Raw genomic sequence first — 57,671 nt, forward strand, 5'->3', positions numbered from 1 at the left:
GCTGGCAGGGCGGTCAGTACGTCACGCAAAATCGCCGCGCCCTCGGCGATTTCGGCCTCGGTGACCACACAGGGCGGCGCGACGTGAATGCGGTTGTCTGCCAGGAACGGCAGGTAGCCCCTGGCGATCAGATCGGATTTGACGCGCGCCATGGTGGCCGCCGACACGGGTTCGCGGGTGGCGCGATCGGCGACGAGTTCGAGGGCCCAGAACACGCCTTCGCCGCGCACCTCGCCGATCACCGGGCAGTCGTCGGCCAGTTCCGCGAGCGCCGGACCGAGCACCGTGCGGCCGATGCGTTCGGCATGGGCGACGATGCCCTCGTCGGCCATCACGTCGAGGGCGGCCACGATCGACGCCGCGGCAAGCGGGTGCCCGCTGTAGGTGAGGCCGCCGGGGAAGACGACGTCGTCGAAGGTGCGGGCGATCGCGTCGGAGATGACGACGCCGCCCACGGGGACGTAGCCGGAGTTGACGCCCTTGGCGAAGGTGATCAGATCGGGCGTCACGTCGTAGCCGTCGAACGCGAACCACCGTCCGGTGCGGCCGAATCCGCACATCACCTCGTCGAGGATCAGCACGATGCCGTACCGGTCGGCGATGGCGCGCACGCCGGCGAGGTAGCCCGGCGGCGGCACCAGGATGCCCGCGGTGCCCGGCACGGTCTCCAGCAGGATCGCCGCGATGGTCGAGGGTCCTTCGCACTCCACGACCCGCTCCAGGTGCCGCAGCGCCGCGTTCGCTCTCCTCCTCGGGGGTGCTCGCCCAGAACTCGCTGCGATACAGGTAGGGGCCGAAGAAATGGACATGGCCGCGGGCGTATTCGTTCGGCATCCGCCGCCAATCGCCGGTCGCGACGACGGCCGCGCCGGTGTTGCCGTGGTAGGAGCGGTAGGTGGAGAGCACCTTGTCGCGGCCGGTGTGCAGGCGCGCCAGCCGGATGGCGTTCTCGTTGGCGTCCGCGCCGCCGTTGGTGAAGAACACCTTGTCCATACCGTCCGGCGCCAGCGACGTGATCCGCTGGGCCGCCTCGCCGCGTCGCAGATTCGCGGTGGCCGGTCCGATGGTCGCCAGGCGCGCGGCCTGGTCGGCGATCGCGGCCGTGACCACCGGATGCTGGTGGCCGATGTTCACATTGACCATCTGGCTGGCGAAATCCAGGTACTCCCGGCCCGCGTGGTCCCACACCCGGCAGCCGCGCCCGCCCGCGAGCACCACCGGGTGCAGCGCGGCCTGCGCCGACCAGGAGTGGAACACATGGCTGCGGTCGAGTTCGTAGGCGCGCGCGTCCAAGTCGACGCGCACGGCGGTCATGCCGTCACCTTCGTCGCGGTAATGGCTTGCCGCAGTTGCGGAATGACGGTCTCACCGTAGACGCGCATGGTTTCCTCTTTGTTGTCGTGTTGCAGGTAGCCCGCGAACTGATCGACGCCGAGGTCGGCGAGCCGCCGGAGTTTGGCGATGTGCTCATCGGCGGTGCCGAGCACGCAGAACCGTTCGACGATGTCGTCGGAGACGAAGTCGGCGTGTACGTTTCCCGCCCGGCCGTGCTGGTTGTAGTCGTAACCGGTTCGGTCCGCGATGTATTCGGTGAACGCGAGCGGCACCGCGCCGCTGGTGCCGTAGCGCGCGACGATGTCGGCGACGTGGTTGCCGACCATCCCGCCGAACCAGCGGCACTGGTCGCGCATGTGCTTGCGGTCGGTGCCGATGTACATCGGTGCGGCAACGCAGATTTTGATGGAAGCCGGGTCGCGGCCCGCCGCCTGCGCCGCTTTCCGGACGGCGCCGATCATCCATTCGGCGATGTCGAGGTCGGCGAGTTGCAGGATGTAACCGTCCGCCACCTCGCCGGTCAACGCCAGCGCCTTCGGCCCGTAGGCGGCCACCCAGACGTCCAGTGTCGAGCCGACGCTCCACGGGAACCGCACGGTGCTGCCGCCGTATTCGACGGCGCGCGAATTGGCGAGTTCCCTGATGACGTGGATCGATTCGCGCAGTGTGCGCAGCGTGGTTGGTTTGCCGCCACCGACGCGCACCGCCGAATCGCCGCGCCCGATACCACAGATGGTCCGGTTGCCGTAGGCCTCGTTGAGCGTGGCGTACAGCGACGCCGTGACCGTCCAGTCCCTGGTCGCCGGATTGGTCACCATGGGGCCGACCATGATTCGCTTGGTCTCGTGCAGGATCTGGCTGTAGAGCACGTACGGCTCCTGCCACAGCAGGTGCGAGTCGAAGGTCCACAGGTGGCTGAACCCGTGTGCCTCGGCCAGTTTCGCCAATTGGACGGTGCGCGCCGCCGGGGGATCGCACTGTAGTACCGCTCCGAATTGCATGGCGTCTCCTCAGATCAAGTACTGGCAGGGATCGCGCCGCACGAACTGCCCGTCACCCTTGCGGCCGCGATACTCGCCCTCCGCGACCACGACCTTGCCGCGCGAGAGCACGGTGTCGACGCGGCCGTCGATCTCGTAGCCCTCCCACGCCGAGTGGTCCATGTTCATGTGGTGGGTCTTGCCGAGGCCGATGGAGGTGTGGCCGTCCGGGTCGTAGACCACGATGTCGGCGTCCGCGCCAGGGGCGAGCACGCCCTTGCGCCCGTAGAGACCGAACATGCGGGCGGGGGTGGTCGAGGTGATCTCCACCCAGCGCTCCAGGGTGATCCGGCCCTCGACGACGCCCTGGTACATCAGATCCATGCGGTGCTCGACCGTGCCGATGCCGTTGGGAATCTTGGAGAAATCGCCGATCCCCATGTCCTTCTGGCCCTTCATGCAGAAGGGGCAGTGGTCGGTGGACACCATCTGAAGATCGTTGGTGCGCAACGCCTGCCACACCTGGTCCTGATGCTCTTCGCGGCGGGAGCGCAGCGGTGTCGAGCACACCCACTTCGCGCCCTCGAAGCCGGGCGCGCCGAGGTTGTCCTCCAGGGACAGGTACAGGTACTGCGGGCAGGTTTCGCCGAACACGTTGCGGCCACGGTCCCGAGCCGCGGCCAGCTGGGCGACGGCCTGTTTCGCCGACACGTGCACCACGTACAGCGGCGCGCCGGTGAGATCGGCGAGCATGATCGCGCGGTGCGTCGCCTCCTCCTCCAGCTGCCAGGCGCGCGCGATGCCGTGGTAGTAGGGGTCGGTCTTGCCCTCGGCCAGCAGTTGCTCGACGAGAACGTCGATGGCGGGCCCGTTCTCGGCGTGCATCATGGTGAGCAGACCGGTGTTCGCGCCGATCTGCATGGCGCGCAGGATTTGCGCGTCGTCGCTGTAGAAGACGCCGGGGTAGGCCATGAAGAGCTTGAAACTGGTGATGCCCTCGTCCGGCAGCCTGCGCAGCGCGGCCAGCGACTCGTCATTGACGTCACCGATGATCTGGTGGAACGAATAGTCGACCGCGCACTGGCCCGACGCCATCTTGTGCCAGGTGTCCAACGAATCCTGCACCCGCTCACCGAACTTCTGCACCGCGAAGTCGATGATGGTGGTGGTGCCGCCCCACGCGGCGGCCCTGGTGCCGCTCTCGAAATCGTCGGAAGCCGTTGTGCCGCCGAATGGCATCGACATGTGGGTGTGCGCGTCGATACCGCCAGGAATGACGTATTTGCCGGTCGCGTCGACGACGGTGTCCACCGTTTCGGCCAGGTTCGCGCCGAGCGCCGTCGTGCCCGGCTCCAGCAGTGCGACGATGCGTTCGCCGTCGACCAGGATGTCGGCCGCGCCGCGCCCGGTCGCCGAGACGACCGTTCCTCCGGTGATCAGTGTGGTAGCCATGATCGCTCCTGGTTCAGGGCGCCACGATGGCGTCGTAGGAATCCGGTCGCCGATCCCGATAGAACTGCCAGTCGCCGCGTACTTCGCGCACCAGGTCCAGATCGAGGTCTCGGATCAGCAGTTCGTCGGTGTCGGTGGAGGCCCGTTCGCCGACGTAGACGCCGCGCGGGTCGACGAAATACGAAGTGCCGTAGAAGGTCACGGCGTCGTCGCCGAACTCCTCGGTCTCCGTGCCGATCCGGTTGTTCGCGCCGATGAAGTACTGGTTCGCGGCCGCCGCAGCGGGCTGCTCGAGCTCCCAAAGCCGTTCGGACAAGCCCGGTTTGGTGGCCGATGGATTGAAAACGAGCTCCGCCCCAGCCAATCCGTAGGCGCGCCAGCCCTCCGGGAAGTGCCGGTCGTAGCAGATGTAGACGCCGACCTTGCCCACGGCGGTGTCGAAGACGGGATAGCCCAGGTTGCCAGGCCGGAAGTAGAACTTCTCCCAGAAACCGGACAGCTGAGGGATGTGGTGCTTGCGGTATTTGCCCAGGTAGCTGCCGTCGGCGTCGATTACCGCGGCGGTGTTGTAGAGCACGCCGGGCTGGTCTTCCTCGTACACCGGAAGCACCATCACCATCCGGTGCTCCCTGGCCAGTTCCGCGAACCGTTCCGTGGTCGGCCCCGGCACGGATTCGGCGTACTCGTAGTACTTCTTGTCCTGCACGTTGCCGAAATACGGTCCGTAGAACAGTTCTTGGAAGCAGATGACCTGCACGCCCGCGGCGGCGGCCTGCTCGACGAAACCCTCGTGCTTGGCCAGCATCGACTTCTTGTCGCCGGTCCACGTCGCCTGGGTGATGGCGGCCTTGATTGTCGTCACCTGTCGATCTCCCTACCGAAGTTGGTTATGTTATCTTCGAAGGTAAACATTTCCTGAATATTTCAGTCGGTGCCGAAAGTGTAAATCTCGCGAGGTGATCGAGGCGTGGAAACGAACGACCGAATCCAGATCGATGACCCGACTCCCGCGGGGATCGCGGGCGCCATCGCCCGCCTGATCACCAGCGGCAAGCTCCGCGCGGGTGACCGGCTGCCGACGGTGCGGGAGCTGTCGAGCCGCCTCGGGGTCAGTCCCGCGACCGTGAGCCACGGCTGGCGGGCCCTGGCGCAGGCCGGGCTGGTGGTGTCTCGCGGTCGGAGCGGCACGTTCGTCGCCGACGGCGGGGCACGGCCCGCGTCGTCCCGGACCGACAGCATGACCCGTGGCGCGAGCTCCGCCCGGCTGGACCTCTCGCTCGGCACACCCGATCCGGCGCTGCTGCCCGAGATCGGATCGATCTTGTCCCGGCTGGCCCTCAACGCCGAGACCACCGACTACCACCAGGCGCCGGTGGTTCCCGAGCTCGGGCGGTTGTTACAGGCGGACTGGCCCACCGGGTCCGGCGCGCTGACCGTCGTCGACGGCGCCATGGACGCGGTCGCCCGCAGCCTGCAGGCCGTCGTCCGATTCGGTGATCGGGTGATCGTCGAGGACCCCACCTTCCCGCACATCCTCGACTATCTGGAATCCATTGGCGCGCAGATCGTTCCGGTGCGAATGGACGCGGAAGGGGTGCTGCCCGACGAATTCGCGCGGGCGGTGGCGACCGGCGCGACCGCGGCGGTCCTGCAACCGCGCGCGCAGAATCCCACCGGCGCGTCGATGAGCACCGAGCGCGCCGAGGAACTCGTCGCGATCCTGCGCCGCGGCGAGCACCGCTGCATGATCATCGAGGACGACCACTCCGGCGCAGTCGTCCCCGCCGAGGACATCAGCCTCGGCCGCTGGCTGCCCGACCGCGTGCTGCATGTGCGCAGCTACTCCAAATCGCACGGTCCCGACCTGCGGATCGCGGCGCTGTCCGGCCCGGAGGAGATCATCGACCGCATCGTCGCCACCCGCGTCCTCGGGCCGGGCTGGACGCCGCGCATCCTGCAGCGTCTGCTGCACGAGATGCTGCGCGACGACACGGTCACCCGCACGGTCGACCACGCGCGCGAGCAGTATCAGGTCCGCCGTCGCGCCCTCGCCGACGCGCTGCGGCGCCACGGCGCACAGCTCGCCGAAGGGCAGGGCCTCAACGCCTGGTTGCCGGTCGCCGACGAGCGCACGGCCCTGATTCACTTGGCGGCCAACGGAATACGTGTCGCACCCGGAGGTCCGTTCTTCGTGGCCGATCGCGGTCACCCGGAAGCGGTGCGCGTCACCATCGCGCCGCTCTCCTGCGGCATCGACGAGGTGGCCGCCGCACTCGCCTTGGCCGCCCGCCCCCGGCAGTCGGAGTACTTCTCGCTCGATCCGGGATCGCGGAACGGTGGATAGCGCCGAGGCTCAGGCCGGGTCCGGCACCCGATCTCGCTTCGCGCTCGACAGATCTCGCTTGCGCGCCGCGAGGACGACGAGCGCCCCGGCGACGGTTCCCGCGAAGTACGGGGAGGGTACGAGCAGGATGCCGCCGAGTAAGCACCAGGCCGCAAGACTCCAGCCGACCCAAGCCGGAACAGGCACCCCGCGCCCCGTGAGATGCCAAGTGAGACAGCCCAACAGAATCAGCGGCACGGCGAAGCTGCCGGGGCCGGCCCAAAAGGTCAGCGCGTTCTGCGCGGACTCGACCGTCTCCTCCTCGTCGCTGAGTCCGAGCGGGACGGCCGCCCACACTCCGCGATCCACCCAGCCGGTGATGTCGCTCCACGCGGAGAGTGCCAACAAGATGAGATGACCGGTGCCGAGGACGATCATGATCCCGCTCGCCCAGCGGAGCAACGACTTTCCGGCGTTCACAGGTTCGACCTCTCGTTTATACGGCCCCGTACGGTTCGTTTGTACGGTACCGTATAAACGAGAGGCGATCAATGGAGGTGACCTGATTCCCGCTGTGCCCCGCACGCCACGTGCCCGCTGGATAGCGGCGGGTCTCGACGCGCTCGCCGAAGGGGGACCCGACGCGGTCCGCGTCGAAACGCTCGCCGCCGCACTGGGAGTGACGAAGGGCGGGTTCTACGGGCACTTCGACGGCCGTGCCGCGTTTATCGCGGAGATGCTCGACGAGTGGGAACGCCGCCACATCACGGAGGTCATCGCCGAAGCCGACGCCGAGGGCGGTGATGCGGCCGACCGTATTCGGCGCGTGGGTCAACTGACGTTCTCCGAGGACTTGCACCGGATCGACCTGGCGATCCGGGCTTGGGCCAACCGCGACGAGTCCGTCGCCGCGCGGCTGCGGCGCATCGACAACCGGCGAATGGACTTCCTGCGCACGATGTTCGACGAGTTCCTCGACGATCCCGACGAGATCGAGGCGCGGTGCATGCTGACCTTCGCGCTGGCCATCGGCCGCCACTTCATCGTCGCGGACCATCCCGGGTACACGAAGCTCGAAGCGATTCAGCTTGCGGGGGAGTACCTTTTGCGTCCGTAGTGTCGCGCGGGTCTGTCGGGTTCCTTCCGCGGATTCACGTCGACGTAGCGTCGGCGGCCGCGGAGCCGTTGCGACAATTTCGGCACGCCGACTCAGAACGGATACTCGGCGTACGCTTCTCCCGCGAACCACGTGCGCGCGTGCTGACGCAACCGCCTGCTGTAGACGGCGTGATCGAAAAGCGCCGTGTAGGTCGGGAATTCCGTTCGGAGGAGCCCAGCCATGTCGGCCAGGTAGACATCGAAACCGGGATACATCAGGCCGACGAACGGAAGGTCGTCGACGTCCAGGGCGAGGACGGGATATTCGCCCTCCGAATCCGGTTCACCGACGGCGAGGAACCGACGCGAATCCGAGCCGCCCGGCAGCAGGAAGCACTCGTCGAAACGCTCGGCGAGCGGGGCGTAACACTCGGCCCATGGCTCGCCGAGCTCGGCGAGCACCAGTTCGTCGAGCCGCCGTGGTGCGAAGCCGCCGTCCTCGTCGAACCAGTCGTAGCGCTCCAGCAAGCCGACGTCGAAGGCCAGCCACGTCCGCAGGCTCGGCGGCAGCGGCCGCCCGGACGGAAAAACCATTTCCGCCAACACATCCGACGCCACCCGTCGCGGCGTGCCGACCACCCACGGCACCTGCTGGTGCGAGAGTGCGGAAGCTCCGGGGTCTCGCCGCACCGCCTCGATCACCCGCTCCGTCAAGGCCGCTCCGTGCGCGGAGCTTCCGTCGATCACCATGCCGCGGAAGGTAACAGGTCGCGCCGACATCGGTGGGTCAGTCGTCCTCGAAATGGCACACCGCCCAGACGCGATCACGCAACCACCGGTGCGCCGGGTCCGCGTCGAGCCGGACGTGCCACAGCAGCGAGATCGTCACTTCCGGTGCGCGAAACGGCAATTCGAACGAGCGCAGCCCCTGCCGCAGGTTCGCCGTGTGCCGCTCCGGGACCGTGGCGACGAGGTCGGTGGCCCGCGCGAGCGCGAGCGCCGCGCCGAAGCCGTCCACGACGGTGACGATGTCGCGGCGGTGGCCGGTCGGTTCCAGCGCCTCGTCGACGAGTCCCGCGGTCAGTCCGCGACGGGAGACGTGCACGTGGCGCGCCGCGGCGTACCGTGCGGCGGTCACCTTCCCGGTGCCGAGGGGATGCTCGGCGCGGACGACTCCGATGAAGCGGTCGGTGAACAGCGGTTTGCTGAGCACGTCCGGCGGCGGGGTGCTCTCGATGACGCCGGTTTCCAGGTCGACGGCGCCCTCGCGCAAGGGGGCGGTGTCCTTCTTCGTCTTTTGAAGGAACCGCAAGCGCACGCCCGGCGCCGCCTCGGCGACCTCGGCCACCAGCGCGGGGCCGAATCTCTCCACGAACCCATCGCTGGCGCGCAGCGCGAAAGTCCTTTGCAGCGTGGCCAAATCGAGGCGCTCGACCGGCCGCAACACCGCTTCGGCTTCCCGGACGAGCCCGCTCACACGTTCGCGCAATTCCACGGCGCGGGGAGTGGGCACCAGGCCGCGCCCCGCGCGCAACAGCAGCGGGTCCCCGGTCGCACGCCGGAGCCGGGCGAGCGCGCGACTCATCGCGGACGGGCTCAGCGCGAGCCGTTCACCCGCCCGCGTGACGCTGCCCTCCTCGAGCAGAACGTCCAGGGTGACGAGCAGGTTCAGGTCGGGACGCGCCATGCGAACAGGGTCGCATACCTGGCGTTCAGTGCACAGTTGCCTTTACTTCTTTGCGTCTTCCGCCAGGTCGGAACGGAACTTACGTTCGAGGAACACCGTCGAAGCCAGGAGGAACACCTTCATGTCCAGATCAGCAACGCCTCCCGTTGTCCGGCGCGAGCCGGTGGGCCGTCGAGGACAGACCTCGGTGCTCACCGCGCTCTCGCTGTCGATGCTGCTGCCTTCGCTGAGCATCAGCATCGCCAACGTGGGCCTGCCGTCGATGGCGGTGGCGCTCGACGCGACCTTCCCCGAGGTTCAGTGGATCGTGATCGCCTACCTGCTGGCCATCACGACGCTGATCGTCGGGGTCGGCCGGCTCGGCGACCTGGTCGGCCGCCGTCGGTTGCTGGTGCTGGGTATCGCGGTGTTCACCGTCGCGACGCTGCTGTGCGGGCTCGCCCCGAATCTGCCGCTGCTGATCGCCGCGCGGGCGCTGCAAGGGGTCGGCGCGGCGTGCATGATGGCGCTGGCGATGGCCTCGGTCGGCGCGGTGGTGCCCGCACACCGCACCGGTAGCGCGATGGGGTTGCTCGGCACGATGTCGGCCGTCGGTACGGCGCTCGGACCGTCCCTCGGCGGTGTTCTGATCGACGTATTCGGCTGGCGTGCAATCTTTTTCGCCGTCGTTCCGGTAGGGCTGCTCGTGCTGGCGCTCACCCTCCGGTTGCCTGCCGACGATGCGGCCGGAACCTCGGCACGGCGTTTCGACACGCTGGGCACCGTCCTGCTGGCCGTGACGCTGGGGGCTTATGCGCTCGCCGTGACCGCCGGGTCCTTCGGGCTGCTCTCCCTCGGTCTGCTCGGCGTCGCCGGTGCGGGTCTCGCGCTGTTCGTGGTGACCGAGAGCAAGGTCTCCTTCCCGCTGCTGACCCTCGGCATGTTGCGCGATCCGGTGCTCGCCGTCGGGCTGACGACGAGCACGCTTGTCTCGGCCGTCATGATGACGACCCTGGTCGTCGGCCCGTTCCACCTGGGCGGTGCGCTCGGTCTCGGCACCGCCGCGGTGGGGCTCGTGATGTCGGCGGGCCCGGCGGTGTCGGCGCTCACCGGCGTCCCCGCCGGCCGCGCCACCGACCGCTTCGGGTCGAGAACGATGGTGATCGTCGGCCTCGTCGGCGTCATCGCGGCCGCGCTGACCCTGTCGATGATGCCCGTCGCGGCGGGCGTCCTCGGTTATCTGCTGCCGTTGGTCGTCTGCACCGCGAGCTACGCGACATTCCAAGCGGCCAACAACACCGCGGTCATGAAAGACGTTGCCGCACAACAGCGCGGCTTGGTATCCGGGATGCTGAACCTCTCCCGCAACCTCGGCTTGATGACCGGTGCGTCGGTCATGGGCGCGGTCTTCGCGCGCGCCGCGGGGACGCGGGACCTCACCGCGAGCACACCAGCGGAGATCGCGCGGGGAACGCACTGGACCTTCGCGGTCGCGGCGCTGCTGGTGGGACTCGGCTTGGCGTTGGTCGTGCTGGTGCGGAGCCCACGGACTATGTCGCGCTGATTCTTTCGAGCCAACGGGTGCCCCGGATGGATTGGCGACAGCCATTCGGCGAGCCGAGGCTTCCGCGCTCGGCTGACCAACCGGGCCGTCGAAATCGTTCAGGTCGGGATGTCGAGAACCGAGAGGAACGCGGTCGCTGCCGGGGTGCGGGTGGACTTGCCCCAGACAACGTACTCGACGCGGGCGGGAGCGTCGATGATCTCGAGGGTGACGACGCCGGTGAGCCGTGGCGCGTAGGAGGAGGCGAGCAGGGCGATGCCGAGCCCCTGCTCGACGAGCCGCGACATCAGCGAGTCCGCGGTGCTCACTTCGAAGGCGACGTCGCGGGCGAGACCGGCAGCCGCGAAGGCTTGGTCGGATTGGGCGCGGCCTGCTGTCCCGGCCGGAAGGTCCACGAACACTTCGGAAGACAGCCTGCGCAGGTCGACCGCCCGTTCGCCGGCGAGCGGATGGTCCGGCGCGACCACGGCGACGAGCCGGTCGCGGGCGAGCTCCTGGGCGGCGACACCCCGCGGTCGCGTCGTGGTCGGCAGTCCGAGGAAGGCCACATCGATGGCTCCCCGCTCGACCTGCTCGGTCAGCTCCTCGCTCGCTCCCACCCGCAGGCTGATGCGCACGTGCGGGTATCGCCCGCGAAATTCGCGGAGCGCCAGGGGGATATCGACCGCGGCGACAGTCGGGATCAGTCCCACGGCGAGTCGTCCGCGCACCTCGCCGACGGCGGCGGCGACTTCGGCGGCCGCGCGTTCGGCGGCGTCCAGACACTGGCGCGCGGCAGGGAGGAACGCGGCGCCTGCCGGTGTCAGCCGCACGCGGCGGCTGGTGCGCTCGAACAGCCGCGCGCCGAGTTCCCGCTCCAGACGCGCGATTTGGTGGCTGAGCGCGGACTGGACGACAAGGCACCGTTCGGCGGCGCGGGTGAAGCTGCTCGTCTCGGCGACGGCGACCACGTAGCGCATCTGCTGAAGGTCCATGGATCAATCGTGGATCACGATCGATGAAGTGACAAACATGTGTTGGACTCATCAATCGCCGCCGGGCGAGACTGCGAACGTGAAAAGTCCAGCAGTACAGGAGGTTTCCCTCAGGGGTTCGCCGATTCTCCGGCGCACCGCCCTGACGGCCCTCGCCCCCGCGGCATGGGGCACCACGTACGTCGTCATCACTGAGCTTCTCCCACAAGGACATCCGTTGTTCGCGGGTCTCCTGCGCGCGTTGCCCGCCGGTCTGATCGCGCTGGCCATCACCCGGACGCTGCCGCGTGGCGCGTGGTGGTGGAAAGCCGCGGTACTCGGCGTGCTGAACATCGGCCTGCTCACCGCGCTGCTGTTCGTCGCGGCCGAACGGTTGCCGGGCGGCGTCGCCGCCACTTTGGCTGCGGCCCAGCCGCTCGTCGTCGCCTTACTCGCGGTGGCTGTGCTGCACGAGCGTCCGTCCGTGTGGCGCCTCGCGTGGGGACTGACGGGCGTGGTCGGCGTCAGCTTGGTGGTGCTCAGTCCGAGCGCGGCACTCGACTTCGCGGGGATCGTGGCGGGCTTGGGGAGCGCGGCCTCGATGGCGTTCGGCCTGACCCTCACCAAGCGCTGGGGACGCCCCGCCGAAGTCGGCGCCACCGCGTTCGCCGGATGGCAGCTCACCGCGGGTGGCCTCTTCCTGCTCCCTGTCACCCTTCTCGTCGAGGGCCCGCCTCCCGCGATCGGCCCGACCGCCGCGCTCGGCTATCTCTGGCTTGGTCTGGTCGGCGGTCTGATCGCCTATGTGCTGTGGTTCCGGGGCATCGGCACCTTGCCCGTCACCTCGGTCGCGGTTCTGGTCCTGCTGTCGCCGCTCGTCGCCGCGGTGCTCGGCGCGGTCCTGCTCGGCCAGACACTCGGCCCGTTCCAGCTCGCGGGGTTCGGGCTCGCACTCGCCGCGATCGTCGCGGGACAGCTGCCCGAACCCACAACCGAAAGGACACCCGAATGAAGATCACCGTCGTCGGAGCCGCCGGGATGGTCGGCTCGCGCGTCGTCGACGAAGCCGCGCGCCGGGGCCACGACCTGATCGCGGTATTCCGGTCCCGGCGCTCCAGCGCCCTGCGGCCGGGAGTGATCGCCGTCGAGGGCGACGCGAACGACCCCGACCGCATGAGCGAACTGTTCCTCGGCGCCGACGCGATCATCGCCGCGACCCGTCCCGCCGAGGGGCAGGAGCACACCGCGGCAAAGACCACGACCGCACTGCTCGACGCGGCCGAGACAGCCGGGACCCGGCTCCTTTTCGTGGGCGGAGCCGCCCCGTTGCGGCACCCACGGCACCCGGATCGGCTCGTCATCGACAGTCCGGAGTACGTACCGCAGGCGATTCGCGCCATCGCGGCCGCGAGCGTCGCGCAACTGGAAGCCTGCCGAGCGCACCGGGCCGACTGGGTCTACCTCAGCCCGCCCGCCCTCCTCGAACCCGGGTCTCGCACCGGGAAATACCGGCGCGGCGCCACCACGCTCGTCGTCGGCGCCGACGGCACCTCCCGGATCTCGGCCGAAGACCTCGCCGTGGCCGTCCTGGACGAGCTCGAGAACCCGGTCGGCAGCGAACATTTCACCGTCGGCTACTAGCGAGAATGGCGACGGAGGAAATGGGGCGATGAGGCGAGTCCTCGGTATCTCGATCGCGCTCGCGTGCTTCGGCGTGACAGTGCTGGTACCCGCGGACCGGGCGGGCCATGATCCGGCGTTTCCCGTCACGATCAATCTGCCCGCCGGATTCCAGCCGGAGGGCATCGCGATCGGGACGCCGCCGCCGGTGGCCTACTTCGGTTCCCGCGCAGACGGTTCCCTCTACGCCGCGAGCCTGGTGACCGGCCGGGGCGCCATCCTGAGCCCCGGCCCCGGGACGCCGTCGCTGGGGCTCGCGGTCGACGACCGCGGTCGGCTGTTCGTCGCAGGCGGCACCGGGGGCGACGTCCGCGTCGTCGACACCCGCACGGGCTCACTGCTGGCCGGCTACCGGCTCGCGACGCCGCCGGACACGTTCGTCAACGATGTGGTCCTCACGCCCACCGGCGCGTGGTTCACCGACTCGCGCGCGCCCGTGCTCTACCACCTGCCTGTCGGCGACGACGGCGCGTTGCCGCCGCCCGCCGCCGTGGTGCGCCGACCGCTGACCGGCGACATCGTTCACGTGCCGGGAGCGATCAACGCCAACGGCATCGTGCCCACCCCGGACGGCACGGGGTTGATCATCGTGCAGTCGGCGACCGGCAAGCTCTTCCGCGTCGACCCGGCGACCGGCGCGACCCGGCAGATCGATCTCGGCGGCGAAGCGGTGCCGAACGGTGACGGACTTCTGCTGCACGGCAGCACATTGGTGGTCGTGCAGAACCGGCTCCACACCATCGCTGTCGTCGCCCTGGACCCCGCGGGCGCGACGGGCACCGTCGAGCGGCGCGTCACCGACCGCCGTTTGGACGTACCCACCACCGTCGCGGCGTACGGCGGGCGCCTCTACCTGCCGAACGCCCGCTTCACGACACCGCCTTCCCCTGCCACGCCCTACAGCGCCGTCGCCGTCGAACTACCCCGATGAGCGCCCAGGTTGTTCGAATATGCTGATGGACGCACGAATTCGACACCGAATAGATCGGCCATACGCGTCCGTCGCCGACGACATCCCACTCGAAGCCGGGGAAGTTCCTCGAGTAGTGGCGTGGCTCAACGTCTTCCGCGAGCGCCGCGGGACAGCTGCCCGAACCCACAACCGAAAGGCGACCCCCCGGCCGATCTCGGCTGGACCGACACCCGACGGCCTGACGCGAGCCGCGTCAGTCGGCGCGCGGCCTGGTCGCGAATACCTCGAATATTTCGGTTCCGATCAACCGTGGGTCCTGCTGGACTTGCACCGACATGCCGTACTGGTCGAACAGTTCGCGGACTTCTCGCACGCGGTTCTCGATGTCGTGGATCTCGGCGACCACGGCATGAATACGTCGCCAGTCCGTGTCGGTGATGCCGCGCAAGACATCCAACTCCGCGCGCTCGACATCGACTTTGAGCAGGCCGATCTCCCGGTCGCGGCAGTGTTCGCCGAGTATGGCCGAGACGGTGGTGACCTCGACCTCCAACGGCACGCCCTCGTGCAGCCCCTTGGTGATGAGCGCGATGGCCTTGTCGTCCAGGCCACAGTTGCGCAAATAGATCCGGGTGGCTTGGTCGTCCGCCTCGCGGTCGGCGAAGAAGCCGGAGTTCGCCGAAGCGCGCGGGTACCAGGTGAACGCCCGCGTACCCGGGGTGGCGCCGACCGCCGACTCCAGGGGGATCCCGGCCGGGACATGCGCTGCGATGTTGCGTTCGAGGCAGCGATAGGTCATCGGCACGGGCTCGACGGCGACGACCTGGACGCCGGGGCAGACGTCGGCGAACATCATCGCGGTCAGGCCGATATTCGCGCCGATGTCCACGGCGATATCGCCGGGTCGAAGGCGTTCGGCTGCCCGCCGGTAGAACCCGCGTGCCGACGTCGTCTCGCCCCACAACATGTGGGCCTCGGCCGGACTGGTGCAGGTCACCGTTCTGCCGTCGTCGAGCCGCAGTTGCTGCAAAGGTGTGGTCAGCATCGTTCCATGAACCTCTCCAGGACGGGGCCGATGAGGGCCAGGGCATGCGGATGGCTCAGCTCGAGGTGGCGGGCGTCGACGACGACGTTGTGCACCTCTCCGCTGACGTAGGGCCGCCACGTGTGGACGAGCCCGTCGTGGTCAGGATGGTCTTTCCCGGCGGTGAAGAACACCAGGTCGCCGTCGAACACGTCCGGCCGGTGCGCGGCGGAGATCTGGCTCGCGGTCCGGAAGCTCTCCATCACCCGATCGGTCTGCTCGGCGCTGAACAGGCCGGTCGCGACTATCTGTTCGCGGATGATGCTCCACGCCTGTTCATGGCTGCTCGCCAGCACGTCGTCGTCGAGGCCGAACAGCTCTCGCCAGCCACCGAGCAGATCGCCCATCAGCTGTCCCGGTGCCTGTCCGTCGGTCGGCGGCGCCGAGTGCCGCGGCGCGTCGGCCGCGCAGTCGAGCAGGGCCAGTAGGCCGACCGAGTCGCCGTCGCGCTGCAAGCGGACCGCCATGGCGTGCGCGATCTGCCCACCCAACGACCAGCCGAGCAGGTGGTACGGACCCGTCGGTTGCACGCGGCGAATCTCGGCCACATACCGGTCGGCCAATTCCACGACCGACCGCGCGTCCGGCTCGCCGGATACGACGTGGGGATCCTGCAACCCGAACACCGGGCGATCCGGATGCAGATGTTCGACGAGGCCGCCGTAGAACCATGCAAGACCGCCCGCCGGGTGCACGGCGAAGACCGCCGGTCCCGCTCCGCCGCCACGCAGCGCGAGCAGCACCTGCTGCCCGGAGTCGCCGTCCGCGTCGTCGGCTCGGCGCGCCAAGGCTTTCGGCGTGGCATCCTCGAACATCCAGGGCAACTCGATGGTCACCCCGCGAGCACTCGACTCGGCCACCGCCATCGTGGCCAGCAGCGAATTGCCGCCCAAATCGAAGAACCCGTCGGTCACCCCGACCCGAGGCGTCCCGAGGACCTGCGCGTACACCTCGGTGAGCACCTTCTCGGTGTGCGTGCGCGGCGCGACGTACCGCTGGGCCGATCCCTCGAAGTCGGGCGCGGGCAACGCTTTCCGATCCAGCTTGCCGTTGACCGTCAGTGGCAGATCGGGCAGGACCATGATCACCGACGGCACCATGTAACTGGTCAGCACTTCGGCGGCGCCCGCGCGGACCTGCCCCGGATCGGGCCGCTGCCCGTCGCTTCCGACGACGTAGCCGACCAGCTGGTCCACTTCGCGCTCGTGGCGGTGCACCGCCACGGCGGCCCGCGACACCGCCGGATGGCGCAGGAGTGCCGACTCCACCTCGCCCAGTTCGATCCGGTACCCGCGCAACTGCACCTGCGCGTCGGTCCGGCCGAGGTAGGTCAATTCGAGTCCTTCGGTGGTCTCGTGCCAGCGCCCGACATCGCCGGTGCGGTACAACCGGCCGCCGTGTGTATCGAAGGGATTCGCCACGAAGCGGCTCGCCGTCGATGCGGGCGCTCGCAGGTAACCGCGCGCGAGTTGCCCTCCGGCAACATAGATTTCGCCACGGACGCCGACCGGCACCGGTTGCAGCCGGTCGTCGAGCACATACACCCGCAGGCCAGGCAGCGGCGTGCCGATCCCCGCGGCGTCCGGGCCGTCGACCTCGGCGAAGGTCACGTGCACGGTCGTCTCGGTGATCCCGTACATGTTGATCAGTCGCGGCGATCCGGGCCGGTGTGCGGCGAACCACTCGGTCAACCGCGCCGGATCCAATGCCTCGCCACCGAAGACGACATAGCGCAACGCGAGATCGCCGCAGCCGCTAACGGATTCGCGGTAGCGACGCTCGGCGTCGACGAATCCGTAGAACGCCGACGGTGTTTGGCTCAACACCGTGACGCGCTCCCGCGCCACCAGTTGCACGAACGCCTCCGGCGACCGTGACGTGGCGTAGTCGACGACGACAACGCGGCCGCCGCTCAGCAGCGCGCCCCACATCTCCCACGCCGCGAAATCGAAGGCGTAGGAGTGGAACAGCGTCCACACGTCGTCGGAGCGCAGGTCGAATCGCTCGGCGGCGTGGGTGAACAGGGTGACAGCTTCGCGATGGCTGACGGCCACCCCCTTCGGCGTACCGGTCGATCCGGAGGTGTAGATCACGTAGGCGACGTTGTCCGGCCGCGCTGCCGCGGGTAGCGGTCGGTCCGCGACCAGGTCTCGGGTCTCTTCGACCAGGATCGTCGGTGCCGCGTATTCCGGTATGTCCCTCGCAGACTCGGCCGAAGTCAATATCGCGGCCGGACGCGCGTCATCGAGGATGAACCGCAAACGCTGTGGTGGATTGGCCGTATCCAGCGGCAGGTATCCCGCTCCCGCGCGCACCACCGCGAGCAGCCCGACGACCAGATCGAGGGAGCGCGGCAATGCCACCGCCACCAGGGTTTCCGGGCCTACACCGTGCTCGGCGAGCCGAATCGCGAGCCGAGTCGCGCGCCGATCCAACTCCGCATAGCTCATCTGCGACACGCCGTCGGTGGCCGCGATCGCATCCGGCTGGGCCGAGACCTTGGCGGTGAACAGCTCGGCCAGAGTCACTTCCGCGACCGGGCCGCCGTCGACTCCGGAGGCCGCGAGCACTTCGCGGCGCTGGTCGGGGTCGACGATGTCGATATCGCCCACCGCCACAGCCGGATTCGTGGTCGCCTGCTCGAGGATTCGGCGGAACGCGCGCGCGAAACGAGACATCGTCTGCTCGACGAACAGATCGGCGGCGAAGGTCAAGCGGCAGGCCATGCCGCTCGGTGCGCCCCCGGCGTCGAACTGTTCGACGAGTTTCACGTTCAGATCCGCGCGGGCCTGGTCGAAGCCCGCTTCGATCGGCTCGACCGTGAGCCCCGCCAGTTCCAACGCGGCCGCGCTGAGATCCTGGACGTCGAGGGTCACCTGATACAGCGGCATGTGCGCGGTCGACCTTCGCGGATTCAACACGTCCACGACCTGCTCGAACGGCACGTCGGCGTGCGCGAACGCGGCCAGATCCGTCTCGCGAGTGGCGGTGAGCAACTCCTCGAACGGCTGCCGGGCCGACACCCGGGAACGCAATACCAGCGTGTTGACGAACATCCCGATCAGCTCGTCGAGTTCGCGATCGCCACGACCGGACACCGGGGTGCCGATCGCCACGTCGTCCACGCCGGCCAACCGTGCCAGCAGTACGTTCAACGCGGTGTGCAGGACCATGAACACCGTGGCGTTGTGCGCGCGTGCGAGCGCGCCGATGCGGACATGCAAGTCGGCGGGCAGCTCGAAGTCGACCGTGCTGGCGCGCATGGACGCCACCGGTGGCCGCGGCAGATCGGTCGGCAGCTCGAGCAGTTCGGGCAGCCCCGCGAGGTTGTCGGTCCAGAATCGCAGCTGCCTGGAGACCAGCGACTCCGGGTCGTGGTCGTCACCGAGCACCTCGCGCTGCCACAACGCGTAGTCGGGGTACTGGATCCGCAATGGTGGCCAGTTCGGTTGCCTACCTTGCCGACTCGCCTCGTAGGCCACTGCCACATCCCGTGCCAGCGGCATCATCGACTGACCGTCGGCGCAGATGTGGTGCACGCAGATCACCAACGTGTGATCGCGTTCGTCGACGGCGAACAGTTCGGCTCGTATCGGCGGCGCCTCGGTCACATCGAAGCCCGCGGAGACCACCGCAGCCGCCCGTTCGAGCACCTGCCGTTCGTCGACCCGGATCGGGTTCAGCGCGGGCACCACCTCGGCGGCGTCGACCACGACCTGCCCTGGCATCGCGTCGATCAGCGGGAATTTGGTGCGCAACGACTCGTGGCGGTCGATCACCAGCGCGCATGCCTGCCGCAACGCATCGATGTCCAGTTCACCGCGCAACCGGATCACCAGCGGAATGTTGTAGCCGCCGACCGAGGTGTCGAACTGGTTGAGGAACCACATCCGCTGCTGAGCCGGGGACAGTGGCACTCGCGCCGGGCGGGGGCGCGGTGCCAGCGGTACCGCGGTTCGGCGCTCGGCTTCGCCGAGGTGCGCGGCCAGCTCGGCGACGGTCGGTGCGTCGAAGAGGTCGCGGATACCGAGGCTCACCTCGAGTGCCGTGCGCAATCGCGCGACCGCCCGCGTCGCCGAGAGCGAATTGCCACCGAGGTCGAAGAAGCTGTCCGTCGCGCCCACCGCGTCGATACCGAGGACTTCGCCGAAGACCTCCGCGATGCGCTGTTCGGTCTCGGTGCGCGGGGCGATCCGTTCCCGTGCGTCCGGGAACCGCGGTGCGGGCAGTTTCGCCCGATCGAGCTTGCCGGTCGCGGTGAGCGGGAGCTCGGTCAGCGGCACGAGCAGGTCGGGCACCATGTGCGCGGGCAGGTGCTGTCGGGCCGCGGCCTTGACGGCGCTCGCATCGATACCGCTTTCGCCGACCAGATAGCCGACGAGCCGGTCGGTGCCGCTCGCATCGGTGCGCGGCACGACCGCCGCGCGGTCGACGCCGGGATATTCGGACAGTACGGCTTCGATCTCGCCGAGTTCGATGCGTTGACCGCGGATCTTGACCTGGAAATCGCGGCGCCCGAGGTACTCCACGGTGTCGTCGGTTCGCCAGCGGGCCAGATCGCCGGTGCGGTACATGCGCGCGCCCGGGGCGCCGAACGGATTCGCCACGAACGACCCGGCGGTGGCGCCGGGGCGGTTCAGGTACCCGCGGGCCAACTGGATGCCCGCGAGGTACAACTCGCCGACCACCCCGACCGGTACCGGCCGCAGCCACCGATCGAGGACGACGGCCTCGACACCGCGAATCGGTGCACCGATCGTCACCACATCACCGGGAAGCAAGGCGTCGTCGATCACGGCCAGCATCGTGGTTTCGGTCGGTCCGTATCCGTTCGACAACCGCCTGCCCGGCGCCCACACCGAGACCAACTCCGGTGTCACCGCCTCGCCGCCCGCCATCAGCACACGCAACGAATCCATCCCGGCAGGCGCCATGGTGGCCAGCACACTCGGGGTGAGGAACGTATGCGAAACCTGTTGCGTGCGAATGAGATCGGCCAACTCGTCCCCGGCGAACACGTCCGGTTCCGCGACTACCAGAGCTGCGCCGCTGGTGTGCGCGAGCAGAACTTCCAGCAACATCGCATCGAAACCGACACTCGCGGCATGCAGCACACGCGACCGGGCATCCACAGCGAAGCGATCACGCACGACCGCGGCGAAATTCGCCAGCCCCGCGTGGGGCACCTCGACGCCCTTCGGAAGCCCGGTGGACCCCGAGGTATAGATCACATACGCCGTGTCCTGTATCCTTGGCGTCCGCAAGCGCTCGGAATCGGTAATGGCCGCCGCGGATTTCGCCGCGATGGCGGCCTCGGTGTCCGGATCGTCGAGGACCAGCGGGCGCACCGTGTCGGGAAGCAGATCCCGCGACGCCGTGACGGTGAGCGCGACTCGCGCGCGGGCGTCCGCGATCAGATGTGCGACGCGCTCTGCCGGATTGCGCGGATCGATCGGCAGGAAGGCCGCACCCGTTTTGGTCACCGCCCACAGGCCTGTCACGAATTCGGTCGACCGCCCCAGCGCCAGCGCGACCCGTTCGCCAGGGCAGGCGCCCCACTCGATCAATTGCCGCGCCAGCTGGTTCGACCGGGCGTCCAACTCGGCGTAGGACATCGTGTGCTGACCCGAAAGTAGGGCTGCCGCATCGGGATTCACCTGCGCGCCGGCGGCGAACAACTCGGCCGCGAGCTGCGGCGCCGCCGGACTGCCGCCCGTGGCGGGCACCAACTCCCGTCGCTCGGCTGCCGACAGCAGATCCACCGAATCCAGCCGCGCGAAGGGATCGGCCGCGATCGCGCGCAGCACGATGTCGAACCGGGCGGCGAGACCGGATGCCGTCTCGTCGTCGATGCGATCCGGCTGGTAGCGCAGGCGCACCCGCAGGGTGTCGGTGTGGTGTGCCTGCACGGTGATCGGGTAGTGCGCGGCGTCACGGCCCTCCGCCGCGATCACCCGCATCCCGTCGATCTCGGCGTCGCCGAGTCCACTGCTGTCGACCGGGTAGGACTCGAAGACGACAAGGGTGTCGAACAGTGCGACGGCATCCACGGCCGCCAGGATCTGCGGCAGTTCGAGATAGTGGTGGTCGACCAGCCGGGTGTTGTCGGCCTGCAGCAGGGTCAGCGTTTCGGCGATGGTCCGGTCCCGGCGCACGTCGACGGCGACCGGAATCGTGTTGATGAGAAGGCCGATCATCGACTCGACCCCTGGCACGTCGGCGGGACGGCCGGACACTGTAGTGCCGAACACCACGGTGTCGGTGTCGAGCAAGTCGCTCACCACCACTGCCCACGCGAACTGCACGAGTGTCGCCATCGTGACCGAGTGCGCGCGGGCGAAGTCCGCCAACTCCGCGGCCGTATCGTGATCGAGATCGATCGTCAGATCGGTCGGGATGGTCGCGGATGTCTCGGTGTGCGCACCGGCGATCAGTGTCGGCTCGGTGACATGGCGGAGCGCGTCTCGCCAGGCCTCGATGCTCGCGGCGCGATCGCGGCGGCCGAGCCATTCCAGGTAGTCGCGGTAGGACGCGGCAGCGGGCAGCGACTGCGGCTGCGCGTCCGCGGCGTACAACCCGATGAGCTCACGCCACAGCAGCGGCAACGACCAGCCGTCGAGCAGCAGGTGATGCGCGGTCACCAGCAGCCGGAACTCGTGCGGGCGCACCGTGATCAGCAGGAACCGCAGCAGCGGGGGATCGGCCGGATCGAATCCGGTGGCCCGCTCGGCGTCGATCACCTCCTGCGGGTCCACCGCGTCCCCGGACAGCGTGACGCTGCGCCACGACACCACCGGATCCGTAGGAATCACTTGCACCGCAACGCCTTCCGCGGTGCGCGCGAAGGCCGCCCGAAGGTTGGGGTGGCGGGTGAGCAGAGCCCGCGCGGCGCGCTCGAGCCGGTTCTCGTCGACCGTGCCGGTCAGGGTGAGCGCCGATTGCGCGAGATAGACGTCGATCCCGCCCGCGGCGATCTCGGCGTGGAACAGCAGTCCCGCCTGCAGCGGCGCCAATGGCCATACCTCGCTCAGTGCTCCGTACCGGTCGGAGAACTCGTCCAGTTCGCGCTGGGTGAGGTCGACGAGCGGAACATCGGCCCGCGACAGCCCCCAATCCTCGCTCGCCATGGCCGCGATCGCGGTCATGGCACCGACCCATTCGTCGGTGAGTTCGGCCACGTCGTCGTGGTCGAGCAGCCGTGCGGCGTAGCCGACGTAGGCCGAAAGCCGCGGCCCGGCGGCGCCGTCGACGACGTCCACATCGATCGTGAGCACCGCCGTCGCCGGCATATCCGGATCGAAGGCGGCTCGGCGGTCGAAGGGTTCGTCGGTGGGTACCCACGGCAGATCCGACAGTGTCGCGAGATCGACGCCGACCCGGCCGAGATAGTTGAAACTGATCTGCGGCTCGGGCAGCGCGGCGAGCCGGTCGGCCGTGCCGGGATTCGCATAGCGCAGCAGGCCGTAGCCGATGCCCTTGTCCGGGATGGTGCGAAGCTGGTCCTTGACCGATTTCACCACCGCGCGCAGGTCCGCCGGATCGATGCCGCTCGAGTCGAGCGCGACCGGATATCGGCTGGTGAACCAGCCGACGGTGCGCGAGATGTCGGCGCCAGCGGCGAGCTGCTCCTCGCGGCCATGGCCTTCCAGCAGGACCTTCATGCCCGCGTGCGTGTCGCCGCGACGGCTACGCCAGCGAGTCAGCGCCACGGTGAGCGCGGCCAGCATCACCTCCTCGACGCTGCCGCGCACGGCGCGGGGCACCTCGTCGAGCAACGGCGCGCTCACCTCGACCGGGAGCGACACCGTCAGCCCACGCACGGTCGCCTGCGTATCGCGCGCGGGATCCAGCTCCGCACGCCCGAGGAGCGGATCCGGTGCCGAAGCGATCCGTTGCCAGAGCTCGAGTTCCCCGGCTCGCTCGGCCGCCGCGGCGGTCAAGGCGTGCGCCCACCGACGCAGGGAGGTGCCCGGTGCCGCCAGCTCGACCGTCCGCCCCCGACCGATCTGCTGCCAGGCGGTCACGAAGTCGGGCAGCAGGATTCGCCACGACACCGCGTCGACGGCCAGGTGATGGATCACGATCAGTGCCCGGCCCTCGGCATCCACACCGGATTCGGGCAGCAGGCATACGACGTGTATCAGCCTGCCCGCCGCCGGATCGAGCCGGTCGTAGGCCGAAGCTGCCGCCGCTTCCACCACGGCGGTGAAACCGGCGCTGCCCGGCGCCTCGTCGGCGCCGAAGGTGCGCACCGAGACCGAACCGGTGGCGTCGGCGGCGCTCGGCGGCGGCACCTCCCAGCGTTGCCCATCGAGCCGTGACCGCAGTGCGTCGTGGTGTTCGATGACCACCCGCACGGTCGAGACCACGTCATCGATACGCGCGTCACGCGGCAGACGTACCAGCATCGACTGCGCGAATCGAGCCGGTGCGCCTAGTTGCTCGACGAACCAGGACACGATCGGCGTCCGCGGAATATCGCCCACTCCACCGCCGGGCAGCTCGACGAGACTCGCCCGTTCGGCGGCCTGCGCGACCCGCGCCAGCCCGCGAACCGTCTTGTGCTCGAAGATATCCCGGGCCGTCACGGTGATCCCCGCCGACTTCAGGCGCGCGGCCAGCTGAATCGACATGATGGAGTCGCCGCCGAGCGCGAAGAAGGAGGTCGTCGCGCCCACCGTGGACACGCCGAGGACGTCGGCGAAGGCGTCGGCAATGGTGCGTTCCAGATGGTTCGACGCGGCGACGGCGGCGTCTTCGGTGGTCTGGAACACCGGCTCGGGCAATGCTTCCCGATCCACCTTGCCGGACGAGGTGAGCGGCAGGTGATCGAGTACGGCGATCGTCGCGGGCACCATGTGTGCGGGCAGGACGGCGGCCACGTGATCGAGCACCGCGCTCGGTTCGACGGCCGCCGCGGGTTCGGCCGTGACGTACGCGGCAAGCACCGGGTGCCCACCCGGGCCCCGGCGACTCACGGTGACCGCGGTCGCGACCGCCGGATGGGTCAGCAACGCGGCGTCGATCTCGCCCAGCTCGACGCGCTGGCCGCGAATCTTGATCTGGAAATCGAGGCGGCCGACGTACTGCAGCGTGCCGTGCGCGGTCCAGCGGACGATGTCGCCGGTCCGGTACATCCGCGAACCTGGCGCACCGTACGGGTTCGCCACGAACGAGGATGCCGTTGTCCCAGGCCGATTCAGATAGCCGCGGGCCAGCGCGGCTCCGGAGAAGTACAGTTCCCCTGGCACTCCGATCGGCACCGGTCGCAGTCGCGCGTCCAGTACCGCCGCCTCGGCACCGCGAATCGGTCCGCCGATGGTGAGCACCTCACCCGGCCGCACCGGGTCGCTCATCGTGATCACGATCGTCGTCTCGGTCGGGCCGTAGATGTGGTGCAGCCGCCGCCCTGTCGCCCAGGCGGCGAGCAGATCCGGCGCCACCTTTTCGCCGCCGACCGCAAGCATCCGTACCGAATCCACCTCGCCGGGCGACATCGTCGCCAGCACACTCGGTGTCAGGAACGCGTGCGTCACCCGATGGGTCCGGATCAGTTCGGCCATGGCAGGGCCGCCGAGCACCTCCGGCGGCGACACCACCAACGTCGCACCAGCCGCGTGCGCCATCAAGGCTTCGAGCAGTACCGCGTCGAATGCTGGTGCCGCGGCTTGCAGCACGCGGGAGGTGGCCGTCACCTGATATCGCTCGCGTTGCTCGGCCGCGAAGGCCGCCAGCCCCTCGTGGGTGACCATCACACCCTTCGGTGTGCCGGTCGACCCCGACGTGTAGATCACGTATGCGGTATCCCTGATCTGAAGCGGGCGAAGGCGATCCGCGTCCGACACGGCGTGGCTGGGGCGCGCGGCGATCTCGGCGGCGGTGCCCGGGTCGTCGAGCACCAACCAGCGGACGCCATCCGGCAGGAAGGGCCGCGCCGCCGCGACGGTGACGCCGACCTCGGCATCGGAATCGTCCAGCAGATAGGCGATCCGCTCCGGCGGATAACGCAGGTCCACCGGCATGAACGTGGCCCCGGACTTCGTGATCGCCCACATCGCGACGTGGTAGTCGGCCGACCGCGGCACGACAAGTGCGGCACACATGCCTGGCCCAACGCCCTGGGAGAGCAGCTGCGCCGCAAGCTGATTGGCGCGGTGGTCGAGCTCGCCGTAGCTGAGCGTGCGGGTGCCGTCTATCAGGGCGATCGCCTCGGGAGTCGTCGCCACGGCCGAGGCAAGCAGATCGGGCAGCAGACGCGGTGCGGGGGCGTCGCCGCCGCGCGCCGGGAGCAGCCGTTCGGCCTCCTCGACACCGATCAGTGCTATGCCGCCTATCGGTCGGGCCGGATCGGCGACGACCGCGTCCAGCACACGCACGAACCGCTCGGCCAGCGCCGCCGCCGAAGACTCCACGAAAAGATCTGTCGCATAGACGATTTCACCATCGAGCCCGGCCGGTCGAGTACCGTCGAAGCGCTCGGTCAGCAATACCGTGAGGTCGGTCTTGGCTTGGGCGACATGGGGATCGAGCAGTTCGACATCGACGTCGGACAGCTGGAACCGGGCAGCAGCGGTGTTTTGCAACCCGAACAGCACCTGATACAGCGGCGTGTACGCCGTCGACCGTGGCCGGTCGAGCACATCGACCAATCGCTCGTAGGGTAGATCCGCGTGCGCGAGCGCCTCGAGGTCGATGCCGCGCAGCTCGGCCACCAGCTGCCGGAACGACCGGTCGTCGCGGACGGGCGTGCGCAGTACCACCGTGTTGACGAACATGCCGACGAGGTCCTCCAGCGCCGGGATGCCCCGGCCCGCGACCGGTGTACCGATCGACACGTCGTCGGTGTGCGCGGTGCGCGCCAGCACGATCGCGAGGGCGGCGTGCAGCACCATGAAGACGGTGACGCCCTCGCGACGGGCCAGCCGCACGACCTCCTCGTGCAGCCGCTGCGGGATGTCGAAGCGGACACTGCCGCCGACCATCGACATGGTCGCGGGCCGGGGGTGGTCGGTCGGCAGGTCGAGCACCTCGGGGGCGTCGGCGAGAGTGTCGATCCAATAGGGGATCTGCCGGGCGATCATCGATGACGGATCGTCCTCGGCGCCGAGGACCTCCCGCTGCCACAGCGCGTAGTCGGCGTACTGAACCGGCAGGGGTTTCCATTGTGGCGCCGCGCCTTTCACTCGCGCACGGTAGGCGGCGAAGATATCGCGCGCCAACGGGGCCATCGACGCGCCGTCGGCAGCGATGTGATGGACGACCAGCACGAGGACATGCGTGTCGGGGCCTGTTCGATACAGCCGTGCTCGCAGGGGCACGCTGTGCGCGACGTCGAAGCCCATCTCGACGGTCTGCCGTATCCGCTCGGCCAGCACGGTCTCGTCGGCGACCGGCTCCGGATCCAGGGCCGCGCCGTCGACCACGTCCACCACATCCCGCACGACCTGACACGGCTCGCCGCCGACGGCGGGATACACCGTCCGCAACGGTTCGTGCCGAGCCACCACATCGCCGAATGCCGCGCGCAGCGTCTCGGTGTCGAGCGCGCCGGTCAACCGGGCCGTGAAGCTGATGTTGTAGGCCGCCGAGGCGGTGTCGAACTGGTTGACGAACCACAGCCTGCGTTGCGCCATGGCGAGCGGGACAGTCGCCGGGCGCAGCCTGGGTTCGAGCGGAATCAGCGCCGTCCGCGGCCGCTGCGCCAGCCGTGCCGCCAAGCCGGCGATCGTCGGTTCCGCGAAGATGTCGCGGATGCCGACTTCGACACCGAGCGCCGTCTCGGCCCGCGTGGCGATCCGAACGGCCGACAGGGAGTCCACACCGATGTCGAAAAGGTTCGCCAGCACGCTCACCTGCTCGCTACCGGTGACCGTGGCGACGATATCGGCAAGTGCCGCTTCGCTTTCGGTGCGTGCCGGGACGAATTCCGCGCCGTCGTCGAAGGTGGGTGCGGGCAAGGCGGCGCGGTCGAGTTTGCCGTTCGCGCTGAGCGGCATGGCGTCGAGCACCTCGACGTGAGCAGGCACCAGATACGACGGCAGCAGATGTGCGAGCTGCGCGCGGATCGTGCGCCCATCGGTCACCGCCGCGGGCGTCAGCGTCACATAGGCGACGATGCGTTCGGAGGTCGCCACGGCCACGGCACGAGCCACCTCGGGCAGCGCGCACGCCGCGGCTTCGATATCGCCCGGTTCCACTCGCTGACCGCGCACCTTCACTTGGAAATCGCCGCGGCCCAGGAATTCCAGCTCGCCGCCGCGCGTCCACCGCACCAGGTCGCCCGTGCGATACATCCGCTCCCCGGGCGCCCCGAGCGGGTGCGCGACGAAGGCCGCGCAGGTGAGGTCGGCGCGCGCGTGATATCCGCGCGCCACCTGCACGCCCGAGACATACAGATCGCCGACGACACCGACGGGCACCGGTCGCAGCCGCTTGTCGAGCACGTAGACCCGCATGCCCGCCACGGGCGCGCCGATCGGGACCGTCGCCGTCCGCGCACCCGGCAGACAGCGCGCGGCGGTGACCACCTCAGCCTCGGCAGGGCCGTACCAGTTCACCACCTCGGCCTCGGGGAATACGCGCAGCGCGGCGTCGACCGTGTGCTGTGCCAGCGCCTCACCGGCAACGAAAATCCGTCGGATGGAGGGGAATTCGGCATCGCCATGGGATTCGAGCAGGACCTCGAGCATCGACGGCACGAAGTGCACCGTGCTGACGTCACGGCTCGCGATCAGGCCTGCGAGGTAGGCCGGGTCCCGGTGCCCGCCGGGTTCGGCCATCTCGATCCGCGCACCGACCTGCAACGGCCAAAACAACTCCCACACGGCGATGTCGAAGGTGATCGGCGTCTTGTGCAGCACCGTATCGGAGGCCGTGTGCGGCCACTGCTGCTGCGCCCAGGCCAATTGACTCATGGTCGCGGCGTGTGTCAGGGACACACCCTTGGGAACGCCGGTGGAGCCGGAGGTGAACAGTACGTAGGCCACGTTGTCCGGCCGCAGCGGCGCGAGCCGTTCCGCGTCCGTGATCGGGGTGCACGAGACGTCGGGCATCTCGAGTCGATCGAGGCGAACGGAGTCGAATCCGGCGGGCAGGCCGTGGTCGTCCGCCGAGGTGGTGAGCACCAGTAGCGGACGTGCCGTGCTGAGCACAGTGGTGATGCGGCTAGTCGGTTGGTCCGGGTCTATCGGCAGGAAGGCGGCGCCCGCTTCGACCACGGCGTACAGCGCGGTGACCAGCTCGACCGAACGCCGAACACAGACCGCCACAATGGTTTCCGGTTTCGCGCCGCGGGAGATGAGCCACCTCGCCAACCGGTTGACGCGGTCGGCGAACTCCCGGTAGGACAGCGCCTCGCCGTCCGGAAGCCGAATCGCCGGGGCATCGGGGGTGCGTTCGACCTGGTCGGTGAAGGCGTCGACCAGGGTCCGGCCCGTCGAGGCGGGGTCGCCGGTGTCGTTCCAGTGGTCGAGCACCAGCTGCCGCTCGCAGGCATCGAGCAGATCGATATCGCCGACCGGCGAATCGGGGTCGGTCGCGAGACCATCGAGCAAGCGCACGAACCGATCGGCGAAACGGTGCGCGGAGTCGGCATCGAACAGGTCGGTGGCGTAGGTCAGGCGCAGCGTCATGCCGGTCGGCTCGTTGTCGGGCCCGTGCTCCTCCGTCATCATCAGCAGCAGGTCGTATATCGCGGCGCTGTCACCCGGGTCGATGGTCTCGATGGTGAGACCGGGAAGTTCCACGTGCGCCCGCGCCATGTTCTGGTAGGCGAGCATCACCTGGAACAACGGCGCGTGCGCCGTCGACCGTGCCGGATTCAGCCCCTCGACCAGTTGCTCGAACGGCGCGGTGGCGTGATCGAAATCCTCGATGTCGTTGTGCCGCACCGTATCCAGCAGTTCGACGCAGGTCTGCTCTAGCCCGACACGGGTGCGTAGCACCAAGGTGTTGACCAACATCCCGACGAGATGGTCGAGCGCGCGGTGGCCGCGACCAGCGTGCGGCACGCCGATCGTGATGTCGTCGCTGCCGGACAGCCGCGACAGCAGCACCGCGAGTGCGGTGTGCACCACCATGAACATCGTGGCTTCGGCTCGCTGGGCCAATGCCTCCACCCGGCCGTGCAACTCGGCCGAGATCTCGACCCGCAGCACCGCGCCGCGGTGGGTCTGCTCGACCGGGCGCGGCCGATCGGTCGGCAGCTCGAGCAGTTCCGGGATACCCGCCAATCGGGTTCGCCAGTAGGCGATATCGCGGAACACGGGCGAGTCCGTGGTGTCGGGCGCACCGAGCACCTCGCGCTGCCACAGGGCGTAATCGGCGAATTGGACGGTGAGTGGCGCCCAATCCGGGAGGTTTCCACTGGTTCGTGCCCGGTACGCGGTCACGATGTCGGTCGCCAGCGGCGCCACCGAATAGCCGTCACAACTGATGTGGTGCACGGCCACCGCGACCACCCAGGCCGTATCCGACAGCTGATACAGCGTGACCCGAACCGGCACGCCCTTCGAGACATCGAACCCGGTGCTCGAGAACGCGGCCAGCCGGTGTTCCAGCTCGCTTTCCGCGATCCGCCGCGGGGTCAGATCCCAGCTCGCGACGACGTCGGCCGCGTCCAGCACCACCTGCGTTGGCGTGCCGTCGACGGGCGGATACATGGTCCGCAAGCTCTCGTGGCGGGCGACGACATCGCCGACGGCGGCGGCGAGCGCATCGACATCGAGCGCGCCCTCAAGCCGAATCGCCAGCGGCACAATGTAACCGGGCATAGCCGGATCGAACTGATTGAGGAACCACATTCGGGCCTGCGCCGTCGACAACGGCAGGCGCGCTGGTCTCGGCTTCGCCGTCGGGGCGGGCAGCGCGGGCACCCCACGCAGCTGTGCGATCCGTTCGGCCAACTCGGCGACGGTGGGTGCCTCGAAGATCGTCCGGACCGGCACGGTCGCATCCACCACGGCCCCGAGCCTGCTCAGCGCGCGCGTGGCCACCAGCGAATTCCCGCCGAGGTCGAAGAAGTCGTCGTCCGCGCCGACCGTGGGCAGGCCGAGCAGTTCGGCGAAGACCTCGGCCACGGCCTGCTCCACCAGCGAACGCGGCGCCTGGTAGCCGACCTCGCGGTCGCTCGGCTCCGGCTCGGGCAAGGCCCGATAGTCGACCTTGCCGTTGGCCGTCAGTGGCACGGCGTCGATCCGGACGATCGCCGAAGGCACCATGTAAGCAGGCAGTCGCTCCAGCAAGAAGCGTCGAATCTGTTTGGCGTCCAGGGCTTCCTGGGTGACCACATAGGCGACCAGGCGTTGCTCGTCGCGGCCGGGATGGACCCTGGCGACGGCCGCGCCGACCTGTTCGTGCGCGAGCAGCGCGGCCTCGATATCGCCCAGTTCGATGCGCAGTCCGCGAATCTTGACTTGGTCGTCGGCGCGGCCGACGTAGCGCAGTGTGCCGTCCTTGCCCCAGTGAACCAGGTCGCCGGTGCGGTACAGGCGGGTTCCGTCGCTGTCGAACGGGTCGGCGATGAACGTCGCCGCCGTCAGCCCTGGGCGCCGGTGGTATCCGCGGGCCAGCTGGACACCGCCGAGATACAGCTCGCCGGTCACGCCCGGCGGCACCGGATGCAGTCGCGAATCCAGCACGTGAACGGTCACATTCGGCTCGGGAGTACCGATCGGAACGGCGGCGCCGTCCACCCCGTCGATCCCGTCGACGTGGTACGCGGTGACGCTGACCGCGGCCTCGGTCGGCCCGTACAGATTCTCGATGCCCGCGTTGCTGACCTCTCGCAATCGCCTGACGGTTTCGGCAGGCAGCGCTTCGCCGATGCACAGCACTCGGCGCAGATCCGGGAAGTCGCGGCCGTCGGCCGTCTCCCGGAACACCGAGAGCAGCGACGGCACGAAATCGGCTGTCGTCACGTGATGTTCGGCGATCAGCCGGGCCACCGCATGCGGATCACCGCTGCCGTCGGGTCCCGCGACAACCAACGTCGCGCCGGATACCAAGGGGCTGAACAACTCCCACACCGACAGATCGAAGGTGACGGGAGTGCGCAACAGCATGACGTCGTCGCCGAGGTGGTAGTGCTCACGCAGCCAGCGGAGCTGATTGACCACCGCGGCATGCGCTATCGCCACCCCCTTCGGTACGCCGGTCGAACCGGAGGTGTAGATGACATAGGCCAGATTCTCTGGTCGCAGCGGCTCGAGCCGGTCGGCGTCGGTCAACGGCGACGGATCCTCGTGTGCGGCGTCGAGATCCGCGAGCGTCCATACCGGAACGTGATCGGGCAGATTCGCGTCGTCGCCGGGACGGGTGACCACCGCCCTCGGCCGCGCCGCGGTCAGCACGGCGCGCACGCGATCGCGCGGATGGTCCTGGTCGAGGGGCAGGTACGCCGCGCCTGCCGCGTGGATGGCATACAGCGTGATCAGCAGATCGACCGAGCGCCGCATTGCCACGGCCACAATGGTTTCCGGGCCGATACCGCGTGCGACCAACGCGCGAGCCAGCGCGTTCACCCGCCCCGCGAACTCACGATAGCTGAGCCGCGCGCCGCTTTCGGCGTCGAGCACGGCGGTGCTGTCCGGAGTCGCGGCGGCTTGTTCGGCGAACAGCTCCGCGACTGTCGTCGACGGCAGTGGGGTCCTGCGCCCGGTCTCTCGCCCGACGAGCTCACACGCTTCCTGGGCGGTCAGCAGCTCGACGTCGCCGATCGGCCTGCCGGGATCGGCGACCATCGCCCGCAGCAGCAGCACGAATCGTTCGAACATGGCGGTGATCGTCGCCTCGTCGAAAAGATCCGTCGCGTAACCGAATTCGACGGCCATCTCGCCCGGCTCACCGGCGTGCGCCGCCATGTCGACGAGGTTGAGATGCAGATCGTATTTGGCCACGCTCGGATCGGCGGCCCGCGCCGACACCGTCATGCCCTCGAATTCCACGGTGGGAATCTCGATGTTGTGGAACGAGAATCCGACCTGTGTCAACGGCGCGTGCGCCGTGGTGCGAGGCGGATTCAGCACCTCGACGATCCGCTCGAACGGAATGTCGGCGTGGTCGAAGGCGGCCAGATCCCTCGCCCGCACCTGCTCCAGGACCTGGAGGAAGGACGCGCCGGGCTCGATGCGGGTGCGTAGCACCAGGGTGTTGACGAACATGCCGATCAGCCGCTCGAGTCCCGGCTCGGTCCGACCGGCTATCGGTGTGCCGACCGCGATGTCGCCGGTTCCGCACAGCCGGGACAGCAGGGCGGCATACGCGGCGTGCAGCACCATGAAGACGGTCACGTCGTGGCTGCGGGCCAGCGCGACTATGTCGCGACCGAGGTCGGCGGGCAGCGTCGCCGACACCATCGCGCCGCGGAACGATTGCCGAGCCGGGCGCGGGCGGTCGGTGGGCAGGTCGAGCACTTCGGGCAGATCGGCCAGTGTCGTGCGCCAATACTCGATCTGGGTGGCGGCGGGGGAGTTCGGCTCGTCCTCGGTGCCGAGCCATTCGCGATGCCACAGCGCGTAATCGGCGTACTGCACGGGTAACGGTGGCCACTGCGGCGGCCGCTGCCGCACGCGGGCGTTGTAGGCGGTCACCAGGTCCGCGGCCAGCGGCGCGAGCGATGATCCGTCGAAGCTGATGTGATGGACGATCAGGACCAGGGTGTGCTGCTCGCAGGTCGTGCGCAGCAACGTGATTCGGAACGGCACCTCGCGGGTGACGTCGAATCCGGCCTCGGCGGCCGCGGCGATGTGCGCCTCGACGTCGTCGGCCGCCACCTCGATCGGCTCGAGCACGGACATCTCGGCCCGAACCGGCACGATCAGCTGGTGTGGTCCCTCGTCACTGTCCGGATAGATGGTGCGCAGCGCTTCGTGGCGGTCGAGCACGTCGGTGACCGCCGCGCGCAGGGCGCGCATGTCGAGTGGTCCCGACATGTCCACGACCAGCGCGATGTTGTACAGCGCCGAGCTCGTGTCGAACTGATTGAGGAACCACATCCGAGCCTGGGCGGGGGAGAGCGGAATCCGCGTCGGTCGCTCCCGCGCGACCAGCGCTTCTCGCCCGGGTGCATCGATGGCTTGCAGAGTCTGCGCGAATTCCGCGAGGGTCGACGCGTCGAAGACGGTGTGCAGCGGAACGTCGACGCCGAAGACGGCGCTCAACCGCGCGGCCAGCCGCGTCGCCGACAGCGAGTTGCCGCCGAGGTCGAAGAAGTTGTCGAGCACGCCGACGCGATCGAGGCCGAGCACAGCGGCGCACACATCGGCGACGATCTGCTCGGCCGCGTCTCGAGGCGCGACGAATTCGGTCTCGGTGGTGAATATCGGCGCGGGCAACGCCGCGCGGTCGGCCTTGCCAACCGACGTCAGTGGCAGCGCGTCGAGGATTGTCAGCGCGTCCGGAACCATATGCGACGGCAGGTGTTGTGCGGTGTGGGCCCGCAACTGCGCGGAGTCGACGGCATCGGCTGCCGGCGTGACGTAGGCAGCGAGTTTCGGCCCGCTCTCCGTCGCCACGCTTACCGCCACCGCCGTCGCCACGGTCGGATGCCCGGCGAGAACGGCTTCGATCTCGCCGAGTTCGATGCGCTGGCCGCGGATCTTCACCTGGAAGTCGGTGCGCCCGAGGTATTCCAGCGTGTGCTCGGGCGTCCAGCGGGCGAGGTCACCGGTACGGTACATGCGGGAACCGGGCTTACCGAACGGATCGGCCACGAACGCCGAAGCGGTCTCCGCGGGCCGATCGAGGTAGCCGCGAGCGAGGTGAATGCCGCAGATATACAGCTGTCCCGTCACCCCGACCGGCGCAGGCTGCAGATTCTCGTCCAATACCAGGGCCGCGACGCCGCGAATCGGGCCACCGATCGTGACGCGGGCATCGGCGCGCAGCGGGTCGCTGATCGCGACCATGATCGTGGTCTCGGTGGGCCCGTAACCATTGAACAACCGACGGCCGGGGCTCCACACCGCCGCCACCTCCGCTGACACCGCCTCGCCACCGGCCACCAGATCCCGCAAGGAGTCCGCACCGTCGGGAGACATGGTCGCGAGCACGCTGGGTGTGATGAACGCATGCGAAACCCGCTGCGTATGAATCCATTCCGCCAACCGTTCCCCCGCGAAGACATCCGGCGGCGAAACCACGAGCGCGGCGCCGTTCGGATGGGCCATCAGCAGCTCCAGGACCAGCGCGTCGAAGCCAGGAGCCGCCACCTGCAACACTCGTGCGGAACTGTCGATCCGATAGCGTTGTCGTTGTTCGGCAGCGAAATTCGCCAAGCCGGCGTGCGTCACGGCGACGCCCTTCGGCTCACCGGTCGACCCCGACGTGTACACCACGTACGCCGAGTTCGAGACCCGGCAGGGCCGGATCCGATCGGCATCGGTCACGGCGTCGGAAGATCGCGAGGCGATGCGGATCTCGCTGTCCGGATCGTCCAGCAGCAACCGGGGTACCGTGGGAGGCAACAGATCCCGGGTGGCTTGCGTCGCGATCACCACCCGCGCCTTCGCGACCATGAGCGCGACACGCTCGGCGGGATTGCGCGGATCCACCGGCACGAATGCAGCACCGGCCTTCACCGTCGCCCAGATCCCGACAATGAGGTCCGCCGACCGCCCCAGTACCAACGCGACCTGGTCTTCCGGACCGATCTCCCACTCGATCAACAACCGAGCGATTCGATTCGACCGGACATCCAATTCCCCAAACGTCATGGTGCGTTCCGCGGCCACGATCGCCACGGCGTCCGGATTCTCGACCGTCAGCAACTCCGCAAGCACCCGCGGCTGCTCGGCAGCGCCGCCCGACGCGGGCACCAGCGCGGCTCGCTCACGCGCCGACAGCACGTCGACCACACCGACGCACTCCTCCGGATTCGACACGACCGACGCGAGGAACCGATTCAGTCGCCCGGCGAAATCCTCTATGGTCGTCCGATCGAACAGGTCCGTGGCGAAGTTGATTCGCAGGCCGAGATCGCCTGCGGTGCTCGAGTTCTCGTCGACGGTGACGATGAGATCGACCTTCGCCGGTTGCGGTCCCGGTTCCAGGATCTCCACGGTGAGCTCGGGCAGCTCCAGACGCGGGTGGTCCATGTTGTCGAAGGCCAGGTACACCGAGCACAGCGGGTCGCGCGCCGCCGACGGCATCGCGTCGACCACCTCCGCGACACGTTCGTAGGGCAGGTCGCTGTGGGCGAAGCCGGCGAGATCGATGTCTTTGACCCGCATCAGAAACCTGGCGAACGATTCGTCGCCGCGGATCTGGGTGCGCAGCGGCACAGTGTTGACGAACATGCCGATCAGCGGTTCCAGCGCGCGCTCACCCCGGCCCGCGACCGGCGTCCCGACCGTGATGTCCGCCGAGCCCGACAACCGGGCGAGCACCGCCGCGACCGCGGCGTGGACGACCATGAAGCTGGTGGCGTTCGCCGCGCGCGCCAACTGCTCGATCCCGGCGCGTGTCTCGGCCGGGATCACGGTGTCGACGACATCGGCGAGCATGGATCGGCGAGCCGGGCGCCGACGGTCGGCAGGCAGTTCGAGCGGTCCCGCCATTCCCGCCAATTGTGTTGTCCAATACCGAAGTTGGCGTGCCGCGAGCGAGTCCGGATCGTTTTCGTCGCCGAGCACGTCGCGGTGCCAGATGCTGTAGTCGGCGTATTGCACACTCAGCGGTCGCCAGTCCGGCGCACATCCCTGCGACCGCGCTCGGTAGGCGGCCGCGAAATCGGCTGCCAGCGGTGGCAGCGACGATCCGTCGCAGCAGATGTGATGCAGGACGACGACCAAGGTGTGTCGTCGATGGTCGGCGGATGCGAAAAGCGCGATCCGGATCGGCGGCCGTCGGCGCACGTCGGTGCCGATCGCGGCCAACTCCCGGATTCTGTGCTCCAGCTCGTCCGGCTCGATGACTCGCGGGGTCGGATCGAGGTCGGCCGCGACCTGCTCGGCGGGCAGAATCACCTGCGTCCCTTGACCATTCACTGCCGGGTACACGGTGCGCAGGGATTCGTGTCGTCGCAGCAGGTCGGTCAGTGCCGAACGTAGCGCCGTGGCGTCGAGCTGTCCGGTCAGCCGCAGCACCAGCGGAATGTTGTAGGCCGCCGAGGTCGGATCCACCTGATTGATCAGCCAGATTCGATTCTGGGCAGGCGCCAGCGGGATCGGCTCGACGCGTGGCTGTGCCCGCAGGGCGGGGCGGCTGTAGTGCTGCCCGCTGTCGATATGGGCGGCGAGTCGGGCGGCGGTGGGATTGCCGAACAGGTCGCGCACCGACAGCTCGCAGCGGGTCAGTTCGGCGATCCGCACCGTGGCGCTAGTCGCGGTGAGCGAATTTCCGCCCAGTTCGAAGAAGTCGTCCAGCACACCGATCCGCGGGATACCGAGAACTTCGCCGAAGACATCGGTGATGGTCTCCTCCACGACGGTGCTCGGCGCGACGTACGCCGCGACCGAATCGATGACCGGCTCGGGCAGCGCCCGATAGTCCACTTTGCCGTTGACGGTCAAGGGCAACGCCGGCAAAACCACGATGTGTGCGGGGACCATGTACTCCGGCAGCAACGACCCGACGTGCGCGCGCAACGCCTCGGGTTCGACGACCGCTTCGTCGGCGGGCACGACATAGGCGACCAGCCGAGCCGCTTCCGTCCCCGGCAGGTGCACGATGACCACCGCCGCCGCGACCGCACTGTGGCTCAGCAGCGCACCGCGGATCTCGTCCAGCTCGATCCGGAATCCGCGCAGCTGCACCTGCTGGTCGGCGCGACCGCGATATTCCAACTCGCCCTTGGCGTTTCGGCGAGCGATGTCGCCGCTGCGATACAGCCGCTCGCCCGGGCGGCCGAACGGATCGGCGACGAAGCGTCCCGCGGTCAATCCGGGGCGGTCGTGATAGCCGCGGGCGAGTTGACCGCCCGCGACATAGATCTGCCCCCAAGCGCCGAGTGGGACCGGGCGCAGGTGCTCGTCGAGAATGTAGACGCGCAACCCCGGCAGCGGCTGCCCGATCGTGCTCGGCGCGCCAGGCACGGCGACATCCGGTGTCAGCTCCAGATAGGTGACGAAGACGGTGGTTTCGGTGATGCCGTAGCTGTTGGCCAGCACGGGCAGATTCGGATTCCGCCCGTACCAGGTGGCCAAACCGGCCGGATCGAGCGCTTCGCCGGAGAGCACGACCAGCCGCAGCCCGAGCCCACCGTCGGGCTCGCCCGCATCCGCGTAGCGCGCCCGGGCGGTGACGAATTGATCGAAGGCCGAGGGGGTTTGACTGAAGACGCTCACCCGTTCGCGGGCTATCAGCCGCACCACGTCGTCCGGCGAACGCGTGGTCGGGCTGTCCACCACGACAACGCGACCGCCGGTTGTCAGAGCGCCGAAGACCTCCCACACCGAATAGTCGAAGGCGAATGAATGGAACAGCGTCCAGACATCGTCGCGGCGGATTCCGATGTCGGCACACGCGTTGGTCAAGTAGGTGGCCACCGCGCGATGGGTGATCGGCACACCTTTCGGCCGCCCCGTCGACCCGGAGGTGTAGATGACGTAGGCGATGTTGTCCGGACGCAGCGGGCGGATGCGATCGGCGTCGGTGATCGGATCCGCGTTCTCGACTTCCCGGTCGTCGTCGAACAGCACCACTCGGCCCGGATCTCCAGGCACCCGCTCGCGCAGACTCCGCGTTGTCACGACCGCGACCGGATCGGCGTCGCTCAGCACGTAGTCGAGTCGATCGATCGGGTGCGCGAGATCCAGCGGCAGATATCCGGCGCCCGACTTCAACACGGCCAACGCCACGACGATCAGGTCGGCATCGCGCGGCATCGCGATCGCCACCAGCGATTCGGGCCCGGCGCCGCGGGCGATCAGCGTGCGGGCGAGCCGGTTCGAACGCTCGTCCAGCTCGCGGTAGGTGAGGGCGGTCGTGCCCGCTGTGACGGCGACCGAGGACGGGGTAGCCGCGGCCTGCCGGGTCAGCATGTCGACGAGCGTCGCGCTGGTCGCCACGCCGTCGCGGCCCGCGAGGTCACCGAGGATGCGTTGCCGCTCCGCGGAATCGGCGAGGGCGATGTCGACCACGGGGGTGTCGACGGGCGCGGCGATCATGTGCTCGAGGAAGTCGACGAATCGGCTGGTGTGCAGGTCGAGTTCGTCCTGGCTGTACAGGTTGGCGTTGCCGTGCAATTCGATGAGCAGGGGCCCATCGGCCCCGGAGCGGTAGAGGTTCAGCTGTAGATCGTCAAGGGCGCCGGAGGTCAGCGCGCGGTAGCGGCCCACCGCCGAACCGAGGCGGATCTCGGAATCGAAGAACAGGATGTTGACGATCGGGCCGAACGAGGTCGCTGCCGAGTCCAACGCGTCGGAATCGCGGCGAAGATCCTCGAAACGGTAGAGCTGATGACGCATCGCCAGGACGAACTCGGACACCGACGCGCGAATCAACTCTTCCACGGTGGTCGTCGCGTCCACGGTGAATCGGATCGGCACCATGTTCGCCAACATCGCGGCGGCGTTGCGCAGGCGCATGGTCACCCGTCCGGTCACCGGCAGTGACAGGACGACGTCGTCGGTGTCGGTCATGCGGGCCAGGAAGGCGGCGAAGGCGGCTCCGAGCACTTGTGCGGGCGAGGCATCCAGATCCTCGGCGAAACGGTCGAGCCCGGCGGTCAGCCGTGGCGGCAGTCGCCGGCCGGCAAAACGGTCGTCCTCGCTCCATTTGGCGGTGCGACCGGACAGGCTCGTGGCCGGCGGCAGATCGGCGACCTTGTCGAGCCAGTACGCCTTGTCCTTGTCGAATCGGGCGCCGGCGCGGTACTCCTGCTCCATCGCGATGATGTCGGCCAGCCGGGCCGCCACCAGCCGGGCAGGCGGCCTACCCTCGAGCATCGCGTTGTAGTGCTCGGCCACCCGGTTCAAAAGGTTGAACGCGCCGTAACCATCGATCACCAGGTGGTGGGCGCGCGCGTACCACAGATACCGGTCCTCGCCCAGCTGGATCAGGCGTGTCACGGCGAGCCGGTCCCTGGCCAGATCGGTGACCTTGGTGTTGTAGTCCCGCCGCATCCATTCCATCGCCGCCGCATAGGGGTCGTCTTCGGCGCTGAGGTCGAGTATCGGATCGTCGTAAACGATGCTGCGATCGACGAATTGATAGGGATGACCGCCTGATTCGACAACACGGGCCACGAGCGACTCGGTCTCGTGGCCTGCGACGTTTACCGCCTCGGTGAACGCGGGGTAGTCTATCGGTCCCTCGATCTCGACGTAGTGCGCGATATTGACGTTCGGGCCGCCCGGCAGGTTGTTAGCGAGCCACATTCCGTACTGCGCCCTTGTAAGCGCAATCAGATCCGGATCTCGGTCTGCGGGCGTGGCTGAATTCGAACTCATCGTCTAACCCCTCCTCGAATTCCGGACACGAGAACAGGCACAACAAATTCCCGCTCGTGACCGGTATTTCCGAACGTGCAGATGCGCTGGGATATGAACTTCACCTACAGTGCGAATGGCAGCACGGAGCCGCAGCCGCTCCTCGGCGGATACGGCTTCAGGCGTCGGCGCCTTACAAAGTTATTTCGACCCCCTGTCCCCCGACCCTTTCTCCAACAACTTTTGACGACGGTACGACGATGCCACCGCTAGACCGCCCGTTTCGACCGAAAACGCCTGCCCGCGCGTGTCGTTGCGGATCTCGTCAAGCGTGTCGAACTACGTACGTTTTGTCTGAATTCGAGTGCGATTCGTGTTGTCGACCAGGCCGATCCTCATGCCGGACCCGGTCGCTCCGAAGTTCGACTCGGGCCCGCTCGGCTGCCGCTTCGAACATAATTATGCCCCTTCGTTCGTTCGAAAAGACAACATGCTCACAACGTCCCCGCGCCGGTATGGTGCGGGAAACCTGCTGCGGCCGCGGTGTAGGAAGCCCGCTGCACCGTACGTTTTAATGCTACTGAATACCTGGTTAAATGTCTCGCGCTCCCTGTGAATCGATCGATCGACCGAATGCCCGCGGAGCGGCGAACGGTGAGCGGGCGCGAGTCGAACACCGGCGCGTCGAAGCCCGTGAAAGACGATGTATTTCGGTTGTCCCTTACCGGTGAGACGGTGGAGTGCGGTCATGCGGGTAGCTTCCCGGCCGGTCAACCGCTGCGCCCGCCTCTTAGGGTGAACCGTCGATCGGGACCCGCACCGAGACCCGGCTCTACGGGCTTGCACACTCCTGGGAGCGGCTGCACACGGGCCGACCCAGCGCTCGTCCTGGGGGCCCGCGAAACCCGCTGTCCCACTGCGGCGGACCGGTGAGCCCAGCCGTCTACACTCGCTTCCCGTCACGTGGTTCACCGACTCGCGCACGCCCGTGCTCTATCACCCTTCTCGTCGGTGACGCGGTGCCGCCGGGTTCCGAGCCACTGCGTGCGGCCTCGATTCTGCGCAGCGGAAGAACGCGCGTAGCATCCTGCGTCTGGATGAGGGGTTCCGGAACAGCGGCGGTTACGTCCTGTCTGGTTTGCGTTGCTTTCCCGATTCGTCAGGGGACGGTCGGTCGGTTCAATGAGTTGGGAGTGGATGTTCGGTGGCACGCAAAGTGGTAGTCACGGTTGTCGATGATTACGACGGTCGCTCGCCCGCGGTGGAGACGGTGTCGTTCGGCATGGACGGTGTCGGTTACGAGATCGACCTGTCGGAGGAGAACGCGGCCCGCCTGCGGGAGGTGTTCGCGGAATGGACGCCGTTCGGCAGGCAAGTCGGCCGGGTCGGGCGTCGCCGCAGCAAGCCCGTCGAGCCGAGCGGTGTCCGTAAGCCGGAGGCGGGTGTGGTCCGGAAGTGGGCCAGGGCGAACGGTTTCGAAGTTCCCAGCCGCGGCCGGGTTCCGTCGGAGGTCGTCGCGGCGTACGAGAAGGCCGCTTCATAGGTCGCTAGGCGAGTCCGCCCTCCGCGGGTCGCCGCGGAGGGCAGGCCCCGTCAGCGGTGGGCGGCCGGTGCCGGTGACGTCCCCGCTCAGCGCCTTTCGTTGGTCGAGCGGGTTCGCAAGATTCAGCCGCTCGCGGTTTCGACCAACTCACTCCACCGCCGCAGCACCAGCTCGGTGTACCGGTCCGCGTCGATGTCGTAGGCGCCGAGCGCGTAGCCGTCGCTGGCCTCGACAAGCGCCGTCTCGCCGTTCGCCAGCACGCCGAAGTCGATGCCGTACGCGCTCGGCGCCGCCCCGGAACGGTGGTGTGCCGCGACCGCGGACTCGACCACGCCCATGCCCGGCGCCCACGAAATCGCGCTCACCAGCGCAGGACGGCCTCGGTTTCGTCGTCGACCAACTCGCCGGTGGGTTCGAAGCCGAGCGCGCGGTAGAAGCCTTCCGGGCTGCCGGGGCCGAGGCCGTAGCTGGTGTAGAGGGTGTTGGTGCCGCGCGCTTTCAAGTGCGCCACCAAACCCTCGATCGCACGGCGGCCATACCCTTTGCCCTGGTGCGGCCCCGCGATCATGAAGCGCCACAACGAAACACCGGGTTCGTCCGGGTCCATACCGAGGTCGAGCATCAGGAAGCCGACGGGCTCGTCACCGACGTAGACACCGCGAAACCAAGCGGCATCCGCGAAGTGCGCCTCGGCGATCGATACGCCGTTGTCGGCCACCATCTTCCGCTGCTCCGGAGACAGCGTCTCACTGAGTTTGCACACTTCGTACACGGTCTCCGCGGTGATTCTGCGCAGTTCCACGGTTCGCTCGACAACAGCTGATGCACTCACCCGCCCTTCGTACCCGACCACGCACGCGCGTTCAACGGAATTTGCGAACCACCCGAGGTGTCCGGCGCGCTGATCTATCTCGAGCCGATCCACGAGGTCGGTGATCGCGGGGACGTCCTTCCGGGCGAACGTCGCCCTTCGGACATATCGCGATACGTATCAACGTGGGTACGATGCCGACGGCGATCGACGTCAACAGCGTCAACGCGGCCAGAACCGTTGGGCGCCAGGGCCATAGGGCACCGTCGAGCCGTAGGTGACCGGCGGGGTACTCGGTGAACTTCGCGGCGACCCTGGCGGTGGCGCGGTCGGTGTGCGCCGCGAGGTCCCGCAGTGGCGGATCGAAGGCGAATTCACCCGGGCGGCGACCTGCTCCGGGGCGGATTTCCCTATCGACTCGCGCGGCGGTCTGCGCGAAGAGGGTGAGACCGTGTCGCGAGGTGACGTGCGGTGTGTCGCCCACCGGGACGAGGTGCGCGGCGAACGAGCTGCCCGCGTAGACCTCCACCGCCGCCGCCAGGTCCAGTTCGCCGACGCCGTTGCCGAGACGGACCCCGATCCGCGGTTGGAGGTACGGAAACGCCGCATTGAGGACATAGGGCAGGTCGGACAGTCGTCTGCCGTGCGCCGGAATATCGGTCGTCCCGTCCGGCGTCCAGCCGGGGTAGGCCACCTCCGCCCCGATCCGAGCGGCCTCCGGGCGGCCCGCGAGACGTTCGACGACCTTCAGCGCGCCGACGACGCCGGAGGTGACGCCCGCGGTGCTGATGATGTTCGCGTCCTCGACGTAGCGTTTTCCCGCCACCCACCGAGTGTCGGGGTACGCGTCGGCGAGGCCGTCGATCGCGTCCCAGAACGAGGTCGCGGTGCGATCGCGCAGCACCCCGCTCGCGGCGGCGAGCTTCGCGCCCGCGCAGACGCTCAAGACCAGCGCGCCCCGACCGGCCCGGTTCGAAATATATTGGCGCGCAGCGGTTTCCTCGGCATCTGCGACGGCTGGTACGACGACGACATCGGCGGGTGGTGCGTCGTCGAACGTGCGGTCGGCCACGATCGTCAACCCGCCGGACAGCGCGACCGGCGCGCGATGCGCCGCCACGGTGAACACGGTGAACCCCGTCGACCGCGCGAACACCTCGAACGGCGCCAGCGCGTCGGCCGCGACGGAACCGTGGTGTCCCAGCACGATCGCGACATTGATCCGGCCTTCGGGGAGCGGGCGCGGCGGTGGAACCTGCCCGGGAGCGACGGTGTAGTTGCGGGACATCGAGATACCGACGCCGATCGCGCACACGCCCGCGAAGGTCGCTGCGGCGAGGACGATTCCGAGCACGACTGTCAGCCCTCTCCTCATCGCCGCGCCGCCGGAGTAGTGCCGAATCGGGCCGCGTACAACCGGCGCAGGTGCCGCGCGTCGCCGAACCCGCACCGCGCGGCGACGGCTTGCACCGTCAGATCCGTCTGCTCGAGCAGGTTTTCGGCCAGTTCCAGCCGCAGCCGCTGCCGATATTCCAACGGAGTGATCCCGATGGTGGATTTGAACGCACGGCTGAGCCCGCGCGGCGAAAGGTGGGCGATGGCAGCGAGTTCGGCGAGGGTGTGGCGGGAGTCGAGATTCTGGGCAAGATGATCCTGCACGCGGTGCACGGCTTCGTTCAGGTGTGCCCGATCCCGCAGAAACGGGCTGAGCTGGGCGTGGCCGCCGTCGCGCCGAAGGTAGACGACCAGTTGGCGTGCCACGGCCGCCGCCAGCGCCGCGCCGTGGTCACGTTCGACAAGGGACAAAGCCAGATCGATCCCGGAAGCGATTCCCGCGCTCGTGCTCACCGGCCCGTCGTGCACGTAAAGAACCGAATCCGCCACGCGCGCAGCGGGATAACGCGCACGCATCGCGTCGAGCAGCTCCCAGTGGGTCGTACACTGGCGCCCGTTCAGCAATCCCGCATCACCGAGCGCCACCGCACCGCTGCACACCGAAGCGAACCGCGCACCCGCCTGCGCCTGCGCACGCAACCAGTCGACGACCTCGCGCGGAACCGGTAGCCGGTCGCTTCGAAGGCGCGGGCCCGGAATCAGAACCAGATCTCCCGGCGCGGTGCTCGGTAGCGGCGCCAGGTCCGACAGAACCACACCCTGGGCGGATCGCACGCGCGAATCGGCGCCGACGTGCTCGATGCGGTACGCGCCGCCCAGTGCCCTCGCCGCGTCGAAGACCTGCACCGGACCGGCGAGGTCGAGCAAATTCACCTCGGGTAGGACGACGACGACCACTCTGCGTGCTGGGCTCACGCACCCAACCTAAGCGGGACGACCTGCGCTGACGAGGACGTGGAGAGCCGGACGGCGGACGGATCTGGCACTACTGATCCGGCTCGCGCTCAAGCGTGCGCGGCGATCCTCTTGTCGATCACGGACAGCGCGAACTCGCCCCAGCGAATGTTCTCCTGCTCGAAGGAGATTCCACGCAACAGCGTGAGGTAGGGCCCGACCCGCTCGGCCTCCTCCAGGTACGCCTGCTCGCTGCGGCCGGCCAGCAGGCGGGTGCGCAGCCGCTCGTACCGGGCCAGCTTGGCTTTCGACCACTCCAGCTTGTCCAGGACGGCGGCGCGCACGGCGGGGGCGTCCTCGAGGTCCATGCCCTGCACCTTCACCATCATCTCGTCGCGAATGGCGGTGGGTTTGGCGGGCGCCGCGATGAATTCGCGCAAGACCGCTCGTCCGGCCGGGGTGATGGCGTGCAGGCGCTTGTTGGGACGACGTTCCTGCTGCACGACCCGGGTTTCGATGAGGCCGTCGGCTGCCATGCGCTCTAGTTCCTTGTACAGCTGCTGCGGCGTCGCCATCCAGAAGTTGGCCACCGAGGCATCGAAGCCCTTGGCCAGGTCGTAGCCGGAGGCCTCGCCTTCCAGCAGGGCCGCGAGTACCGCGTGTCGTAGCGCCATCCACCCAAGATACCAGCAGGCGCGACTAAGCAATTTATTTACTAAGCAACTATGGACAGTATCGCACGGAATCGCTATCGTCCTTGGACGTAGTACTCAACTAGTTGCATATGAAAGGCGGGGACATGCATCCCTTCCGGGCAGCCGTGGAGGCTCGCGACGAGGCCGCCATCGAGGCGCTGCTGGCCGACAATGTCGTGTTCACCAGTCCGGTGGCGTTCAAGCCGTATCCGGGCAAGGCGATCACCGCGGCCATCCTGCGCGCGGTGATCCGAGTCTTCGAGGACTTCCGATACGTCCGCGAGATCGCCGACGCCGACGGGCGCGACCACGCCTTCGTGTTCGAGGCCACGGTCGACGGCAAGCAGCTGACCGGCTGCGACTTCCTGCACTTCGACGCGGACGGGAAGATCGACGACTTCATGGTGATGGTGCGCCCGCTCTCCGCCGCGCAGGCCCTGGCCGCGCGGATGGGGGAGCAGTTCGAGCGCATCCAGTCCGAGGCCGCCGCGCAAATCCAGCGAGAGGCGACAGGCGCATGACCGACTACGACGCCATCGTCATCGGCGCGGGCAATGCCGGTCTGACCGCCGCGGCGACCCTGCAACGCGCGGGCGCGCGTACCCTGCTGCTGGAACGTCACAACATTCCAGGCGGCTGCGGCACATCGTTCCGCCGCGGCCGGTTCGAGTTCGAGGTGGCGCTGCACCAGCTGTCCGGCGTCGGCGTCGAGGGACAGCCGATCTCGTTGCGCGAGGGGTTGTTCCAGCAACTCGGCATCGCCGACAAGCTGGAGTTCGTCCAGGAACACGACCTCTACCGGGCGGTGATTCCGGGGCAGCTGGATCTGACCCTGCCCGCCGACTGGGATGCCGCGATCGACGCGATCGAGGCGGAGTTTCCCGGCAACCGCGATCGGACGGCGAAGTTCTTCGAACTGCTGAAGCAGGTGACCTTCTGGCAGATAGCCGCCATGCGCGGCATGCCGGTCGAGCAGATCGACCCGGTGCTGTTCGAGTACGGCTTGCGTCCGCTGAAGGACGTGCTCGACGAGCATTTCGACGACGACCGTATCAAGGCCGCGCTCGGCATGTACTGGACCTATCTCGGCCAGCCGCCGTCGAAACTGCGCTTCCAGGACCTGGCGCTGACGCTGTTCGCCTACTTCGAGTTCAAGCCGTGGCACGTGCGCGGCGGCTCGCAAGCGATGTCCACCGCCATCCTGGACACCTTCCTCGCCGCGGGCGGCGAAGTGCGGTTCAACACCGGTGTGGCGGCGATTCTCACCGCGGGCGGCCGGGTGCTCGGCGTGCGGCTCGACGACGGTACCGAAGTGACCGCGCCCGACGTCGTCTCGAATGCCTCGCTGCCCACCACGTACGGAATGCTCGAGGGCATCGACGTGCCCGCCGCGGTCCGAGAAGACCTGGCGACCAGGCGAATCGGCGTCTCCGGGTTCGTGCTGCACATGGGTCTGGACGCCACGCCCGCTGAGCTGGGCTTCACCACGAGCACCACCTTCGTCAACAGGGACGCCGACGACGATCGCACCTACGACGCCTGGCGGTCGTTCGAGCCCGCGCGTGGAATCTGCGTCAGCTCTTACGATGTCGCGCCGATCGGCTTCGCGCCGTCCGGCGCCACCCACGTCAGCCTGATGACGCTGCAATACGCCGACATCTGGAAGAACGTCGCCCCTTCGGAATACGCGCGCACCAAGTTCGCCTACGCCGAGACTCTGCTCGACCTGTGCGAGACCATCACCCCCGGCATCCGCGACGCCATCGAGGAGGTCGACGTCGCGACGCCGTTGACGATGATGCGCTACCTCGGCCATCCCGGCGGCGCGATCTACGGCTACGACCAGGACGCCACCGAAGGCTGGCTGTTCCGCGACAGCGAACGCCGAACCCATGTTCCCGGGCTGCATCTGGCCGGTTCCTGGGCCGGTATCGGCGGTTTCCAACCCACACTCGAGGCGGGCGCCCGCGTCGCCCGTCGCCTGCTGCGCACCAAAGCCGCCTGAACGGAGCACCCTCGTGAAACACCCTCTGGCAGAACGATTCGACGGCGCGAGCGAGATCCTCGCCGAGATCGACTCCCGCATCTCCGACACCCGCGATCACCTCGCGGAAACCCGCGCCACCGTCGACGCCCATCACCCCAAGCGGCTGCGGCTCGCGGTCACCGAGATCGTCGACGAGACCCCAACCACCAAGACTTTTCGGCTGGCGGGTCTCGATCGGGCCGCGCTGCCGCCGTTTCTGGCCGGTCAGTACGTCAACCTCTTCGTCGACGGCACCAGCCGCCCATTCGCCATCTCCTCGAGCCCCACCCGGCTGGATCACTACGACCTCACGGTCCGCCGCGTCCCCGGCGGCCGCATCAGCAATCTGCTCGTCGACACCGTCGACGTCGGCCGGGTTCTCACCACCACAGGGCCGATGGGCACCTTCCACCACAACCCGCTCTTCCACGGTGACGATGTCGTATTCCTCGCGGGCGGTTCCGGTGTCGCGCCCGCCATGAGCATGATCCGCGAGATCTCCGAACTCGGCCTTGACCGCACCTTCCACCTGATCTACGGCTCTCGCGACGCCTCCGACGTGATCTTCCGCGACGAACTCGACGCGCTCGCCGCCGGGCATCCCGGCATCGACGTCGACCACGTCATCGCCGAGCCGGATGCCGAGTGGACCGGCGCCACCGGATTTCTCACCGCGGACACCATCCGCGCTCTCGCGGGCCCACTCGACAACCGCATGGTCTATGTCTGTGGCCCGCAAGCCCTCTACCCGTACGCCCTCACCCAGCTGACCGCGCTCGGTCAGCCGCGCAAGCGCATCCGCTTCGAGGCCAACGGCGCCCCGAACGACCCCACCGCGCAACCACATTGGCCCGCCGAGGTGGATCCGACTGGCGAGGTCACCGTGACCGTCGGGAGTGTGTCCTTCCGTACACCCCGCAATCGTCCGCTGCTGGATGCGTTGGAGGACAACAACCTCCGTCCCGAGGCCGCCTGCCGCTCGGGCGAATGCAGCCTGTGCCGGGTGCGCGTCGTGAAAGGTCGCGTGCACACCGCGGAGGAAGCCGAACTCCGCCTGTCCGACGCCCAGTTCGACTACACCCACTCCTGCGTCGCCTACCCGATCAGCGACGTGGAACTCGACCTGTAACCTCCACCGCCTGAGCTCGGTGAGCTAGTGCGCGCTGGCGGCCTCGCTCGGACGGCGATAAGGTCGCGAGGCCGATGCAGCTGTAGGGGGGCGAAATGCGATCGATGAGGGTGCCGGGGGACGACGGGGCCTTGCTGCACGTTGGGGTCACGGGGCGTGGGCCGGATGTCGTGGTGCTGTCCGGTGGGCCGGGTTGCGTCCACTACCTGGAGGACGACGCGCTGGCGCCGCGCGGGATGCGGGCGTGGTATCCGGAACCCAGAGGGGTTGGGCGTTCCGAGGGCGGACCGCACGATCTCGCTCAGGCGGTCGCGGATATCGAAGCGGTGCGGCGGGCCGCCGGTGCCGAAAGTTGGGTGGTGCTCGGCCATTCCTGGGGCTCGGATCTGGCGGTGCGCTACGCGCTGGATCATCCGGAGCGAGTTCGGGCCGTGGTCGGCGTCGCGGGGCGCGGGTTGCACAAGGACCGCACGTGGTCCCAAGCGTACGAGTCCTTGCGGCACCTGGAATCCGATATCGAAATCGACTGGGATCCAGGCGTTCACGCCGCACTGGGGGCGTCGTTCGTGGAGTGGATCCACGAACCGGATCTGCTGCGCAGGCTGGCCGACTCCGATGTCGCCATGACGTTCATCGCCGCGCAGCACGACATTCGGCCGTCGTGGCCGCTGCGGCAGCTCGCTGCCTTGGTCCCGCGCGGCAAGTTCGAGGAACTGCCGGGCGTCGCGCACAACCTGTGGTCGACCGATCCGGGCGTGTGGGTCGATGCCGTCACGCGGGCCTGTCGCGCGGAAGGCTTCCGCTAAGGGGTCGCGGTGGGGTCGGGGTTCATGAGGCGGGCCGCGCGGAGGGCGATGTACAGCTCGGCGGCCGCTTTGGGGTCGGCGCAGCGGCGGTTGGTGAGGTTCTCGATGCGGCGGAGGCGGTTGTGGATCGTGTTGCGGTGGAAGTGGAGTCGGCGGGCGACCTCGAGGTTCGAGCCCGCGCATTCGAACCACAATTCGAGCGTGTCGAGCAGTTCGTCGCGCGACGAAACACACCGAGAACCTCTACCGCAAGCTCGGCGTGCACGATCGCGTCGCGGCCCTGCGCAAGGCCCACTATCTCGGTCTCGTCCCGCCGCCCTCGTAACATGGCGGCATGCGCCCTGTCGATCCCGTTCGTGACGCCGCGGCCTTGTGGGACATCGCGACTCCGTCACCGCGCGGCCGTATGGCGGGGGTCAGCATGGCCGGTTTCCGCGGCCGCACCAAAAACCCCGTCGATATGCAGGTGGTCCCGTACCCGTCGCTCACGGTGGCCATCGACTTCGGTGACGGCTTGCTCATCGACGAGGCCAGTGGCAGGCGGTTCAGCGGCGGTATCGTCACCGGCCTCGCGCCCGGCAGCGTTCGAGTGGGCGGGCGCGATATCGACTGCCTGCAGATACGGCTGTCGCCTTCGGTCGCGCACGCGGTGCTCGGCGCCGCTTCGGAGTTGAGTGGGACGGTGGTCGGTCTCGAAGAGCTGTGGGGCCCCGACGCCGGGCGAATCCTGGAGCAACTGCACGCGGCCAAGTCGTGGGAGGAGCGATTCGCGATCGCGGAGACCACCCTTCGACGGCGACACGGGCTCGGCCGAGTGGTCGACCCGCAGGTCGAATTCGCCTGGCGGCAAATGGTGTCGAGCCGTGGCCGGGTTCGGGTCGAGCGGCTGGCGGACGAGATCGGTTGGAGCCGTAAGCGGTTGTGGTCGCGGTTCCGGTCCCAGGTCGGTCTCACCCCCAAGCGCGCCGCCCAGCTGGTGCGTTTCGACCACGCGGTGCATCGCCTCGCCGCGGGACACAGCGCCGCTCTGGTGGCGGCGGAAAGCGGCTACGTCGATCAATCCCACCTTCATCGAGACGTCATGGCCTTTACCGGCGTTACGCCCACCGCCGTCGCGGTCGCGCCCTGGCTCGCGGTCGACGACGTCGCGTGGGCCGACCCCGATCGGATCGGGACTCGCGGCGCGGCTCCCAAGCGCTGACCAGAGCGGAACATTTCTCCAATACACGCGGCGGCGCGGCGGCGATGCTGGCAGTCGTACCCGGCGCGGGGTGCTGTCGAGCCGCGCGCCGGGACGGCAGGCGACCGCCCACTTGGAGGAAACATGAACGACGTCACCGGCACCGAACGGCTGCCACTGGGTGTCCGGCTGCTGCAGGCCCTGGGAAAGGCGCCCGACTGGTCGGCGATGACGGCCGAGAAGCTGGCCGCCTTCCGCGAGGCGGAGAACCGCAAGCGGTCGTCCCGAATCGCGCGGGTGATCACCGGATTTCCGGATCGCGGCGCCACGATCCGCTGGCGCGAGGTGCACTTGCCCGATCGCAGGCTGCCCGTCCGGGAGTACCGGCCGTCGTCCGTGGACGGCGCGCTGCCGCTCGTGCTACACGTGCACGGCGGCGGTTTCGTCGGCACGGCGGCCCAAAGCGACTGGGCGAACAGCTATTTCGCGGCGCGATTGCCCGCGGTCGTCGTCTCGGTCGAGCACCGGCTGCTCGCACCGGGCACGCCGCTGGCGGACGCTGTCGACGACGGCTGGGACGCGCTGCTGCACGTGGTGCGGCACGCCGCGGAGTGGGGCGTCGATCCCGCGCGGACCGCGGTCGTCGGTGATAGCACCGGTGGCCTGATCGCCGCGCTGGCCGCGATCCGGGCCGGAGAATCCGGCCTGGAACTCCAGGCACAGGTGTTGGTCAATCCCGTCACCGACACGACCGAGACGATGCTCGACTACGAGTCGATGACCCGGTACGCGGACAGCCCGACGCTGACCATGGCGCAGCTGCGGCTGTTCCACCGGTTGGCCGTGCCACCGGGGACGGATGCTCGCGCCGTGTCGCCGTTGCGCGCCGACGATCTGAGCGGGCTGGCTCCGGCGCTCGTCGTGGTGCCGACCCTCGACCCGTTGGCCGACCACGGCCGCCGCTACACCGAACGGCTGCTCGAGTCCGGCACCCGGGCGCGGCTCGTCGAACATCCCGGTGCGCCGCACGGATTCCTCGCGATGCCGGGCGTTGTGCCACAGGCCAAGGCGGCGCGCGCGGAGATCTTCGAGTTCCTCCGCGGTCGCCTCGCGGAATCGCGGCCGGTCGCGTCGCGGAAGACCGGCAAGCGATGACCACCACCGAAGTCGTCGAGACGAGGGAAAGGCCCGCGGCGGGACCGAGCATGGTTCGGCTGCTACGCCCGTACCTGGGCGGTTTCGCCGCCGTCGTGGTGCTTCAGGTCATCGGCGCCGTCGCCGGTTTGGCGCCGCTGCTCGCCGTCGCGGAACTGGGCCGAGTCCTGTTGTCGCCCGGCCCGATCGATCACGACCACGTCTGGATGGTGGTGATCGCGGGCGCGGCCGGTCTGCTGGTTCGGCTGCTGTGCACGGCCGCGTCGGCGGGAATCGGACATCTGCTCGACGACCGGGTGCAGCTGTCGTTTCGCAGGCAGTTGGCCGAGCGACTGGGCCGGGTACCGCTCGGCTGGTTCGCCCGGCGCCGGACCGGTGAGCTGGCCAAGGTGGTGGGGGAGGACGTCAGCGCCGTGCACCCGTTCATCGCCCACACTCCCGGCGAACTCGTCTCGGCCTTCGTGGTGCCGCTGGTGTCGCTGATCTATTTGTTCACCGTCGACTGGCGGCTCACGCTCATCACCCTCGTCCCGGTGCTGCTCGCGGTGGCGCTGGTCCCGCTCATGATGACCCCGACCCGGCTGCGCGAGCAGGCGGATTTCGACGCGGCGATGGGACGGATCGCGAGTTCGGTCGTCGAGTTCGTGCAGGGGATCGCGGTGGTCAAGGCGTTCGGCGGATCCGGGCGGGCACACCGCAAATTCGTCACGGCCGCAGACGATTTCGCCGACATCTTCCTGCGGATGGTGCGCGGGCTCGCCGGGGTCGCCGCCGGGATGCAGGTGGCGCTGTCGCCGCCGTTCGTGCTGCTCGTCGTGCTGATCGGCGGGACGGCACTGATCACCTCCGGTGGTATGGCCCCGGCCGATCTGCTTCCGTTCCTGCTGCTCGGACTAGGCCTGACCGCCCCGGTGGCGGCCCTCGGTCACGGTTTCGACGACATGCAGGCCGCCCGGCGCGCGGTCGACCGGATCAGGGACGTCCTCGCTGTGCCGTCGCTTCCGGAGCCCGCGCACCCCGTCGCCCCGCGGGGGCACCGGGTGGAACTGCGGGACATTCGATTCGGCTACGAAGACGGTCACGAGGTGCTGCGCGGGATCGACCTGGTGCTCGAGCCGGGGACGGTCACCGCGCTGGTCGGGCCGTCGGGAAGCGGGAAATCCACACTGGTGCAACTGTTGCCGCGGTTCTTCGACCCGGCCCACGGTTCGGTCCGCCTCGGCGGCGTCGATCTCCGCGACCTCGGCAGCCGGGAGCTCTACCGGACGGTCTCCTTCGTCTTCCAAGACGTTCGGCTGCTGCGCGCGTCGGTCGCGGACAACATCGCGCTGGCCGTGCCACATGCCGACCTCGACGACGTGGTGCGCGCCGCTCGGTTGGCGAACATTCACGAACGGATTCTCGAGCTGCCGCGCGGCTACGAAACCGTGCTCGGCGAAGACGCCGGACTGTCCGGCGGTGAGGCCCAACGCCTCTCGATCGCCAGGGCGCTGCTCGCCGACGCGCCCGTCCTCGTGCTCGACGAGGCGACCGCGTTCGCCGACCCGCACACCGAACAAGCCGTGCGCCAGGCCCTTTCGACGTGGCGCGGCGACCGGACGATCCTGGTCATCGCGCATCGTCTGGAGACGGTCGCCGACGCCGACACCGTCGTGGTGCTGGAGAACGGATCGATCGTCGAGCGCGGCGAACCCGCCGAGCTGCTGGCGCGCGACGGGAAGTTCGCCGCGCTCTGGCAATCCCAGCGCAGCGCCGCGCACGCGAACTCCGCAGACGAGACACCGCTAGGAGAGTGGCCCCGATGATTCGAATGCTGTTGCGGGTGCTCGGACCCGAGTACGCCCGGCCGGTGCGTCGCACCGTTGCCCTGATGACGACGACCGCGATCGTCGAGGGTCTGTCCTACGCGCTGCTGGTCCCGGTGCTGCGGGCCCTGTTCGGCGACACCCCGACGGACGCGTGGCCCTGGCTGATCGCGTTCGGCAGCGTGGTCGCGGTGTACGCGGTGCTGCGCTATGTCAGCGATCTGTCCGGTTTCCGCGGCGGGACCACGCTGTTGCGTGGCGTCTACCACCGGCTCGGCGATCATCTGGCCCGGCTGCCGATCGGCTGGTACACATCGGGCCGCGTCGGGGAGGTGTCGGTCCTGGCCAGTCGCGGTGTGCTGCAGGCGATGAGCGTCATCGCGCATCTGCTGGCGCCGCTGGTCTCCGCCGCGGTGACGCCGCTGACGATCGTCGTCGTGATGCTCGCCTTCGATTGGCGGCTGGGAGTGGCCGCGTTGGCGGCCGTACCGATCGTCGCGGCGACCCAGGTCTGGACCGGCCGCTCGACGGCCGCGGCCGATGCCGAGCGGCACGAACGCGACAAAGACGCGACTGGTCGCGTCATCGAATACCTCCAAGCCCAACCGGTTCTGCGCGCGGGCGGGCGGACCGTCGAACGCTTCGCGCTGCTCGACGACTCGCTGCGGGAAGTCGGGCGCGCGTCCCGCAGACAGACGCTGGCGACGCTGCCCGGCGTCGTGGGCATGGCGCTCGTGGTGCAGGCGATGTTCACCGCGCTGCTGGTGCTCGGCGCCTACCTCACGCTCGGCGGAAACATCGGCGCGGCAGAGGTTTTGACCATCCTGGTGCTCGCCGCCCGCTGCGCGGACCCGCTGCTGTCGCTGGCCGACATGGGCGGTCAACTGCGCAGCGCACGCGCCGAACTGAGCAGGCTCGAGACGGTCTTGCGCACCGAGCCGCTGCCGGAACCCGGCGAACCCGTTCGCCCGCGACGCCACGACCTCGAGTTCGACTCCGTCGCCTTCCGGCACGGCGACCGCACCGTATTCGACGACGTGTCGTTGACCCTGCCCGAGGGACAGCGGCTCGCCGTCGTCGGCCCGTCGGGCGCGGGCAAGAGCACGCTGCTGCAATTGCTCGCGCGGTTCTACGACGTGGACGCCGGTGCGGTGCGCGTCGGCGGGGTGGACGTGCGCGCGATCGACACCGAGGACCTGATGGCGCGGATCGCCATCGTCTTCCAGGACGTGTATCTCTTCGACGGCACGATCGAGGAGAACGTGCGCCTGGCCCGTCCCGACGCCGACGACGCCGAGGTGCGCGCGGCCGCGTCCGCGGCGCGGCTCGACGACGTCATCGAGCGACTGCCCGACGGCTGGGCCACCAACGTCGGCGAAGGCGGCGCTCTGCTGTCCGGCGGTGAACGCCAACGGGTCTCGATCGCCCGTGCCCTGCTGAAGAACGCGCCCATCGTCCTGCTGGACGAGGTCACCTCCGCGCTGGACCCGGTGAACGAGGCGGCCGTCCACGAGGGGATCGAGCGGCTGATGGCGGGGCGGACGGTGGTGATGGTCGCCCACCGCCTGCGGACCGTTCAACGCGCCGACCGTATCGTCTTCCTGGACGGCGGTCGGATCGTGGAGGACGGAAGCCACGAGGAACTGCTGCGGCGGGGCGGGCGCTACGCGGATTTCTGGGGAGTGTCGATGGCGCCGGTTGTGAGTGGTTGAGTCCGATTAGGAGGTATCCGTGGGGCGAGGGACGATCATCGTGACCGGAGGAAGTCGCGGCATCGGCGCGGCCACCGCGCGCAGACTCGCCCGCGAGGGGCATGCCATCCACCTGACCTACCGCACCGATGCCGAAGGCGCCGACGACGTGGTCGGCGCGATCGTCGCCGAGGGCGGACGTGCCAGGGCGACTCGCGCCGATCTGAGCAGCCCGGCCGATATCGACGCGCTCTTCGTCGCCGTCGACACGGGTCACGAGCCGCTCGTGGGGTTGGTGAACAACGCGGGGATGCTCGAAACCCAGTGCCGCGTGGGGGATCTCGATGCCGACCGGCTGCACCGCGTGATGGCGGTCAACGTCGTCGGCCCGATGCTGTGCGCGGCCGCGGCGGTCCGGCGGATGTCGCGCCGCTACGGCGGTGCGGGTGGTGCGATCGTCAACGTGTCGTCGGTCGCCGCCCGGCTCGGCGCGCCCGGCGAATACGTCGACTACGCCGCGAGCAAGGGCGCGATCGACACCTTCACGCGCGGTTTGGCGGCCGAGGTCGCGGGCGAAGGCATCCGCGTCAACGCGGTCCGCCCCGGCTACATTCGCACCGACATCCACGCACTCGGCGGTGACCCCGATCGTGTCGACCGCCTCGCCCCGACCCTGCCGATGGGCAGGGGCGGCGACCCGCACGAAGTCGCGGAGGCGATCGCGTGGCTGATGTCGGCGGCCGCCTCCTACACGACGGGCAGTTTCCTCGATCTCGCGGGCGGGCGCTGAGAACCCGCACGCGTGCCCGAGCAGGGTGTCAGTTCGGGTGGGCGACCAGCACCGGGCAATGGGCGTGCTGGACGAGGTGATTGCTGGTCGAGCCGAGCAGCAGTCCACGGAATCCGCCGCGTCCACGGCTGCCGACGACGACCAGCTGCGCGTTCTTGGACCATTCGATCAGCTGTTTGCGGGCCCCGGACAGATGGACCCGGCGGGTGACCGCGACGGTGGGGTATTTCTCCTGCCAGCCCGCCAGCCGTTCCGACAGCAACGCGTGTTCGGCGGTCTCCAGTTCGGCGATCGGGATCTGCAGATAGCTGGTCCCGGCGAACTGTCCTTCCGACAAATCGCTCCAGGCGTGCACGACCACCAGTTCGGCGCCGCGCGCACACGCCTCGTCGAACGCGGCCTCGATCGCGGGTTCGCCGACTGGGCTGCCGTCCACGCCGACCACCACCGGGCCGCCGCGCCGGACCTGCTGCTTCACGCCGTTGTGGCGCGCCACAACGATGCGCCCAGAGCCCTGACTGGCCACCGCAAGCAGCGTCGAGCCCAGATGGGCGAAGGAACCGACCCCGGGAGTCGCGCCCAATACGACCAGATGCGCCGTGGACGACAACTCGATGAGCAATTCGGCGGGATTGCGGTCGGACAGTTCGGTGGTGACCTCGAGATCCGGGTGCTCCTCGCGGGCGATCCGCTCCGCGCTCTCCAAAGCCTGGCGCCCGTGCTCGCGGAGGTGCTCGACGACCGAGGGCACCAGCACCTCGTAGGAGCCGAGCACCGCGCGGGTGGCGGCGAGATGCCTTTCGGTCAGGTCCGTGTGCCCCGCACATCGGGGCGGGCCGTCGCGGAAGCGCCGGTCCCGATGTCAGTATCGATCGGCTCGATCCGCCGACCCCAGGGCCGATGGACCCCGGTCGAAAGGCTCAATGGCACACGGTCGACCGATGAATTCTCCCGAGCCGGATCGTCTGCATCCGAGAACGACGACCCGCGCCGACCGGGACGCGGATCGACCAGCTCGCCGGCTCCGCCGGCCGCACACGAAGGGAAGACCGGTGTCGAAAGTTGTGTCTCGCGAGGACCTTTGGGCCATGGTGCACGCCGAGCGCGCCGCCTTGGCCGAGGATCTCGCCGCGCTGGACGACGAGCAGTGGGCCCAGCCCTCGCTGTGCGGAGAGTGGGTGGTCGAGGAGGTCGTCGCCCACCTCACCGCGGTGGCGAGCATCGGCCGCATCCGCTGGCTGATCAGTGTCGTCGGCGCCCGCTTCGACTTCGATCGGCACAACGCTCGGCGACTGGCCGAGCACCGCGGCGCGAACCCGGCCGAAACCCTCGAACGGTTCCGCGCGATCCGCACGAGCACCACGGGCCCGTCGGGGCATACCGCTGCCTGGCTCGGCGAGGTGATCGTCCACGCCCAGGACATCCGGCGTCCACTCGGACTGCCCCGCACACCCTCGATCGAGGCGTGCCTCGAAGTGGCTCGCTTCTTCGCCGCCCGCGACTTCGCCGTGCCGAGTCGCAGCATCATCGAGGGTCTTCGCCTCGAAGCGACCGACAGTGCCTTCGCCGTGGGCGCAGGCCCGCTGGTCCAGGGAACGACTCTCGCGCTGACCATGGCCATGGCGGGCAGGCACGCGTATTGCGACGACCTCGCCGGTTCCGGTCTGCCCACCCTGCGAGCCCGCTGTGCACCGCATCGGCCCGCCGAAGACTCGTAAGTCGACTACCCGTCGGCGGGCGTGCTGTCGGTGCGGTTGTCGACGAGTCTGATGCCGGAGACGAGCGTGGGCTCGATCTCGATCACGCCGTCCATCGGTGCGCCGATCCACGGCCGCAGGATTCGCTGGTAGCGGGCGGTGCGGGCGGGATCGGTCACCGGACGGGCGATCCCGGTCACCACCACCGACCAGCCGGTTCGGCGGTCGATGTCGATGTCGTCGGCCTCGTAGGCCACCACGACCTCGGATCGGCTCCGCACGGTGGCGGAGAACTGCGAGGCGAGCCGGGTACGCACGATGAGAAGACCGTCGTCGAGCAGATGGTTGACCGGGCGGATGGCGGGCAGCGCGTCGCGGGTGTAGACCACGCGCCCGAACGGCGCCCGCGCGAGCAGTGTCAACGCCTCCTCGCGCGTCAATTCGACCACGTCGCAGTCGGTTCGGGAGCCGCTCACCGTCGCGCGCCTTGCCCGATGTCGTGGCGACCGGCGGAGCGGGAACGCCGTTCGGCGCATCTCACCGTGGCGGTCGGTTCGCAAGATCCCACGTGCTGCCCTATCCGTGCCCGAGTGTGCTTCGATCGTTCCATGGCACCAGGCCCGCCGAGCTAGTCGTTA

General features: G+C 68.7%; 33 protein-coding genes and 3 pseudogenes. 18 read left to right on the forward strand and 18 right to left on the reverse strand.

The features are described from left to right. The 4 genes and pseudogenes from NAM01S_RS10010 to NAM01S_RS10025 all read right to left on the reverse strand — a co-directional run. Positions 1-1,314 (reverse strand): annotated as a pseudogene (locus NAM01S_RS10010) (aspartate aminotransferase family protein); the annotation flags it as partial. Further along, positions 1,311-2,336: a TIGR03842 family LLM class F420-dependent oxidoreductase gene (locus NAM01S_RS10015; protein WP_067782883.1), complete on the reverse strand. Its 1,026-nt coding sequence runs from the start codon at positions 2,334-2,336 to the stop codon at positions 1,311-1,313. The pseudogene NAM01S_RS10010 and the gene NAM01S_RS10015, both read right to left, overlap by 4 nt. 9 nt (positions 2,337-2,345) lie before the next feature. After that, complete coding sequence (gene hydA, locus NAM01S_RS10020) at positions 2,346-3,767, reverse strand: dihydropyrimidinase (RefSeq protein ID WP_067782886.1); 1,422 nt, start codon at positions 3,765-3,767, stop codon at positions 2,346-2,348. Positions 3,768-3,780: 13 nt separating this feature from the next. Beyond that, on the reverse strand, positions 3,781-4,629 hold the full coding sequence (locus tag NAM01S_RS10025; RefSeq protein ID WP_067782889.1) for a nitrilase-related carbon-nitrogen hydrolase: 849 nt from the start codon (positions 4,627-4,629) through the stop codon (positions 3,781-3,783). 105 nt (positions 4,630-4,734) lie between these two features. On the opposite strand from NAM01S_RS10025, the gene NAM01S_RS10030 reads away from it, so the two are divergent. Then, the gene (locus NAM01S_RS10030) at positions 4,735-6,111 is read left to right on the forward strand and encodes an aminotransferase-like domain-containing protein (RefSeq protein WP_253798821.1); all 1,377 of its coding nucleotides are present in this window, start codon (positions 4,735-4,737) and stop codon (positions 6,109-6,111) included. Between the two features lie 9 nt (positions 6,112-6,120). Here the strand turns inward: NAM01S_RS10030 and NAM01S_RS10035 are convergent, their stop codons facing one another. Beyond that, positions 6,121-6,528 carry a DUF6463 family protein gene (locus NAM01S_RS10035; protein ID WP_067782895.1) on the reverse strand — a complete coding sequence of 136 codons (408 nt, stop codon included), beginning with the start codon at positions 6,526-6,528 and terminating at the stop codon, positions 6,121-6,123. Here NAM01S_RS10035 and NAM01S_RS10040 point away from each other — a divergent pair. Next, complete coding sequence (locus NAM01S_RS10040; protein ID WP_067782897.1) at positions 6,527-7,207, forward strand: TetR/AcrR family transcriptional regulator; 681 nt, start codon at positions 6,527-6,529, stop codon at positions 7,205-7,207. The genes NAM01S_RS10035 and NAM01S_RS10040 overlap by 2 nt on opposite strands. 92 nt (positions 7,208-7,299) lie before the next feature. Here NAM01S_RS10040 and NAM01S_RS10045 read toward each other — a convergent pair whose 3' ends face one another. Further along, a complete protein-coding gene (locus NAM01S_RS10045) occupies positions 7,300-7,938 on the reverse strand; it encodes a hypothetical protein (RefSeq protein ID WP_067782900.1) in 639 nt (212 codons plus the stop codon). A 37-nt stretch (positions 7,939-7,975) separates the two neighbouring features. Further along, a complete protein-coding gene (locus tag NAM01S_RS10050) occupies positions 7,976-8,875 on the reverse strand; it encodes a LysR family transcriptional regulator (protein WP_067782902.1) in 900 nt (299 codons plus the stop codon). Between the two features lie 121 nt (positions 8,876-8,996). Here NAM01S_RS10050 and NAM01S_RS10055 point away from each other — a divergent pair, with 121 nt between their 5' ends. Further along, complete coding sequence (locus NAM01S_RS10055; RefSeq protein ID WP_218018369.1) at positions 8,997-10,418, forward strand: MFS transporter; 1,422 nt, start codon at positions 8,997-8,999, stop codon at positions 10,416-10,418. Positions 10,419-10,516: 98 nt separating this feature from the next. Here NAM01S_RS10055 and NAM01S_RS10060 read toward each other — a convergent pair whose 3' ends face one another. Next, positions 10,517-11,392, reverse strand: a complete 876-nt coding sequence (locus tag NAM01S_RS10060; protein ID WP_067782905.1) for a LysR family transcriptional regulator — start codon at positions 11,390-11,392, stop codon at positions 10,517-10,519. Between the two features lie 37 nt (positions 11,393-11,429). Here NAM01S_RS10060 and NAM01S_RS10065 point away from each other — a divergent pair, with 37 nt between their 5' ends. The 3 genes from NAM01S_RS10065 to NAM01S_RS10075 are packed head-to-tail and all read left to right on the forward strand — an operon-like array spanning position 11,430 to position 13,982. Further along, positions 11,430-12,383, forward strand: a complete 954-nt coding sequence (locus NAM01S_RS10065; RefSeq protein ID WP_084482766.1) for an EamA family transporter — start codon at positions 11,430-11,432, stop codon at positions 12,381-12,383. Continuing rightward, entirely contained in the window at positions 12,380-13,012 is a 633-nt protein-coding gene (locus tag NAM01S_RS10070; protein WP_067782908.1) for an NAD(P)-dependent oxidoreductase, read from the forward strand. The genes NAM01S_RS10065 and NAM01S_RS10070 overlap by 4 nt, the downstream gene beginning before the upstream one ends. Positions 13,013-13,040: 28 nt before the next feature. Beyond that, positions 13,041-13,982 (forward strand): SMP-30/gluconolactonase/LRE family protein, encoded by a 942-nt coding sequence (locus NAM01S_RS10075; protein ID WP_067782911.1) that lies wholly within the window; start codon positions 13,041-13,043, stop codon positions 13,980-13,982. Between the two features lie 235 nt (positions 13,983-14,217). On the opposite strand, the gene NAM01S_RS10080 is transcribed toward NAM01S_RS10075, so the two are convergent. Together NAM01S_RS10080 and NAM01S_RS10085 are read right to left on the reverse strand one after the other, a co-directional pair. Beyond that, complete coding sequence (locus NAM01S_RS10080; RefSeq protein ID WP_067782914.1) at positions 14,218-15,009, reverse strand: FkbM family methyltransferase; 792 nt, start codon at positions 15,007-15,009, stop codon at positions 14,218-14,220. Then, positions 15,003-39,437, reverse strand: a complete 24,435-nt coding sequence (locus NAM01S_RS10085) for a non-ribosomal peptide synthetase (protein WP_084482758.1) — start codon at positions 39,435-39,437, stop codon at positions 15,003-15,005. The genes NAM01S_RS10080 and NAM01S_RS10085 overlap by 7 nt, the downstream gene beginning before the upstream one ends. Positions 39,438-40,620: 1,183 nt before the next feature. Between NAM01S_RS10085 and NAM01S_RS10090 the strand changes: the two genes are divergently transcribed. Further along, positions 40,621-40,959 (forward strand): histone-like nucleoid-structuring protein Lsr2, encoded by a 339-nt coding sequence (locus NAM01S_RS10090; RefSeq protein ID WP_067782923.1) that lies wholly within the window; start codon positions 40,621-40,623, stop codon positions 40,957-40,959. A gap of 122 nt (positions 40,960-41,081) precedes the next feature. Here NAM01S_RS10090 and NAM01S_RS10095 read toward each other — a convergent pair whose 3' ends face one another. From NAM01S_RS10095 to NAM01S_RS10115, 5 genes are all read right to left on the reverse strand, one after another. Beyond that, a complete protein-coding gene (locus tag NAM01S_RS10095) occupies positions 41,082-41,324 on the reverse strand; it encodes an ATP-grasp domain-containing protein (protein ID WP_067782926.1) in 243 nt (80 codons plus the stop codon). Further along, entirely contained in the window at positions 41,321-41,791 is a 471-nt protein-coding gene (locus NAM01S_RS10100) for a GNAT family N-acetyltransferase (protein WP_067783012.1), read from the reverse strand. The genes NAM01S_RS10095 and NAM01S_RS10100 overlap by 4 nt, the downstream gene beginning before the upstream one ends. A 31-nt stretch (positions 41,792-41,822) precedes the next feature. Next, positions 41,823-43,145, reverse strand: a complete 1,323-nt coding sequence (locus NAM01S_RS10105) for a DJ-1/PfpI family protein (protein WP_218018370.1) — start codon at positions 43,143-43,145, stop codon at positions 41,823-41,825. After that, the gene (locus NAM01S_RS10110) at positions 43,142-44,080 is read right to left on the reverse strand and encodes a GlxA family transcriptional regulator (protein ID WP_067782932.1); all 939 of its coding nucleotides are present in this window, start codon (positions 44,078-44,080) and stop codon (positions 43,142-43,144) included. Before NAM01S_RS10110 ends, NAM01S_RS10105 begins: the two co-directional genes overlap by 4 nt. 89 nt (positions 44,081-44,169) lie before the next feature. Continuing rightward, positions 44,170-44,733 (reverse strand): PadR family transcriptional regulator, encoded by a 564-nt coding sequence (locus NAM01S_RS10115; RefSeq protein WP_067782935.1) that lies wholly within the window; start codon positions 44,731-44,733, stop codon positions 44,170-44,172. Positions 44,734-44,858: 125 nt separating this feature from the next. On the opposite strand from NAM01S_RS10115, the gene NAM01S_RS10120 reads away from it, so the two are divergent. The 5 genes and pseudogenes from NAM01S_RS10120 (at position 44,859) to NAM01S_RS10135 (ending at position 48,715) form a co-directional block, all read left to right on the forward strand. Further along, positions 44,859-45,275, forward strand: coding sequence for a nuclear transport factor 2 family protein (locus NAM01S_RS10120; RefSeq protein WP_067783014.1), 417 nt, complete (start codon positions 44,859-44,861; stop codon positions 45,273-45,275). After that, positions 45,272-46,759, forward strand: coding sequence for a phytoene desaturase family protein (locus NAM01S_RS10125; RefSeq protein ID WP_067782937.1), 1,488 nt, complete (start codon positions 45,272-45,274; stop codon positions 46,757-46,759). Before NAM01S_RS10120 ends, NAM01S_RS10125 begins: the two co-directional genes overlap by 4 nt. Further along, a pseudogene (locus tag NAM01S_RS37230) lies at positions 46,647-47,132 on the forward strand (hypothetical protein); the annotation flags it as partial. The gene NAM01S_RS10125 and the pseudogene NAM01S_RS37230, both read left to right, overlap by 113 nt. Positions 47,133-47,237: 105 nt before the next feature. Beyond that, positions 47,238-47,909: pseudogene (locus NAM01S_RS37235) on the forward strand (flavin reductase family protein); the annotation flags it as partial. 95 nt (positions 47,910-48,004) lie between these two features. Further along, positions 48,005-48,715, forward strand: a complete 711-nt coding sequence (locus tag NAM01S_RS10135; protein ID WP_067782942.1) for an alpha/beta fold hydrolase — start codon at positions 48,005-48,007, stop codon at positions 48,713-48,715. Here NAM01S_RS10135 and NAM01S_RS36460 read toward each other — a convergent pair. After that, entirely contained in the window at positions 48,712-49,110 is a 399-nt protein-coding gene (locus tag NAM01S_RS36460; protein ID WP_084482770.1) for a PucR family transcriptional regulator, read from the reverse strand. The two genes, NAM01S_RS10135 and NAM01S_RS36460, sit on opposite strands and share 4 nt — an antisense overlap. Between NAM01S_RS36460 and NAM01S_RS10145 the strand changes: the two genes are divergently transcribed. The 5 genes from NAM01S_RS10145 to NAM01S_RS10165 all read left to right on the forward strand — a co-directional run bounded on the left by NAM01S_RS10145 (position 49,050) and on the right by NAM01S_RS10165 (position 55,336). After that, positions 49,050-49,916, forward strand: coding sequence for an AraC family transcriptional regulator (locus NAM01S_RS10145; RefSeq protein ID WP_067782949.1), 867 nt, complete (start codon positions 49,050-49,052; stop codon positions 49,914-49,916). The two genes, NAM01S_RS36460 and NAM01S_RS10145, sit on opposite strands and share 61 nt — an antisense overlap. Before the next feature lie 123 nt (positions 49,917-50,039). Beyond that, positions 50,040-51,050: an alpha/beta hydrolase gene (locus tag NAM01S_RS10150; protein WP_084482764.1), complete on the forward strand. Its 1,011-nt coding sequence runs from the start codon at positions 50,040-50,042 to the stop codon at positions 51,048-51,050. After that, positions 51,047-52,855: an ABC transporter ATP-binding protein gene (locus NAM01S_RS10155; RefSeq protein WP_067782953.1), complete on the forward strand. Its 1,809-nt coding sequence runs from the start codon at positions 51,047-51,049 to the stop codon at positions 52,853-52,855. Before NAM01S_RS10150 ends, NAM01S_RS10155 begins: the two co-directional genes overlap by 4 nt. Next, a complete protein-coding gene (locus NAM01S_RS10160) occupies positions 52,852-54,567 on the forward strand; it encodes an ABC transporter ATP-binding protein (RefSeq protein WP_067783018.1) in 1,716 nt (571 codons plus the stop codon). The genes NAM01S_RS10155 and NAM01S_RS10160 overlap by 4 nt, the downstream gene beginning before the upstream one ends. 19 nt (positions 54,568-54,586) lie before the next feature. Further along, positions 54,587-55,336 (forward strand): SDR family oxidoreductase, encoded by a 750-nt coding sequence (locus NAM01S_RS10165; RefSeq protein WP_097244172.1) that lies wholly within the window; start codon positions 54,587-54,589, stop codon positions 55,334-55,336. A 28-nt stretch (positions 55,337-55,364) separates the two neighbouring features. On the opposite strand, the gene NAM01S_RS10170 is transcribed toward NAM01S_RS10165, so the two are convergent. Continuing rightward, complete coding sequence (locus NAM01S_RS10170; protein WP_067782956.1) at positions 55,365-56,111, reverse strand: universal stress protein; 747 nt, start codon at positions 56,109-56,111, stop codon at positions 55,365-55,367. A gap of 277 nt (positions 56,112-56,388) precedes the next feature. Here NAM01S_RS10170 and NAM01S_RS10175 point away from each other — a divergent pair, with 277 nt between their 5' ends. Beyond that, on the forward strand, positions 56,389-57,054 hold the full coding sequence (locus tag NAM01S_RS10175; RefSeq protein WP_067782959.1) for a maleylpyruvate isomerase family mycothiol-dependent enzyme: 666 nt from the start codon (positions 56,389-56,391) through the stop codon (positions 57,052-57,054). 5 nt (positions 57,055-57,059) lie between these two features. Here NAM01S_RS10175 and NAM01S_RS10180 read toward each other — a convergent pair whose 3' ends face one another. Further along, positions 57,060-57,569 (reverse strand): pyridoxamine 5'-phosphate oxidase family protein, encoded by a 510-nt coding sequence (locus NAM01S_RS10180; protein WP_067782962.1) that lies wholly within the window; start codon positions 57,567-57,569, stop codon positions 57,060-57,062. Positions 57,570-57,671 lie beyond the last annotated feature (102 nt).

Origin of the sequence: Nocardia amikacinitolerans NBRC 108937 (genome assembly GCF_001612615.1) — a bacterium.
GTDB lineage: Bacteria > Actinomycetota > Actinomycetes > Mycobacteriales > Mycobacteriaceae > Nocardia > Nocardia amikacinitolerans.

Excerpts from the sequence above, each read along its gene's own strand:
- NAM01S_RS10070 (WP_067782908.1), top strand. The coding sequence starts at position 12,380 with ATGAAGATCACCGTCGTCGGAGCCGCCGGGATGGTCGGCTCGCGCGTC.
- NAM01S_RS10085 (WP_084482758.1), bottom strand. The coding sequence starts at position 39,437 with ATGAGTTCGAATTCAGCCACGCCCGCAGACCGAGATCCGGATCTGATT.
- NAM01S_RS10015 (WP_067782883.1), bottom strand. The coding sequence starts at position 2,336 with ATGCAATTCGGAGCGGTACTACAGTGCGATCCCCCGGCGGCGCGCACC.
- NAM01S_RS10040 (WP_067782897.1), top strand. The coding sequence starts at position 6,527 with ATGATCCCGCTCGCCCAGCGGAGCAACGACTTTCCGGCGTTCACAGGT.
- NAM01S_RS10065 (WP_084482766.1), top strand. The coding sequence starts at position 11,430 with ATGTGTTGGACTCATCAATCGCCGCCGGGCGAGACTGCGAACGTGAAA.
- NAM01S_RS10145 (WP_067782949.1), top strand. The coding sequence starts at position 49,050 with ATGCGCCCTGTCGATCCCGTTCGTGACGCCGCGGCCTTGTGGGACATC.
- NAM01S_RS10180 (WP_067782962.1), bottom strand. The coding sequence starts at position 57,569 with ATGCGCCGAACGGCGTTCCCGCTCCGCCGGTCGCCACGACATCGGGCA.
- NAM01S_RS10160 (WP_067783018.1), top strand. The coding sequence starts at position 52,852 with ATGATTCGAATGCTGTTGCGGGTGCTCGGACCCGAGTACGCCCGGCCG.
- hydA (WP_067782886.1), bottom strand. The coding sequence starts at position 3,767 with ATGGCTACCACACTGATCACCGGAGGAACGGTCGTCTCGGCGACCGGG.
- NAM01S_RS10045 (WP_067782900.1), bottom strand. The coding sequence starts at position 7,938 with ATGGTGATCGACGGAAGCTCCGCGCACGGAGCGGCCTTGACGGAGCGG.
- NAM01S_RS10035 (WP_067782895.1), bottom strand. The coding sequence starts at position 6,528 with ATGATCGTCCTCGGCACCGGTCATCTCATCTTGTTGGCACTCTCCGCG.
- NAM01S_RS10105 (WP_218018370.1), bottom strand. The coding sequence starts at position 43,145 with ATGAGGAGAGGGCTGACAGTCGTGCTCGGAATCGTCCTCGCCGCAGCG.
- NAM01S_RS10060 (WP_067782905.1), bottom strand. The coding sequence starts at position 11,392 with ATGGACCTTCAGCAGATGCGCTACGTGGTCGCCGTCGCCGAGACGAGC.
- NAM01S_RS10075 (WP_067782911.1), top strand. The coding sequence starts at position 13,041 with ATGAGGCGAGTCCTCGGTATCTCGATCGCGCTCGCGTGCTTCGGCGTG.
- NAM01S_RS10155 (WP_067782953.1), top strand. The coding sequence starts at position 51,047 with ATGACCACCACCGAAGTCGTCGAGACGAGGGAAAGGCCCGCGGCGGGA.
- NAM01S_RS10120 (WP_067783014.1), top strand. The coding sequence starts at position 44,859 with ATGCATCCCTTCCGGGCAGCCGTGGAGGCTCGCGACGAGGCCGCCATC.
- NAM01S_RS10135 (WP_067782942.1), top strand. The coding sequence starts at position 48,005 with ATGCGATCGATGAGGGTGCCGGGGGACGACGGGGCCTTGCTGCACGTT.
- NAM01S_RS10050 (WP_067782902.1), bottom strand. The coding sequence starts at position 8,875 with ATGGCGCGTCCCGACCTGAACCTGCTCGTCACCCTGGACGTTCTGCTC.
- NAM01S_RS10125 (WP_067782937.1), top strand. The coding sequence starts at position 45,272 with ATGACCGACTACGACGCCATCGTCATCGGCGCGGGCAATGCCGGTCTG.
- NAM01S_RS10150 (WP_084482764.1), top strand. The coding sequence starts at position 50,040 with ATGAACGACGTCACCGGCACCGAACGGCTGCCACTGGGTGTCCGGCTG.
- NAM01S_RS10115 (WP_067782935.1), bottom strand. The coding sequence starts at position 44,733 with ATGGCGCTACGACACGCGGTACTCGCGGCCCTGCTGGAAGGCGAGGCC.
- NAM01S_RS10080 (WP_067782914.1), bottom strand. The coding sequence starts at position 15,009 with ATGCTGACCACACCTTTGCAGCAACTGCGGCTCGACGACGGCAGAACG.
- NAM01S_RS10055 (WP_218018369.1), top strand. The coding sequence starts at position 8,997 with ATGTCCAGATCAGCAACGCCTCCCGTTGTCCGGCGCGAGCCGGTGGGC.